This window comes from Sporosarcina siberiensis (assembly GCF_042681925.1).
Classification (GTDB): Bacteria; Bacillota; Bacilli; order Bacillales_A; family Planococcaceae; genus Sporosarcina; species Sporosarcina siberiensis.
In genome coordinates this window covers 57,672-115,342 of the sequence record NZ_JBHUGI010000032.1, presented here as the reverse complement: position 1 = coordinate 115,342, position 57,671 = coordinate 57,672, and the positions used below count along the sequence as shown (strand labels likewise).

The window sequence follows — 57,671 nt, the reverse complement described above, 5'->3', positions numbered from 1 at the left end:
AATCCGCGAAAGGTAAATATCGTCCGGATATTGGGAAAATGGCAGCCATTGGTGAGCAAGGTGTTTTTGTACTAATGTCAGATTCTTCGGAAGCTGAACGTCCTGGATATACAACTTCTGAATCTGTTATTGAAGCACATTTATCAAAAACGTTTCACGGAGCAGAAGGCCGTATTCTAGTTGCTTTATATGCTTCGAACTTTATTCGAATCCAACAAGTATTCGACACTGCAGTAGAGACAGGTAAGAAAGTCGCTGTTGTCGGAAAGAGTCTTGAAAGCTACTTTGAAGTAGGTAAGAATTTAGGTTACTTGGAAATTGAAGACGATATTGTAGTACCTGTTGAAGATATTGAAAAGTATGATGATGATAAAGTTGTAATCATCGTAACAGGGAACAAAGGGGAGCCACTTGATGCTCTATCCAAAATTGTTCGTAAAGATCATCAACTACTGCAAATAAAAGAAACAGATACTGTTTTAATTACGTTCACACCTTCACCTGGTATGGAAGTTTCTATGTTCCAGACAATGAATGATCTTGCAAAAGCTGGTGCATCTGTACTTACTTCAAGTAAGAATGTTCACGTTTCTGGTCATGGAAGTCAGGAAGATTTGAAATTGATGTTAAACCTTATGAAGCCAAAGTATTTTATACCGGTTCAAGGTGAATACAGAATGCTTATTGCACATTCGAAATTAGCTCAACAGACGGGAATTCCAAAGACAAGTGTCTTTATTGCCGATAAAGGCGATGTCGTTGAGTACAATAAAGATAAAATGCGCATGAGTGGACGTGTTCCAGCAGGGAATATTTTAATTGATGGAATAGGTGTTGGCGATGTTGGGAATATCGTTCTACGTGACCGTAAACTATTATCGCAAGATGGCATATTTACAGTAGTCATCACACTAAGCCGTAAGCAAAAACGCATTGCAGCTGGACCAGAAATTGTTTCGCGTGGATTTATTTATGTTCGTGAATCTGAAGAGCTGTTAGAAGAAGCTCGTAAACTTGTTCGAAAAATTGTTGAGACACATGTGAATAAAAAGTCTTTCGATTGGACAAACATAAAGCAAGAGATAAGAGACACACTTAGTTCATATTTATACCAACAAACGAAAAGACGCCCAATGATTATTCCAATTATAATGGAATACTAATTAGGTAGACTTTTTCTTAAATAGGATCTACGTTTCTAATAGAATCGCTTCGAAGGATTTCCTTTGCCGTCTGTGCGGTAGGAAATCCTTTTTTGGAACTTAGAAAGGAGGAGACAAATGCCAAAAAAGAGGGGCAGTCGAAAGACAGCAAGTAAAGGCAGAAAGAAAAAACCACAGGGAATGCATCCATTATTTTACGAAGTCATTGGACTTGTAATGCTTGGGTTAGCGGTTATTATTATTTTTGAATTTGGAACGGTCGGACAAGGTTTGACTTCGTTTTCAATGATGATATTTGGGAACTGGCATAAAGCAATTCCTCTTATACTTATTATACAAGCTCTTATTTTAATGATTAATAGAAAAGCCGGAGGATGGAAAAATAGAATTGTTGTCGGTTGTTTGTTTATTCTAGCAAGTTTCATTTTATTCAGTCATGTGTATCTCTTTAAAGAACTTTCTACAAGCCAAGTTCTTATGTCGGATTCGGTTTTAAAAGAAACATGGAACATACTTGTGACGAATGATGGCATTACTTCTAGAAGCGGAGCACTAGGTGGAGGTATGGCTGGGGCATTTTTATTTGCAATGTTCTTTTCTCTTTTCGATTCTGCTGGAGCTACTCTTGCAGGTGTTCTCTTACTGTCAATTGGACTTGTTTTATTAACCGGGAAAGCTCTAGTTCCGTACTTTGCAGAAAAGTTTCCTGACTTTATAAATTCAATTAAACAATCTTTGAAGAATAGAGAAACGCCTGCGAAAAAGAAACCGTCGAAACAAACTCGTTCCAATCGACCGAGCAAACCCGTAAACAAAGAAGAAAAGCCACAGGAAGAACCTGAGGATGAAATGATTCAGATTATGGAGATACCGTCTCAGCCAATTATTTCTGCATTCACTGAACGAATCGAAAAAACGGAACGTGAAGAACCTGCTTTGGAAATAGATGCAGAAAATGCTGTTGATGTTTCCATAACTGGGGTTACGGGTGAAGAAGAAAATGAGTCTTATATTTTACCACCCCCTAGTTTATTAAAGGAGACTCCGATGAATGACCAATCAGAGGAGTTTAACTCAATTCAGGCAAATGCTCAAAAATTGGAACGAACATTTTTAAGTTTCGGTGTGAAGGCGCGTGTTACACAAGTCCATTTAGGTCCTGCTGTAACAAAATATGAAGTATTGCCGGATACGGGTGTCAAAGTCAGTCGAATTGTGAGCTTGTCCGATGATATCGCACTAGCTCTAGCTGCAAGTGGAATTCGAATAGAAGCGCCGATTCCAGGTAAGTCTGCGATTGGAATTGAAGTACCCAATAAAGATATAGCTGTTGTTAGCCTTCGTGAAGTCATTGAAGCGAAAGAAAACAGTCGTCCGGAATCCAAGCTAATGATTTCACTCGGCCGGGACGTTACTGGACAGGCAATTTTAACAGAGCTTAATAAAATGCCGCATGTTCTCATCGCTGGGTCTACCGGGAGCGGGAAAAGTGTGTGCATCAACGGAATTATTATCAGTATTCTAATGCGAGCGAAACCTCACGAGGTCAAAATGATGATGATTGATCCTAAAATGGTTGAGCTGAATGTGTATAATGGTGTGCCACATCTTTTAGCACCCGTTGTGACGGACCCGCGAAAAGCGTCCCAAGCACTACAGAAAGTTGTTTCAGAAATGGAACGACGTTATGAATTATATTCTCATACAGGAACACGAAATATAGAAGGATACAATGAACATATTGATGTTTGGAATGAAGAAAATGAAGAAAAACATCCGCGGATGCCTTATATCGTTGTAATTGTGGATGAGCTGGCTGACTTAATGATGGTAGCATCCAATGATGTAGAAGATTCCATTACGCGTCTAGCTCAAATGGCACGGGCGGCAGGAATCCACTTAATCATTGCTACACAACGTCCAAGTGTTGATGTTATAACAGGAATTATTAAGGCGAATATACCGTCCCGAATTGCATTTGCTGTTTCATCGGCTATCGATTCAAGAACGATTCTAGATAGTGGAGGGGCTGAAAAGCTTTTGGGAAGGGGCGACATGTTATTTCTTCCCGCTGGTGTATCGAAACCAGTCCGAATTCAAGGTGCATTTGTGTCAGATAGCGAAGTTGAGGCTGTAGTGGATTTCGTAATTGAACAACAAAAAGCACAGTACCAAGAAGAGATGATTCCGACTGAAGTTGTGGAAGTGAGACCACATGAAGAAACCGACGAATTGTATGATGAAGCAGTAAGTCTTGTAACGGAACTACAAACAGCATCTGTTTCCATGTTGCAACGTCGTTTTAGAGTGGGTTATTCACGTGCAGCACGTATTGTTGACCAAATGGAAATGCGGGGTGTCGTGGGTCCACCAGAGGGCAGCAAACCTAGAAAAGTACTGTTGAGTAAAAACGAAGTGGATGCCCACTTATAAATACTATGTCAAATCAGTGTCATTAAAGCCGTGGAAGAAAAATTAGTGAATTGCTTGTTTATTTTCTGAGTAAAAAGTGATATAGTATGGTTGATTAGTAGTGAAGTTTAACATCAGAGGTCTGACCTCAATTGGAGGTGATTGTGCAATGATGATAAAAACAGATCAGAGACTTTTATATTTACAAGTGATCGAACGATTAAAGAATGATATTGAAAAAGGCATCTTTAAAGAAAATGAACGTTTCCCATCTGAATTCGAGTTAGCCCGAAAGCTTGGTGTGAGCCGTGCTACACTACGCGAAGCGCTTCGACTTCTTGAAGAAGAAAAAGTAATCATACGGAAACATGGTGTTGGAACATTTGTAAATCCAAAGCCTCTATTTACTTCAGGTATTGAACATTTGACAAGTGTTTCTGCAATGATACGAAATGTTGGAATGGAACCAGGAACAATATTTATGGATGTTTCTGAGTCAACTCCTAGCGAGAAAGAACAGACAAGATTTACTTGTAATGAAGAAGATCATCTTGTAACAATCAAACGTGTGCGAACCGCAGACGGAGAACCAGTTGTGTATTGCATAGACCGTGTACTATCTAAAAATATACCAACAGGAACAGAAGAGTTGTTAAATGTTTCGATTTTCGATGCGATTGAAAAATCCGGAAAAATCCGAATTGATCAAGCCGTTACTCATATAGAGCCAGTAGGGTATGACGATGAAGCATCGTCCATATTAAGATGTGGTGTCGACGTGCCGCTCTTAGTATTACTTCAACATCATTACAGTGAAGATGGCGAAATGGTTTTGTACTCGAAAAACTATTTTCGAGCGGATAAATTTAGCTTTCACGTCGTACGAAAACGGGTATAAGACGCTTTAGCGTCATACTAATATAATTAGAAAAACAGGGAGGGTCTATCGATGAAGAAACGTAAATTAGGTCTTGCTTTTACATTTCTACTTGCAGCCGGGACAATTCTAGGCGCATGTGGAACAGATAAAGCAAAAGATACAGAAAAAGATACAGAAAAAGAAGACACGACTACAGCACCTGAAGTAAATGAAGGCGCAATTTCAATCGCAATGGTAACAGATACTGGAGGGGTTGACGATAAATCGTTCAACCAATCTGCTTGGAAAGGTATCCAAGATTATGGTAAAGAAAATGGACTTGAAAAAGGCGATGGCGGATATGATTATTTAACATCAACCGATATGGCTGATTATGAAGCAAATATCAACAGACTTGCTCATCGTGATTTCGACCTCATTTATGGTATTGGTTTTCTTTTGAAAGATGCAATTGAAACCGTTGCACAGCAAAATCCAGAAACAAACTTCGGTTTAGTGGATGAAGAATCAGAAGTTGCAAACGTTGCAAGTATTATGTTTAAAGAACAAGAAGGAGCATTCCTTGCTGGAGTTGCTGCTGCACGCATGACGAAATCGAATAAAATTGGTTTTGTTGGTGGAATGGAAATTCCGGTAATTGAACGCTTCCATGCAGGATTTGTTGATGGAGTCGCAGCAGTTAATCCGGATATTAAAGTGGACGTACAGTACACAGGAAACTTTGACAAAGCTGAAGATGGAAAAGCAGCAGCAAACCGTATGTATTCATCGGGTGTTGATATTATTTTCCACGCTGCTGGTGGTACTGGTAACGGAGTATTCTCAGAAGCTAAAGAACGTAAAGCGGCAGATAAAGATGCATACGTATGGGTAATTGGTGTGGACTCTGACCAATACGAAGAAGGTAAAGTTGGCGACGAAAACATTACACTTACTTCAATGCTTAAACGTGTAGATATTGCTGTTAAGTTAACTGCAGAACTTGCTGCGAAGGGTGAATTCCCAGGCGGCACGATCACAACATATGGTTTAGCAGATGATGGAATCGAACTTGCTGATTCACGCGGTGCAATTCCTGATGATATTCTTGCAGAAATTGAAACGTTTAAAGAGAAAATTGTTAGTGAAGAAATTGTTGTAAATAAAGATCCTAAAGCAAAAAAGTAAGTATACTTTAATTAACAAAAAACGAAATCATGAGGGCTTCTTTTTGTTTGGCCTTCATGGTTTCATTTTTGTAAGGTATACTATTAAAAAATAAATAGAAGAAAAGATTCCTTTCTGGAACCTTTTCTTGTATTTATTTTAAACTATACTATTGAAAATACACTGTTGTGAGGATGTGAACCCGTTGGAATATGTCATAGAAATGCTGAATATTCGAAAAGAATTCGGTAATTTTGTAGCGAATGATAATATCACTCTACAATTAGAAAAAGGTGAAATTCATGCACTTTTAGGTGAAAATGGTGCAGGGAAATCAACATTAATGAACGTTCTGTTTGGTTTATATCAACCAGAGGGTGGGGAAATTCGTGTTCGTGGAAAAAAAGTAGACATTTCAGACCCGAATGTAGCGAATTCACTTGGAATAGGAATGGTTCATCAACACTTTATGCTCGTTGAAAACCTTACCGTAACAGAGAATATTATTTTAGGCAATGAACCTAAGAAAATGGGAATGATCAACATTAAGGATTCGGCAAAAAAAGTTGCTGAAATCTCTAAGCTGTATGGGTTGGATGTGGATCCTTATGCAAAAATAGAAGATATATCCGTAGGTATGCAACAACGAGTTGAAATATTGAAAACGCTTTATCGCGGAGCGGATATTCTTATATTTGACGAACCAACGGCTTCACTTATACCACAAGAAATAGATGAATTAATTGCGATAATGAAAAAGCTAATCATAGAAGGAAAATCAATTATTATCATTACACATAAACTTCAGGAAATTATGGATGTATCGGATCGTGTGACGATTATTCGTAAAGGTGTGGGAATTGGAACGGTGACGACTGCCGAAACGAATCCCGAAGAACTTGCTACGTTAATGGTAGGACGACAAGTAACGTTCAAAACGGAAAAGGGTCCTTCATTTCCAACTGAAGAAGTGTTGAAGATTCAAGACCTTTTTGTAGAAGATTACCGCGGAGTTGTCAAAGTGAAAGGGCTTAATTTGTCCGTTCGCAGAGGTGAAATTATGGGGATTGCCGGTATCGATGGAAATGGACAGTCTGAACTGATTGAGGCAATTACAGGACTACAAAAAGTAAAGAGTGGAAAAATAACAATCAATTCAAACGATGTTACTGGAAAAAAACCTAGGAAAATTACTGAAACCGGGATTGGTCATATTCCCCAAGATCGACATAAACATGGTCTAGTTCTTGATTTTACAGTTGGGTACAATGCTGTGTTGCAAACGTACTATAATAAACCGATATCCAGAAAAGGGATTATGGATTATAAAAAAGTATCTGAAAAAGCTAAAAAAATTATTGAAATGTATGACGTAAGATGTCAAGGTGAAAATGCTCTAGCTCGCTCATTATCCGGTGGGAATCAACAAAAACTTATTATAGGTCGTGAAATTGACCGGAATCCAGATTTGTTAATTGCTGCTACGCCAACAAGAGGTCTCGATGTCGGTGCAATTGAATTTATTCATCAAAAACTAATTGAACAAAGAGACCATGGAAAAGCAGTTTTGTTAATCTCTTTTGAACTCGATGAAGTAATGAACGTTTCGGATCGAATCGCAGTTATTTCAGATGGAAAAATAATTGATATTGTGAATCCTGAGGAAACAACAGAATCTGAACTAGGTTTACTGATGGCTGGACATTCAAAAGACCAAATGATTGTTGTTGGAGACGAAGTTGTATTGAAAGAAGGTGAAGACAGAAATGTCTAATCGAGTTATTAATTTACTCGTACCAATCATTTCAATAATCCTAGGCTTATTAGTTGGGGCGATTGTCATGGTAGCGAGCGGCTATGACCCAGTAAAAGGATACATTGCATTATTCGATGGAATTTTTGGTAACGTCTATTCAATGGGAGAAACAGTTCGTCAAATAAGTCCCTATCTTCTAGCAGGACTTGCAGTTGCTTTTGCGTTTCGGTCAGGATTGTTCAATATTGGTGTTGAAGGACAGCTGATTGTCGGATGGTTCGCAGCAGCATATGTCGGAGTGGCATTTGATCTTCCGAAAATGATTCATTTACCACTAGCGCTCATAGCCGCTGCCGTTGCAGGAGCTTTGTGGGGATTAGTACCAGGTATCTTGAAGGCAACGCTTCGTGTTCACGAAGTAATTGTTACGATTATGATGAATTATATTGCTCTTCACGTAGTTAACGCTCTTATTAAAGCGGTATCTGGAAGTTACAAAACGGATAAAATTCATCCGACTGCATCGCTTCGTTCGGAATTCCTTTCGAATCTCACGAACTTTTCAACGTTACATTATGGAATCTTCGTTGCGCTTGCGATGGTTGGAGTTACTTGGTTCATACTCGAAAAAACAAAAACTGGTTTTGAACTTAAATCTGTAGGGTTTAATGATCATGCTTCAAAATATGCAGGAATGAATGTGAATAAAAACATTGTATTGTCAATGGTGATTTCTGGTGCTTTAGCAGGACTTGCAGGTGCAATGGAAGCACTTGGTACGTTTGGTTATATGGCGAGTCTAAGTGGATTCACAGGAATTGGATTTGACGGTATCGCAGTAGCGTTACTTGGTGCAAACACACCATTAGGCGTTGTTTTTGGTGCAACTCTATTTGGTTCATTGAAGTACGGTTCTGGAAACATGCCAAATGCTGCGGGAATACCGCTTGAAATTGTTTCGATCGTTATTGCACTCATAATTTTCTTTGTTGCGTCCGGATACATTATACGTGTGGCACTTGGCCGTTTGAATAAGAAAAAGGAGGCGAAGTGACATGAGTTTTCTTGAATTACTGTACTTTATAGTTCCGATTACGATTTCCTATGCCGCTCCTCTTATTTTCACATCAATTGGAGGCGTCTTCTCAGAACGTTCAGGTGTAGTAAACATAGGTCTTGAAGGTCTTATGGTAATGGGAGCATTCATTGGTATTCTATTCAATTTAATGTATGTGGATACTTTTGGTGCATGGACACCGTGGTTGGCACTTATTGCTGCAATGCTTGTAGCCGCGATTTTCTCGATTTTGCATGCGGTGGCGTCGATCACATTCCGTGCAGACCAAGTTGTATCGGGTGTGGCAATCAACATGCTTGGAATTGCGGTTGCCTTATTTTCGGTAAAAATGATTTTTGGAAAAGGTCAAACTGATTTTATTCAAAAAAGCATTCCAAGATTCAATGTTCCAATTTTACATGAAATACCGGTTATCGGACCCTTATTTTTTAAAGGAATATACGGTTCATCTATTTTGGCTATAATGGTTGCACTCATTGCCTGGTTTATAATTTACAAGACACCATTTGGCCTGCGTCTTAGAGCGGTCGGAGAACATCCGATGGCTGCCGATACGATGGGGATTAACGTTACTCGTCTTCGTTATATTGCCGTTATCATTTCTGGTGGATTAGCGGGTATCGGTGGTGCGATATATTCGCAAACAATGACGAATGATTTTGGACATGCGACGATTAATGGACAAGGATTTATGGCACTTGCTGCTATGATTTTTGGTAAATGGCATCCTATTGGCGCAATGGGAGCTGCATTGTTTTTCGGATTTGCGCAAGCTCTTGCGATCAGTGCACCGGGTATTCCGTTTCTTGCCAATGTGCCAACGGTCTATCTCCACATTTTGCCTTACGTTTTGACGATTCTTGCACTTGCAGGATTTATCGGTAGAGCAAATGCACCGAAAGCTAGTGGGCAACCATATATAAAGGGAAAAAGACTATAAACAAATTCGTGAAAAGCAGGACATGAAACAAGGGAAGTTGCATATGGGTTTCTCAACACCAATTACCTTCCATCATCCGGATTATACAGCTATGCAAGTGACAAACGGAATTTTAGGTGGATTTTCACATAGTAAGTTATTTATAAATGTTCGTGAAAAAGAAAGCATGGCCTACTACGCTTCAAGCTCATATTCTTCCCACTACGGGCTTGTTTATGTAATGGCAGGCATTGATGCGGAACTCGAAGAGAAGGCTGTTAAACTCATTACTGAACAGCTCACCGTGTTGCAAAATGGAGACATTACCGATTTAGAGCTCGAACAAACAAAAGCCCTTCTGAATAATGGAATTCGCAGTACGTTTGATTCGGCTCGTGGACAAATTGAAGTATTCGATCAGTTTAAAGAGTTAGACGAAAACTTTACTGCAGAAGGTCTCATTTCAAAATGGGATGCGGTTACAAAAGAAGACGTTAAGAAAATGGCTTCCACACTTAAATTAGAAATTGTTTATTTGCTATCAGGTAAGGAGGCTACAAATAATGAAGAAAATTGAATTCGAAAACCTACAGGAAACTTTGTATAATGAGAAACTTGAGAACGGTCTAGACGTCTATATATTACCGAAGCGTGGTTTCTCTAAAACTTTTGCGACATTTACGACAAAATATGGTTCAATTGATTCGGCATTTATTCCTAACGGAAAAGATGAAGAAGTTTTAGTTCCTGATGGGATTGCGCATTTTTTAGAACATAAGATGTTTGAAAAAGAAGATGGGGATGTGTTTCAAGAATTTAGTGTGCAAGGTGCATCTGCGAATGCATTTACTTCTTTCACTCGCACTGCCTACCTCTTTTCAGCAACCGATAAGCTTTACGAAAATACAACGACATTGCTAAACTTTGTCCAAGAACCTTATTTCACGGAAGAAACCGTAAATAAAGAAAAAGGAATCATTGCACAAGAAATAACGATGTATGATGATTTGCCTGATTGGCGCCTATACTTTGGAACGATTGAAAACATGTTCCATAATCACCCAGTTAAAATTGATATTGCTGGGACAGTTGAGTCCATCGAGGACATAACAGCTGAACATCTTTATATGTGTTACGAAACGTTCTATCATCCGACTAATATGGTGTTATTTATAGTAGGGGCAGTTGAGCCTGAAGAAATGATGAATCATATTAAAAAAAATCAAGATAGCAAAACCTTTTCTGAAGCTGCCGATATTGTGCGGAAATTCCCAGAAGAACCTAATAATGTGGCAATCAAAAAAAGAACTCTTACAATGGATGTTACAAAGCCAAAACTAAGTTACGGGATGAAATGCTCTAAAATGAATCTTTCGGCGGAAGAGATGATTATTCAAGAACTATCATCTGGCCTTGTGCTGGATGCATTGTTTGATCGTTCATCTGCCTTTTTTACAAAAGCATATGCAGAAGGTTTAATTGATGAATCTTTTTCGTATGATTTTACAATTGAAAGAGGATTTGGTTTCGCGATGGTTGTATCGGATACAGAAAATCCTGAACTTCTTGAAGAGGCAATCCGTACAACACTTCAAAATGCTGCAAAGGATTGGCCAATTAAAGAATCTGATCTTAATCGAATGAGGAAGAAAAAAATAGGTCAATTTATGCGTTCATTAAATTCAATTGAATTTATTGCAAATCAGTTTACTCATTATAAATTTAATGACATGAACCTATTCGACGTAGTTCCGGTACTTGAAAAAATGACGATAGAGGATTTAAAAGCCTCTTTTGATACATTCAGTAATGAAGATGGTCACACAGTTTTCACTGTTGTTCCGGCAGAAAAAACAGAATGACTAATCAAGGCTACTGCGTTGTTCTAGGTGCGACAGGTGGAATTGGGCAAGAAATATGCCGAACTCTTGCTGCAAGTGGATGGTCGCTTTATATTCACTACAATCGTAATGAAGAACAAGCACTACATTTACAAACAGAGCTTAATAAAAACTATCCCGAATTGGATTTTATCTTAAGTCAAAGCGATTTCTCGAAAACAGGCGGAGCGGAACAGTTAAGCCAACAGATGAAGAAGGTGCGTGCAGTTGTTGTGGCGAATGGGCAGTCGATGAATAAGTTGTTGACTGAAACAACGCCTGAAGATATGGATGCATTGTGGAAAGTTCATATGCAAAATCCTGCTCAATTTATTGCTCTTATCTCACCACAACTACGTGAGTTTACATCGTCTTATATTATCTTTATTGGTTCCATTTGGGGAGATACAGGTGCAGCAAGTGAAGTAATGTATTCGGCCGTTAAAGGTGCACAGCATACATTTGTAAAAGCCTACGCAAAAGAAGCTGCTTATTCCGGAGTACGTGTAAACGGGATTGCACCAGGCTGGATTGAAACAACGATGAACGCTGAAATCTCTTCTGAGGACCGACAAATGGTTATTAGTGAAATTCCATTATTGAAAACAGGTTTACCGAAAGATGTAGCGGAAATGGTTCGTTTTCTATTAAGTGGGAATATGGATTATATGACTGGAGAAATATTGAAGATTAACGGCGGTTGGTATATATAATAAAAAGGGCAAAATTACCCTTTTTATTTTTTCCTTTTCTTAATCTACTCTATCCGCTATTATTAGGTGTACGAATTAATAAATCCGAATTCTATAAAGTTTATATGCATTTACTTTTGGAAGGGGTGTGGGACGTATGGGGAAATGGTATTGTGAATATGTAATTCAAGTGAATCGTCCAGGACTTCTTGGTGATATTGCTTCATTACTTGGGATGTTACGTGTTAACATTGTAACGATAAATGGTGTTGATGGTGGGCATCGTGGAATGTTGCTTACGACTGAAGATGATGCTCAAATAGAGCGTTTTGAACTGATTGCATCTACAATGGAAACAATTCAAGTGAAAAAAATAAGGGAACCTAAATTGCGCGATATTTTAGCGGTTCGTCATGGTCGTTATATACAGCGTGATGTAGATGATCGAAAAACGTTTCGTTTTCTTCGGAGTGAACTGGGGATTTTAGTCGACTTTATGGCGGAGTTATTTAAGCAAGATGGTCATAAATTGATTGGAATTAGAGGTATGCCGAGGGTCGGAAAAACAGAGTCGGTTGTTGCAGCAAGTGTTTGTGCTAACAAAAAATGGATTTTTCTTTCCTCAACAATGATCAAGCAAACTGTTCGAAATACTCTTGCTGGTGATGAATTCTCTAAAGATAATATATTTATTTTAGACGGAATTGTGTCGCGTAAAGCACCTGACGAACGACATTTGCAACTTGTTCGAGAAATGATGAACTTACCATCAATAAAAGTGGTCGAGCATCCTGATATATTTGTACAACATTCAGAGTATAATATTGAAGACTTTGATTATATTATTGAGCTTCGGACGACTCCAGACGAAGAGATTACATATGAAGTCTTGGAAAAGAACAACATGGCAGCAGATTTAGGTGCAGGCGGATTTAATATATTCAACTTTTGATTGGTAGGTGTTTTTGGTGACCGGATTAGGTGATCGTCTTAAAGAGGCGAGAACAACTAAAGGCTTTACGTTAGATGATTTACAGTCAATAACAAAAATTCAAAAACGATATCTTTCAGGTATCGAAAATGAAGATTACAGCATGATGCCCGGTTCTTTTTACGTTCGTGCGTTTATTAAGCAATATGCTGAAGCGGTCGATCTTGATCCTGATGAGATGCTTTCTTTATACAGGGAAAATGCTTCAACTGAAAAACTTGATGAAGAAAAACAACAACATACTACTCCGGCATTAAACAGAAGAAGTATTTCGAGAAGTAATAGCAGGTTTAGTGAACTGATGCCGAAGATTACAGCAGCACTTTTTATTATTGTAATAATTGCCGTTGCTTATTTTTTAATTTTGAATACTGCGTCTAAAAAACCGATTATAGAAGATGTTGGCGACCCGGACAGAATCACAATGGAAGATAGTGACAAGTCTGAGGTGAAGCCACCTGACGTGGAAACTGAAAGTGATGAAGAAGAGGAACCAGAAATTGTAGAGCCCGAGAAAGCTTTACAAACACTCACACACGTATCGATAAGTGGGGAAGATTCAAATTATACATTAGCAAATGCAGAGCAATTTTTATTGGAGATTCGGACAACCGGAGATTCTTGGATTGGCGTTTTAGATGAAACGAGAAAAGAATGGATGACACCAGCAAGGACGATGACATCTGGTGGTCAGGTAGAGTTCGACGTTACAGCGACTGAATTTGTTAGAATACGTGTTGGGCGCTCCGAGAGTACTGAAATCTATGTGAATGGTGAGCTATTGGAATACGCTAGCGACCGCATTACACAAAACATTATTATTAAATACGAGAATGAGCAATAGTCATCTTTAATAGATGACTATTTTCATTGAATGGAAAGGGTGTTATCGTTGAATTTACCAAATAAAATAACGGTTTTACGAGTGTGTTTAATTCCAATTTTTATGTTATTTATGCTTATTGATTTCGGTTTTGGCACTTTAGTTATTATGGGAACTGAAATTGAAATGGGTCATTTAATTGGCGGATTGATATTTATCATTGCATCCATAACGGACTGGCTAGACGGTTATATCGCACGTAAATATAATTTAGTGACAAATATGGGGAAATTTCTAGATCCGTTGGCGGACAAGTTATTGGTTTCGGCAGCATTGATTATTCTAGTTGAATTTGGTGCTGCGCCTTCTTGGGTTGTTATTATCATCATCAGCCGTGAATTTGCAGTAACTGGCCTTAGGTTAATACTTGCAGGTGGCGGAGAAGTTGTAGCAGCCAACCAACTTGGAAAAATTAAGACGGCTACTCAAATTATTGCGATTTCATCTTTACTATTAAATAACATATTTTTTGAATCAATAGGAATTCCTTTTGGGTTGATTATGTTATATATTGCACTATTCTTTACAATTTGGTCAGGTGTAGATTATTTTTATAAAAACCGACGAGTATTAATTGAGTCGATGTAAGGAGATAAAAGTAAATGAGAGCAGAAATTATAGCAGTAGGTTCAGAGTTATTACTTGGTCAGATATTAAACAGCAATGCAAAGTTTATTTCGTTAAGACTTGCGGAAATTGGGATAGATGTGAATTACCATACAGTTGTTGGTGATAATCCTAAACGTTTAGAGGAAGTAATTACGATTGCAAAAGGCCGAGCGGATGTCTTGATTTTTACAGGAGGGCTTGGTCCGACAAAAGACGATTTAACAAAAGAAACAATAGCTAAACAAATTGGAACGGTTCTTGTGAGTGATGATACCGCACTTCGTTATATTCATGAACATTTTGAGCGAAGTGGCCGAACGATGACTGAAAACAATAAAAAACAAGCGCTCGTTTTTCAAGGGGCTCAGGTTTTGGCAAATCATACAGGAATGGCACCAGGAATGGCTGTTGAAAATGAAGGTACCCATTACCTACTTCTACCAGGTCCACCACATGAAATGGAACCAATGTTCACCAAAGAAGCGACTCCATATCTATTTAGTGTTCTAGGAAAAAAAGAGCTTATCAAATCTAGAGTACTTAAGTTTTACGGAATTGGTGAAGCAGAACTTGAATTTAGAATTCAAGATCTATTGGAAAAACAAACCAATCCAACAATTGCTCCATTAGCAAGTAAAAGTGCGGTCACTTTAAGAATTACCGCAAAAGCTTTATCTGAAATCGAGGCAAATCTTTTAATTGATGCTGTGGAGAAAGAAATACGCTCCATTGTTGGTGAATTCATCTATGGAATAGATGAAGACACATTGTCATCGAAAGCTGCTGAATTACTGGGTGAAAGCAATCTTACATTGGCAGCAGCAGAAAGTTTGACGGCCGGAATGTTTATGGCAGAGCTAGCGGATGAACCAGGAATTAGTTCGTCTTTATCTGGTGGAGTTGTCGTGTACAATAACGATATGAAAGTGAAACAGCTAGGAATAGAAGAGAGCTTGTTGACTAAGTATGGTGTTGTAAGTTCAGAATGTGCAGCGGCGCTTGCAGTAAGTGTCATGAAGAAGTTCGGAACGGATGTAGGTATTGGAATAACAGGTGCTGCAGGTCCTGATCCCCATGATGGAAAAGCAGTTGGTACCGTCTGGATAGGTATTGTTGCGCTAGGAGAAGCGCCAAAAACATATAAACTTTCATTATCAGGACTCAGAAATACGAATCGGTTGCGTGCGTCCCAATTTACACTTTATTATCTCATTCAATTTTTGAAAGATAAAAAGGCTCAAAATTAAATTTTGATTCATATTCTCAATTAAAAACCCGTTTTCAGCGATACTCTCAATTAAAATTGGATTTTAAAAAGTATATCGAATAAGTGTTCGCTTTTAGCTTGAATATTTCTCATTAAAGAAGTATAGTAGAGACAGTAAGAAAAACAGAAATTCACCTTGAGGGAGGAACTATTTTGAAAGATCGTAAAGCAGCACTCGATATGGCATTAAAACAAATTGAAAAGCAATTTGGTAAAGGTTCTATCATGAAATTGGGAGAAAAGACAGACCGTGGTATTATAACGGTATCAAGCGGATCACTTGCACTTGATATTGCACTCGGAGTGGGTGGTTATCCACGCGGTCGTGTCGTTGAAATATATGGACCTGAAAGTTCTGGTAAAACGACTGTTGCACTTCATGCAATTGCAGCGGCACAAGCAGCTGGAGGACAAGCAGCATTTATTGATGCTGAGCATGCACTCGATCCAGAATACGCAAAACGACTTGGTGTTAATATTGATGAACTTTTATTATCACAACCGGATACGGGTGAACAGGCTCTTGAAATCTGTGAAGCACTCGTTCGCAGTGGGGCAGTTGACATCGTAGTTATTGACTCCGTAGCTGCTCTAGTACCAAAAGCAGAAATTGAAGGCGAAATGGGAGATTCACACGTTGGTCTCCAAGCTCGATTGATGTCTCAAGCACTTCGTAAGTTATCAGGTGCAATAAATAAATCGCATACAAACGCTATTTTCATCAACCAAATCCGTGAAAAAGTAGGCGTAATGTTTGGAAGCCCTGAAGTTACTCCTGGTGGACGTGCACTAAAATTCTATGCATCGGTTCGAATTGATGTTCGTCGAGGAGAAGCGATTAAACAAGGTAATGAAATTGTTGGTAACAAGACTCGAATTCGTGTCGTGAAAAATAAAGTTGCACCTCCTTTCCGTCTAGCTGAAGTCGATATTATGTATGGTTTCGGAATTTCTAAAGAAGGAGAAATTGTTGATCTTGGAACAGAAGCAGAAGTAGTTCAAAGAAGTGGCTCTTGGTATTCGTATGAGGGTGAACGTCTTGGACAAGGTCGTGAAAATGCAAAACAGTTCCTAGCTGAGAATGTAGATATCCGTGCTGAAATTGACAAGAAAATTAGAAACTTCTATAATCTTGATGGTCCAGCAGCAATTATTGAAGGACATGACGTCGATGATAAAGAAGAGGAACTACTGCTTCTTGTTGAAGAAGAAAAAAAGTAATTTATACAATTGAGTAACATCGGTTCCCTCCTATACGGGAAGAACCGATGTTTTTTGTTTTCGTTAAACGTATTCCGCAATACCAATTCGGACTTCATGCTAGGCTCATTGAACAAAAAACATAGAATCTTATTAAATTTTGATATAAACAGGATAAGGATGGTTTTTCGAATCCTTGACATGTGATTTTTACATAGATACAATTAGGATGTATATTTGTAAATCCATAAACGAATTGAATTGGCAGTATATTGATACTTAATATATGAGTCGACTGAAAATGAAAAGAATAGCAAGAGGAGGTGACCTGTATGTCATTAGAACTAGTGATGATCATCTCCGCTTTGGTTGGTTTCATCGTCGGTGCCGTTGTTATCTATTTTGTTAATAAGAAAGTGAACGATTCAAAAGTGATGGGTGCTAAAAACACGGCTGAAACAATCGTCGATGAGGCGATGCGAGAAGCGGAGGCCATGAAAAGAGAAGCACTACTTGAAGCGAAGGATGAAACTCACAAACTGAGAATTGAAGCGGAAACAGAGATTCGTGAGCGACGGGCAGAACTGCAAAAACAGGAAAACCGTCACATGTCACGAGAAGAGAATCTTGACCGCAAAGAAAATGCTCTCAACAAAAGAGAAGCGGGTCTTGAGCGTAAAGAAGAAGCGCTTACCGAAAGACAACAGCAAAATGAACAGATGGAACGCAAGGCGGAAGAAATGGTCGCCATTCAGCAAACAGAACTTGAAAGAATATCTTCACTCACACGGGAAGAGGCAAAGCAACTCATCCTAAGCGAAGTGGAAAAAGAACTAGCTACAGATATCGCTGTTATGACAAAAGAAGCGGAGTTAAACGCAAAAGAAGAGTCAGACAAAAAAGCGCGTGAAATTCTCTCAATTGCTTTACAACGTTTTGCAGCAGATCATGTTGCAGAAACAACTGTGTCGGTTGTGAATTTACCGAATGACGAAATGAAGGGACGAATTATTGGTCGTGAAGGCCGTAATATTCGTACACTTGAAACGTTAACGGGAATCGATTTAATAATTGACGATACACCAGAGGCAGTTATTCTATCTGGATTCGATCCAATACGACGTGAAACAGCCCGTCTCGCACTTGAAAAACTTGTACAAGACGGAAGAATTCACCCAGCAAGAATTGAAGAAATGGTAGACAAATCAAGACGTGAAGTGGACGAGCTTATTCGTGAAACTGGTGAACAGACAACATTTGATATTGGCATTCATAATCTTCATCCGGATTTAATTAAGATTATTGGTAGATTACGTTTCCGTACAAGCTATGGTCAAAACGTATTGAAACATTCAACAGAAGTGGCATACCTCACTGGGCTTTTAGCGGCTGAGTTAGGAGAAGATGTAGTACTTGCAAGGCGTGCTGGGTTACTTCACGACATCGGAAAAGCGATTGACCATGAAGTTGAAGGAAGTCATGTTGAAATAGGTGTTGAACTGGCATCGAAATATAAAGAACATCCTGTTGTTATTAACAGTATCGCTTCCCATCACGGGGACACAGAGCCAACTTCAGTTATTGCGGTCCTTGTAGCTGCTGCGGATGCATTATCTGCTGCTCGACCGGGTGCACGAAGTGAAACACTTGAAAACTACATTCGTAGATTACAAAAACTTGAAGAGATTTCAGAGTCCTATGAGGGTGTTGAGAAATCCTTTGCAATACAAGCTGGGCGTGAGGTACGAATTATCGTACATCCTGAGAAAATCGATGACATTACAGCTCATCGACTTGCTCGTGATATTCGAAAAAGAATTGAAGAGGAACTTAATTATCCAGGACATATTAAAGTTACGGTCATACGTGAAACAAGAGCGGTTGAATACGCAAAATAAGAATTGGGGCACCCGCGCACTTCGGCCCGGGTGCCTTTTTTTCTTTTAAAAGAGAGAGGTTTATTAATGAAAATTTTATTTATTGGCGATATCGTAGGTTCCCCTGGACGTGAAATGATCTATAGGTATTTACCCCGTTTAAAAAAGAAATATGCTCCAGATGTTGTAATTGTAAATGGTGAAAATGCTGCTTCTGGTAGAGGAATCACAAAGTCGATTTTTGATGATTTATTGCGTGCGGGAGTAGATATAGTAACGATGGGAAACCATACATGGGATCAAAAAGAAATTTTTGATTTTATTGATGAAACGGATTATCTCATTCGACCTGCAAACTTTTCTGATGAAGCTCCTGGAAAAGGAATGACGACAATATCTAAGAACGGCATCACGTTATCAATCATTAACTTGCACGGCAGAACTTTTTTACCACCACATGGTGATCCATTTGAAAAAGCAACGGAACTTGTAAAGGAAGCACAACAAGTATCTCCACTAATCTTTGTGGATTTCCATGCGGAAGCTACAAGCGAAAAAATTGCGATGGGTTGGCATCTTGATGGACTTGCCTCGGTGGTCGTAGGAACGCATACGCACGTCCAGACGGCCGATGACCGCATATTGCCTGGAGGAACTGCTTATTTATCAGATGCTGGAATGACAGGCCCTTATGATGAAATTCTAGGCATGCGAAAAGAAGATGTTTTGTATAGATTCAAAACAAATATGCCGGTTCGCTTTGAAGTTCCCAAAGAGGGACGAACGCAGTTGAATGGTTTATTTACCGAGATAGATGATACAACTGGTAAAGCCATTCATGTTGAAAGAGTTTCCATTAACGATGATCGACCATTTCAAAACTAACTTGCGTCTAAACGAACGTCTCCTTTCATAGGATGGGTTATGGAGATTTCCGCTCCATAGACATCGAAAAATAAGGGGGAAAAATGGTGAATCCATTAAAAGTATCGTCACGCTCGAATCCGAATTCTGTTGCTGGTGCACTCGTCGCAGTAATACGAGAACAGGGGTATGCTGAAATGCAAGCAGTTGGAGCGGGTGCGTTAAACCAAGCAGTAAAAGCAATTGCAATTGCAAGAGGCTTTGTAGCACCAAGTGGAGCTGATTTAATATGTGCTCCTGCATTCACCGATATAACCATTAACGGCGAGGGACGGACGGCACTTAAGCTCCTTGTGGAAAAACGAACACGCTAATAGGGCATTTTAAGATGAATAGAAATATAAAAACCATGTGGAAATTAATTTCCCATGGTTTTTTGATGCAAGCGTATGCACTTTCACATGAATTGAACTGTGACAAAGTACCGACAATCAGGCCTCTTCTTGTACAGTGGACCCAGAGTTACGTATAATGATATTTATGAATATAAACTTCCCAAAAGGAAATGGGAAAGGGGAATTGTTATGAATGAAGAACAACGCTTGAAATCAGGACTGATAAAGCCAGATCTTTCACCAGGCTTAGGTGATAAAGAAAAAGACTACAGTCAATATTTTGAAACGGTATATACGGAACCATCCTTGAAAGACGCGAAGAAACGTGGTCAAGAAGAAATTGCCTATCACGACGACTTTAAGATTGAAGAACGATTTTTAGGTATGGGAAAAGGTCGTAAATTTTACATTCGAACGTACGGCTGTCAAATGAACGAACATGACACGGAAGTAATGGCGGGTATTTTTATGGGACTTGGTTATGAGCCTACAAATACTGTTGAAGATGCAAACATTATATTATTAAATACATGTGCTATCCGTGAAAATGCTGAGAATAAAGTATTCGGCGAACTAGGACATCTAAAACCATTGAAACAAAGAAATCCGGATATATTAATTGGCGTGTGTGGATGTATGTCACAAGAAGAATCTGTTGTGAATAAAATCCTGCAAACGTATGATCAAGTGGACATGATTTTTGGAACGCATAATATCCATAGATTGCCCAATATTTTACATGAAGCCTATATGTCGAAAGAAATGGTTATTGAAGTGTGGTCAAAAGAAGGCGACATTATTGAAAACCTTCCAAAAGTTCGTCATGGTAATATCAAAGCATGGGTAAACATTATGTATGGCTGTGATAAGTTCTGTACATATTGTATTGTTCCGTATACGCGTGGTAAAGAACGCAGCAGGAGACCAGCAGATATCATTCATGAAATTAGACAACTTGCAGCCGATGGATATAAGGAAATTACATTGCTTGGACAAAACGTCAATGCATACGGCAAAGATTTTGATGATGTAGAATATCTATTCGGAGATCTTATGAATGATCTACGGAAAATTGATATCCCAAGAGTGCGCTTCACTACAAGCCATCCGCGTGATTTTGATGACGAACTCATCGCTGTCCTAGCAAAAGGCGGAAATCTTGTCGAGCACATCCATTTACCTGTTCAATCAGGTTCAACATCCATGTTGAAAATTATGGGGAGAATTTATTCTCGAGAAGAATATTTGACACTTGTCAAAAAAATTAAAGAAGCGATTCCAAATGTTGCGTTGACGACAGATATTATAGTTGGCTTTCCAAATGAAACAGATGAACAGTTTGAAGAAACAATGTCTTTGTATAGAGAAGTTGGTTTTGAAATGGCTTTCACATACATTTATTCACCGCGTGATGGTACACCAGCAGCTAAAATGAAAGACAATATTCCAATGGAAGTTAAAAAAGAGCGTCTTCAAACGCTGAATAGTCTCGTCAATGCGTATTCGAAAGAAGCAATGATGAAGTATGAAGGTCAAATCGTTGAAGTTCTTGTTGAAGGAGAAAGTAAGCGAAATGATCAAGTGTTAGCAGGGTATACACGTAAAAGTAAACTCGTTAACTTTGTCGCTCCAAACTCAACAATAGGAAAACTGGTGAATGTAAAAATAACAGCTGCTAAATCATGGTCACTTGATGGTGAATTTATTAGCGTAGTAGAAAAAGAAGAGGTGCTATTATAATGGAAAAAAAGTATTCAAGAGATGAAATTATTGCAAAGGCACGCGAAATTGCTTTAATGATTGCAAACACTGAGCAAGTTGAGTTTTACAAACGTGCAGAAGAACAAATCAATGAAAATCAAAAAGTAAGAGAAAATATTGCAAGCTTGAAATCTCTACAAAAACAAGCTGTGAATTTTCAGCAATATGGTAAAGAAAAAGCATTAAGCATTATTGAAGGTAAAATAGAAAAAATTCAAACTGAAATCGATGCAGTTCCAATCGTTCAGGAATTCAAAGATTCGCAAGGTGAAGTAAATGATCTTTTACAACTCGTTTCGAATACAATATCAAATGGTGTCACAGACGAAATCATTAAATCTACAGACGGTAATGTTTTACGTGGTGAAACTGGGTCATATGTGAAAAACACTACATATGAAAAACTCTAATACAATATGACGAATCGGTAGGAAATTATTTCTACCGATTTTTTCACGCTCTGGGCTTCTTTCGCATAAGATGAATTGAACTAAACGAAGGAGGAATAGAGCTGAAAAATTTACGTCAAATTGTAACTAAGGCAGTTATTGCTAAAGGAAAAAAACGAACTGAGTCAAAAGAGACATTAAGACCGCCAAACAATCCAACGAGTATACTTGGTTGCTGGGTGATCAACCATACTCATCAAGCGAAAAAAAGCGGTAGATATATCGAGGTTACAGGAAAATTCGATATTAATGTTTGGTATTCACACCATGACCATTCAAAGACATCTGTTTTTACCGAAACAATTCCGTACAAGGATAAAATTCGATTGTCTTACCGAGATGAGCCGACGTCGGGTCAAGAGGATATTCTTGTAAATGTTTTGCAACATCCCAACTGTACGGAAGCAATCATTTCAGATTGCGGTGAAAAGTTCATTATCTCTGTTGAACGAGAACTGCTTGCTGAAGTAGTTGGGGAAACGAAAGTTGCTATCTCGGTTCATCCGACTAACTTCGAAGAAGAGTGGCCGTATAATGATGAATCATCGAATCATCTAGTACATGAACCTGAAAAGAAATCGATGCAAGAACCAGTAAACACTGAAGGGTCCGATCCGAGAAGAGGAAGAGATTCGAAACCATTCTAAAAGCCGGGAAATTTTATCCGGCTTTTTTTTATTTTACGAATGAAGCGATATTAATTTATGATAGATGAGCAAGCAAACAAGAGGTGCTTGCACTATTATTCATTTAGTTTGGTATAATAAAGGGAAATCGTAAAAACGAAAATAATTTATGTAGCGAGGTTAAAAAATGACAACACACACACCAATGATTCAACAATACTTGAAAGTTAAAGCGGACCATGAAGATGCTTTTCTATTCTTCAGATTAGGCGATTTCTATGAACTTTTTTTTACAGATGCAGAAGAAGCTTCTCAAATTCTTGAAATTACTTTAACAAGTCGTGATGCCAGCAGTGGCAATCGAATTCCGATGTGTGGGGTCCCGTATCATGCGGCTGCAGGTTATATCGAAACACTTGTGCAAAAAGGACATAAAGTAGCAATATGTGAACAAATGGAAGACCCTAGAACTGCAAAAGGAATTGTTAAAAGAGGTGTTGTGCGTATCGTAACACCGGGCACGATGACGGAAGGAAAAAGTATTGATACGAATACGAATCATTTTATCGGTTCAGCAGATTGTATCGAGGATAATAAATATGCACTTGCCTATCTCGATTTATCAACAGGTGAAGGGAAAGTACAATATGTAATTGGAGACGAGCGTACCTTAATCTCTGAAATTGAAGCGCTTGGAATGAAAGAAGTTGTTGTTGGAGAAGGATTGCATATAGCACTAAGCGGCAGCATGAGTAAACGTAATATTGTTCTATCTATTGAATACGGTGAAGAAATTCCAGAAACGGATGCATTTGTTCCGGAGGATGTACTGGAAGCATGCAGTAAACTTTTTACATATGTGAAAAGGACGCAAAAAAATGCACTGGAACATATACGTCCATTTGAATTCATCCAAAAGCAGGCTCTATTATCCATAGATGCGAATTCAATGCGGAATTTGGAACTTGTTCAATCCATTCGCAACAGTACGAAAGAAGGGTCCCTTTATTGGTTGTTAGACGAAACAGTTACAGCGATGGGTGCTCGAAAACTGAAAATGTGGATACATCAACCTCTGGCGGACATTAAGGAAATAGAAAAAAGAAACGAAGCCGTAACTGAATTAATTGAAGAATACTTCTTGAAAGATGAGTTGAAAACAAGTTTAAAAGAAGTGTATGACCTTGAACGTTTAGCGGGTCGAATTTCGATGGGAAGTGCGAACGGTAGAGATCTTGCACAACTTCGAAATTCACTTCGAAAAGTTCCCGATATTAAAACAGCACTTGCAAATTCCGGCAGATCATTACTGGGTGAGTTTTCCAACCGGATTCATTTATGCGATGAAATTCGTTGTAAATTGGAAGATGGAATTGCAGAAAATCCTCCTTTATCAATAAAAGATGGCGGCGTAATAAAAGATGGTTATCATCAAAAGCTAGATACATATCGCGATGCAGCGAAAAACGGTAAAGTTTGGCTCGCTGAATTAGAACAAGAAGAACGTGTTCGAACAGGTATTAGAACTTTAAAGATAGGGTATAACCGAGTATTCGGCTATTATATTGAAATTACAAAATCCAATATTCATTTAGCTGATTTAGAGCGATATGAACGCAAACAAACGCTGGCGAATGCAGAACGTTACATAACACCTGAACTGAAAGAAAAGGAAGATTTGATCTTAAATGCGGAGTCTGAAGGTCTTGAACTTGAATACGATTTATTTAGCACACTTCGCGATGAGATGAAAGTTCATATAAGAGAAATACAAAAGTTAGCATCTGTTTTAAGTGAGTTGGATGTACTTTTAGCATTTTCAACTGTGTCCGAAAATCAAAACTACGTAAAACCGGTATTCCACGAAGGTAAAGCGTTGGAAATAAAAAATGGTCGACATCCTGTTGTGGAAAAAATGATGGATCATTCTTTATATGTTCCAAATAACTGCATCTTAACAGATGATGCGAATATGTTACTCATTACAGGTCCAAATATGTCCGGTAAAAGTACGTACATGCGTCAGATAGCTCTCACCGTTGTAATGGCCCAAATTGGTTGTTATGTCCCTTGCGACACAGCACTTCTCCCTGTAACCGATCAAATTTTCACTCGAATCGGAGCTGCGGATGATCTTGCATCGGGTCAAAGTACATTTATGATGGAAATGATGGAGTCTCAACATGCGATTGCCAATGCAACTGAAAAAAGCTTGTTATTATTTGATGAAATCGGTCGTGGTACATCAACGTACGATGGAATGTCGCTTGCACAAGCCATGATGGAGCATATTCACGATGAAATTGGTGCCAACACACTATTTTCAACACATTACCATGAACTAACAAATCTTGATAACGAGTTAGCGAGACTTGAAAATGTGCATGTTGCTGCTATGGAACAAGATGGAAAAGTAGTCTTTTTGCATAAAGTAATGAAAGGCGCTGCTGATAGAAGTTACGGAATTTACGTTGCAGATCTTGCAGGACTTCCAGAACCTTTACTGAAGCGTGCAAAGGAATTATTGGAAAGATTCGAAAGCGAGAAAACAGCACCACAACATTTTAATGAACCAGAGCAATTAGCCTTTTTTGATATTCAAAATGAGTCTGGCGACTCGATTACAACTGAAGAAAAAGAAGTACTAAACAACTTACAAGAAAAAGATGTACTCAATATGACGCCGTTACTCGCTTTACAATACGTTTTTGAATTGAAAGAGAAGCTAAGCATTAAGAAAGGATGATTAGCGTGAATATCATCAAAGTGATGGACGATCTATTATCGAATAAAATTGCGGCTGGCGAAGTTGTAGAGCGTCCCGCTTCTATAGTCAAAGAACTTGTTGAAAACTCGATTGATGCTGACAGCACTATTATTGAGATTGCACTAGAAGAAGCAGGTCTCATGAAGATTCGTGTAACGGATAACGGAAAAGGAATGAGTTCGGTTGATGCTGTCCAGTCATTTGAACGTCATGCAACGAGTAAGATAATGAATGAGCATGATTTGTTTCGGATTCGAACATTAGGCTTTCGCGGTGAGGCTCTTGCTAGTATTGCGTCTGTCACGAAAATTAATTTATGGACATCGGACGGCGAAACAACGGGTACAGAAGTTCATATCGAAGGAGGACATTTAATCTCACATAAGAGTGCTGCCCTTCGAAAAGGAACGGATATTACGGTCTCGCAACTTTTTTACAATACGCCTGCACGACTTAAATACATGAAAACAATTCAGACGGAACTCGGGCATACTATTGGACTTGTGAATAGACTTGCCCTAAGTCATCCGGAAATCGCATTTAAATTAACGCATTACAGTCAAACGATTTTACAAACATCTGGAAGTGGCGATCAATTACGTGTTTTCTCAGATATTTACGGTATCGGTTTGGCGAAAAAAATGATTTCATTTGAAGGAAGTAATGCAGACTACAAAGTGAGTGGCTATGTATCGCTCCCTGAGCAAACGAGAGCTTCTAGAAATTATATAACACTAATGGTCAATGGCAGATGGGTGAAAAGCTACGCTATCGATCGGGCAATCCTTGATGCATTTCATACGTATTTACCAATCGGGCGCTTGCCCATTGCAATCGTAAATATTGTGGGAGATCCCATTCTAACGGACGTCAATGTACACCCTTCCAAGCAACAAATCCGGATGAGTAAAGAAGGGGAATTGTTATCACTTATACAAGAAGCAATTGGACAAGCAATTCGTCAAAATGTAATTGTTCCAAGTGCGGTGAAGAAAGAAAAAGTAGTCTCGAAGCCTTCCGAACAGGGGAATCTGTGGAAAAACATAAATCATGCTCGTCCGACAATTCCGGCCAATACTACAATTCAACCAACAACGTATAGCGAAGTCGAGAATGTTACGGTGGAAGACAGTTGGATAGTAAATGAAAGTCCGGAATTAGAAGATGAGTTACCAGTCGAACCGGAAAAAAGATTTCCTACGCTTTTTCCTGTTGGTCAAGTTCATGGAACGTATATTATCGCCCAAAATGAAGACGGCTTTTTCATGATTGATCAGCATGCGGCACAAGAACGAATTAAATATGAATTCTTTAGAGACAAATTAAAAGACTCGGATAATAAAGAACGCCAACTTCTTCTTATTCCCCTAATGTTTCACTATTCAGCAGACGACAAGACAAAGATTGAGGAAAGCATGTTTTTGTTTGAAGAAGTAGGAATCTTTTTAGAAGAGTTTGGACCTACTTCATATGTAGTGAAGGAGTTTCCATCATGGTTTCCAGAAGGTGAGGAATCTGAAATCATTGAAAATATCATTGAGCAAGTTTTGACTTCCCGGAAGATTGATATTGGTAAACTTCGAGAAGATGCTGCAATTATGATGAGCTGTAAAAAATCAATTAAAGCAAATCACTATTTAACACTTGGGGATATGGAGCGATTGTTAAAAGATCTTTCGGATTCTGAAAATCCATTTACGTGTCCACATGGGCGACCGGTTCTCGTCCATTTTACAACTTATGAAATTGAGAAGATGTTCAAAAGAGTGATGTAAAAGGGGGGTCTACGATGGGAGATTATATTTTATCAATCGATCAGGGAACAACCAGTACAAGGGCCATTCTCTTTAACCGTGAAGGCGATATGGTGCATTCTGCGCAGCGTGAATTTAGGCAATACTTCCCAAAGCCGGGTTGGGTTGAACACAATGCAAATGAAATATGGGGCTCTGTCCTAGCCGTTATAGCAACCGTGTTGACGGAAAGTGGAAAGCAAGCAGAAGACATTGATGGCATTGGCATTACGAACCAACGTGAAACAACCGTCGTTTGGAATAAAAAAACTGGGGCACCGATTTATCATGCGATTGTTTGGCAATCCAGACAAACGCAAGAAATTGTAGATGGTCTTCGAGAAGCGGGTCATGAAAAACAGATTCACGAAAAAACTGGATTGAGACTGGATCCGTATTTTTCAGCAACAAAAGTTCGGTGGATCCTGGATCATGTAAAAGGTGCTCAACAACTTGCAGAAGCAGGAGATTTATTATTTGGAACGATAGATTCATTTCTAATTTGGAAATTATCTGGAGGGAAAGTTCATGTAACGGATTATTCCAACGCATCCCGGACAATGCTTTACAACATTGGTGAATTGAAGTGGGACTTGGAGCTTTGTGAATTGTTGCAAATTCCACCAATTATGTTGCCAGAAGTTCGACCCTCTTCCGAAATTTATGCGAATACCGATCCAACCATATTTTTTGGTGTAGAAGTTCCTATAGCAGGTGCGGCCGGGGATCAGCAATGTGCTTTATTTGGTCAGGCGTGTTTCACAAAAGGCATGGCTAAAAACACATATGGAACAGGCTGTTTCATGCTCCTCAATACGGGCGATAAAATGGTTCGTTCAGATAATGGTTTACTTACGACAATTGCATGGGGGCTGAACGGTGAAGTTACTTATGCGCTTGAAGGAAGTGTCTTTGTTGCGGGGTCAGCCGTGCAGTGGCTACGAGATGGGCTTCGAATGATACAAAATTCCTCGGATGCAGAGGCCTATGCAACTCGTATCGCTTCTTCAGAGGGTGTTTATGTTGTTCCTGCCTTTGTAGGACTTGGAACCCCTTACTGGGACTCTGACGCTCGTGGTGCGGTCTTTGGGATAACTCGTGGTACTGAGAAGGAACATTTCATTCGTGCAACAATTGAATCTTTAGCTTATCAATCAAAAGACGTGCTTCTTACGATGGAAATGGATGCAGGGATGGAAATTGGTATCTTACGTGCGGATGGTGGAGCGGTTGCAAATGAATTTCTAATGCAATTTCAAAGTGATCTATTACAGGCAGATGTAGAATTATCGAGATATAAAGAAACGACTGCACTTGGCGCTGCATATTTGGCAGGTCTTGCAACAGGCTTTTGGAAATCAATCGAAGAGGTTGAATCGCTTTGGTCAAAAGAAAAGACGTATTCACCACAAATGGCGGAAGACGAACGGGACGAATTATACAAAGGTTGGAAAAAAGCAGTTGAGGCGGCACGGGTTTTTAAACTTTGATGAATTCCAACAACTAGTTGGATAAATATTGAAGTCATTGAACATAATGCAATGAGATATAGTGCCATAAAGGGGGACTGAGATAATGAAGGAAATGTCATTGGAAATGTCGGATGGTTTTTCAATTTATGCATACGTTATGGAACCTGAAGGAATACCTATAGGTCATCTTCATATACTTCACGGTATGGCGGAGCATAGTCGAAGGTATATTGAATTTGCAACTGAATTCGTGAAAAAGGGATATGTTGTTTCGAGCCACGATCATAGAGGACATGGGAGAACATCGCAAATCAATGGTATCCAAGGATATATTGCTGAAGATAGTGGTTTTGAGCGCATGATTGATGATGCATTTGAAATCGTTACATATTTTCAGAATGTCTACTCCACTCCGAAGTTCACTCTTTTTGGTCACAGTATGGGATCCTTCATTGGTCGGCGGTATATTCAAAAATTTGGTGATGGAATTGATTGTGCGGTATTTTCGGGTACGGGAGGGGATCCTGGTTTGGCACGCTACGGAGGAAAAGCACTCGTTCAGGTTCTAGGAAGAACACACGGTTTTGATCAGCCAAATGAACTGCTAGACAAAGTAGTTTTTGGCGGGTTCAATCGAAAAATCGACCACCCTATGACTAAATTTGATTGGTTATCAAAAAATCCCGAAGTTATAGAATCATATATGCAAGACAAGTATTGTGGATTCGTACCAACGACACAGTTTTTCTCAGATCTATTTGACGGTCTTGGAATTATTCATAAGAAAAAAGAGATTGCAAAAATACGAAAGACATTGCCCATATTGTTGTTTTCGGGTTTGAAAGATCCTGTCGGGAATTATGGGAAAGCTATATGGGATGTTGCGAAAGGCTACGACCATGCTGGAATTAAGGATGTTACCGTTATGTTATATGATGAAAGTCGACATGAAGTAGTGAATGATACAAATTCAGATGAGGTCTTTCAAATGATTTGGGAGTGGATGGAAAGTCGATGATAAATTGTCCAGAAGTCATCGCTATAGTTGGTCCCACTGCGTCCGGTAAAACTGCTGTTAGTATTGAACTAGCTAAAGCTATAGGCGGAGAAGTGATTAACGGTGATGCAATGCAAGTATACAAAGGATTAGATATTGGGACCGCAAAAATTACTAACGAAGAAATGGAAGGCATTCCACATCATATGTTTGATATTAAAGAGCCAAATGAAACGTTTTCAGTTGCTCAGTATCAGACTGAGGTTCGTAATTGGATAAAAGACATACAAGATCGTGGAAAGATTCCTATAATTGTAGGTGGCACAGGGCTCTACATTCAGTCTGTATTGTTTGATTTTCGGTTCACTGAAGAAGCTTCAGACCCTTTGGTTAGAAAACGTCTAGAAGAGGAACTCTTAGAATACGGAAGTGGGATTTTACACAAGCGATTGGCTACCTTAGATCCATTAAGTGCAGAAAAGGTCCATCCTAATAACCATCAACGACTTGTCCGCGCACTAGAAATAATTGAAGTGACGGGCAGAACTAAGGAAGACCATGAAAACGATGCAGGTAAACAACCTCTGTATGATCATCTTATTATTGGTTTAGATGTAGATCGTGAAATTCTATACGAGCGAATCAACGAACGAGTGGATGTAATGATTCAAAAGGGACTCTTGAAAGAAGCGGAAAACTTATGGAATTTGGGGATTCGGAATATGCAGTCCGTTCAAGCGATTGGCTATAAAGAGATTCATCAATACATCGAAGGGCATAGTACATTTGAGGAATCGATTGAATTAATTAAAAAAAATACTAGGAACTATGCAAAAAGACAATTGACCTATTTTAGGAATAAGCTAGAAATTTCATGGTATGATGCAAAATTAGGAACAAAAGTAATAATTATTGGAATATTGAAGGATATTAACGATAAAAAGCGAAAGATATAAAAGAGTGAATGAATATAGTTTTACAACAGGAGGAGCTCGCGTATGAAACAGGGGAATCTACAGGAAATCGTATTGAATGGATTGAGGAAAAACAGCACTTTTGTCACAATATTTTTAATAAACGGCTTTCAATTAAAAGGACTTATCAAATCTTACGATAATTTTACAGTACTTATTGAAGCGGATGGCAAACAGCACCTCATCTATAAACATGCAATATCAACATTTCTTCCATCAAAAAATGTGATACTGAATCCAGAAGAATAACAAATGTAAAACGGAGTAGGGGATGTAATCCTTACTCCGTTTTTTAATCAGGCATTGTTCGAAATGGTAATCTCCATTTATAAATAATTGAGAGGATTCGTAAAGTCGTTGTAAGCGCGAGAATAATGTAAAGTGCAACGTCCCCTTCAAATAGACCAAGCCCAATGACTAAACCCGCTAGTGCTGCCCAGCCTCCGTAAATTTCAATTCTAAAAACGAGAGGTTTTCTTCCAGCAAGAAGATCTCTAATAATACCTCCACCTGAACCTGTTAGAACTGCAGCAACAATTACAGCACTTAGAGGAAGATTGAGTTCTACTGCGAACATCGCTCCTTGAACAGCGAAGGCTGCTAATCCAATCGCATCAAAATAGATTCCCCATTTTTCCCAGTGGGACAGCAAATTATGAGAAGATAAGAAGATAATTGTGATTGAAATGAGTGCCGCTTTAAATAAAAATCCTTGCTCCCATAATGTGTCCGTATGAACACCAATAAGTAAATTACGCAGTGCGCCACCTCCAAATGCGGTAACTACACCTAATATATATACACCGAATAAGTCGTATTTTACTTCCATCGCAACAATTGCACCTGAAACCGCAAATGCAACTGTGCCAATTAAACTCAAGACATCCCAGGCCAATCGACTTCCTCCGTTTCAAACCATTTTATTTATAGTAACAGAATCTTTAAAACAAGCAACTTGACGTGCATAAAAGATTGACGACAACGAGCAAAGTGATAAGATAATGAATGGAATATGTAAAAAGAAAGAGGAATAAATAATGTTTGCTGACGAAAATAATGCATTGCTCACAAAGTCTGAGGAAATCGAACGAAAACTGATACCTTATTTTAGTGTCATCGAAAAAACCGCTTTTATGAATCAAAGTAAAGTGCTTGCTGCTTTTAGAAATAATAGGGTGAGTGATTTCCATCTAAACGGCTCTACAGGGTATGGCTATGATGATGAAGGTCGAGATGTATTGGAAAAAGTGTATGCTGAAGTATTTGGAGCAGAGGCATGTCTCGTGCGAAACCAAATCATTTCGGGAACGCATGCAATTTCCATTAGCTTATTCGGCGTATTAAGGCCTGGTGATGAATTACTGTATATTACAGGTAAACCATATGACACACTGGAATCGATTGTATCTGGAAAAGGCAAAGATACTGGTTCTTTGTATGATTACGGAATCACTTACAAACACATTGATCTAAACTTAGATGGTTCAGTTAATTTTGAAGAAGTCATAAATAATATTCATAGCAAAACAAAAATGGTTGCGATTCAACGTTCTAGAGGTTACTCTGATCGTCCTTCTTTTACGATAGAAGAAATTGAAGTGATGATTCGAAACATTAAAGAGATCAATTCGGAACTTATTGTTTTCGTTGATAATTGCTACGGTGAGTTTGTAGAAGAGAAGGAACCGACGGATGTGGGCGCTGATCTAATGGCGGGTTCGCTTATTAAAAATCCTGGTGGGGGACTCGTTCGAACGGGTGGTTATATTGCGGGTCGAGCAGATATTATAGAACAATGTGGCTACCGTATGACATCACCTGGACTCGGTGCTGAAGCTGGTGCTTCACTAGACACGCTTCGTGAAATGTTCCAAGGATTCTTTCTTGCACCACATGTTGTGAGTCAAGCGGTAAAGGGTGCGCATTTTACGGCAGCATTACTAGAGGACTTTGGTTTGGAAACGACACCACATTATTCAGTGAAACGAACCGATTTGATCCAAGCAGTTTCATTTGAAAATGCTAAGCAGATGATTGCTTTTTGCAGATCGATTCAAGAAAACTCGCCTATTAATGCACACTTCGCACCTGAACCGTCTTATATGCCTGGTTACACCGACGACGTTATAATGGCTGCAGGAACGTTTATACAAGGTTCAAGCATTGAGTTAACAGCAGACGGCCCAATTCGGCCACCATTTACTGCCTATGTACAGGGTGGACTTACATATGAACATGTAAAAGTAGCGGTCTTGTCTTCAATTGCTAAGCTTGTAAAAGAAAATCTGATCAAAACAAATTAAAAAAGGAATCGTTCTCACATTTTGTGAGAACGATTCCTTTTTTTCTTATGAATTAATGAATTGTCCGATATACCCCAACAACTTTACCTAAAATCGATACATTATCTAAAATAATAGGTTCCATAGAAGAGTTTTCCGGTTGCAATCTAAAATAGTTTTTCTCTTTAAAGAATCGTTTCACAGTTGCCTCATCATCATCTGTCATCGCAACAACAATTTCACCATTTTGTGCAGTCTGTTGTTGTTTAACGACAACATGATCCCCATTTAAAATACCGGCTTCAATCATGCTGTTACCAACAATCTCCAGCATGAATAAATTATCCTCGGATGTACCAAATGATTCAGGGAGCGGGAAATACTCTTCAATATTTTCAATCGCTGTAATCGGCAAACCTGCTGTAACTTTACCCACCAGTGGAACATTAATAACACCTGGTTTATAGGCATTCAATCCTTCAGGATCGAGTACTTCAATAGCTCTTGGTTTAGTTGGGTCTCTTCTTATAAATCCTTTACTTTCTAGTCTGGCAAGATGTCCGTGAACTGTAGAACTGGAAGCAAGTCCAACTGCCTCGCCAATTTCTCTAACAGATGGTGGATATCCTTTTTGCAGAACTTCGGATTTAATAAAACTCATAATATCCTCTTGTCGTTTAGATATTTTTTTCATAAGAATCACCTCTCAATTAATAGTTTACTAGAACCATCCTACAGTGATAATGCCTGTTGGGACGGAATCTTTTGATTAGTTTTAGTATAACAGTCGATTTTCAAAAAAGCAAACACAGGTTCTAAATAGATGTTGACTTTTGAAAAAAAGTGAATTATGATGAGAACATGTATTCCGAACAAACATTCGCTAGGGGGAGAAATGATGACTTTCATTAAAAATAATAGTTATTTACTTCTTGTAATTGCTTTATGTATAACATTTACATTTATAGGGACAAATAAAATAGGTAGTGAGCCTGCATTTGAAGAAATAATTATTTCAGAAGGTGATACACTATGGGGACTATCCGTTTATTACTCCGAAAACACACCGAAAAAGCAGTGGATTCAAAAAGTAATGGACTTGAACAACCTTTCGACAACTAATTTACGAATTGGAGATGATTTAAAAATGCCCATTATAAAAAAGGTGAAAGATGAAAATATGGACATTGCAAAACTAGCATCAGGTGATAAATAATGAACCAAGTAAAAAAAAGCGTTAGTTATTGTAGGGTTAGTACAGATAAAGAACAACAAGATAAGTCTTTATCTAGGCAAGAGGAAGAGCTTGAACAAATGGCAGAAGAACTAGGTTTTATTAATCAGAAAACATTTACAGATCGGCATAGTGGTTTTGACATTGATCGCGAAGGATTATTAGATTTACTTGAATATGTTCGGGATGAGGAAATTGATGCAGTACTCATCCAAGATGAAACGAGACTTGGACGTGGAAATGCACGTATGGCCGTCCTGCATCTCCTTGAAAAAACAAACACAGAAGTTTATTCACATAGCGATAAAGGTCCAATTGCTTTAAATGAAATGGACACAATGCTTTTAGAAATCCTATCAATAGTCGAGGAATACCAACGAAAACTACATAATGCCAAAATACGTCGTGGTATGAAAAGAGCCGTTAAGAAGGGCTATAGACCAGAGAGGAACTTGAAAAACAAAGGAAATATGGAAGGCAGAGAACGAATTGAAATACCGATTAGTGAAATTGTTTCCCTTAGGGTTAAAGGTCTTACATACGAAGAAATCACAAGTGTACTTAATGGGCTTGGACATGACGTAAGTAAAGCGACCGTTCATCGTAGATATATTGAATATCAAAAAAAGCAGGAAGGCTGATTTGTTGCACTTTCTGCTTTTTTTGTATACGTTTTAATCATTCTATATTAAAGATGGAGGAATAAAATTGCAATTTAAAGAGAAAATCGATCGCATTAATGTCCTGGCAAATAAGGCTAAAACAACTGGATTATCAATCGAGGAAGCAAAAGAACAAACGCGTTTACGCAAAGAGTATCTAGAGTCATTCCGTGCTTCAATGCGTGATACTATTGAACATGTGAAGGTACTTGATCCGGAAGGAAACGATGTTACGCCAGATAAGGTAAAGCGTTTACGTGATGGAAAATATCTCAACTAAGTGTCAGAAGTGCATTCAGTATTGTATTTAGCTCATAGGTTGTCTAAACTTGTATGTGTAGAATAGTTTCAACATATTTCAAGACATTTTTTTGGTTAGTTACTAATTCAGTAGGGGTCGAACTTCAGCTGAAAAAGTAACCCTTTGACAAAAGTGAACAGGTTGCTAAAAAAATGAAATTGATATTTAGAAGGGATGTACTCAAATGACTGAAATAATTGATCAACTTGCAGTAAACTCAATCCGAACACTATCCATCGATGCAATCGAAAAGGCTAATTCTGGGCATCCGGGATTACCAATGGGTGCTGCTCCTATGGCTTATACGCTTTGGACAAAACATATGCATCATAATCCAGCAAATCCAAAGTGGTTCAATCGGGACCGCTTCGTACTTTCTGCTGGTCATGGATCTATGCTTCTTTACAGCTTACTCCACCTAGGAGGATATGGTCTTCCTATGGAAGAAATTAAGAAGTTTAGACAATGGGGTTCTTCTACACCAGGTCATCCTGAATACGGCGATACAGTAGGAGTCGAGGCGACTACGGGGCCACTCGGTCAAGGTATCGGTATGGCGGTTGGAATGGCAATGGCAGAAAAGCATCTAGCTGCTACTTACAATAAACCCGGATTAGACATTGTAGATCATCATACGTATGCACTTTGTGGAGACGGAGATTTAATGGAAGGCGTTGCGGCGGAAGCAATCTCGCTTGCAGGTCATCTGCAATTGGATAAATTAATCGTACTTTACGATAGTAATGATATTTCACTTGATGGCGATTTGGATATGTCATTTACAGAAAACATTCGTAAACGTTTTGAATCATACGGTTGGAATTACATCCGCGTAGAAGATGGAAACGAGATTGGCGATATTTCAAATGCGATTGAAACGGCCAAATCCAATACAGGCGGGCCAACAATTATTGAAGTTAAAACAGTAATTGGCTACGGTTCACCAAACAGATCTGGTAAATCAGATGCACACGGTATGCCTCTAGGTGAAGAGGAAATGAAATTAACAAAAGAATATTACAAATGGACTTTTGAAGAGGATTTCCATGTACCTGATGAAGTCTATGAAACATTCAGTCAAGCTGCCGAAAAACAAGGTGCACAAAAAGAAAAACAATGGAATGATCTTTACTCGAAATATGAGGAAGAGTACAGTGACTTAGCAAAGCAACTTAAAGATGCAATTGAGCGTAAGTTACCGGAAGGATTTGAACAATCGTTACCGACTTATGAAGCAGGTACTTCTCATGCAACTCGGTCTGCATCAGGTGATGCAATCAATGCGATTGCAAAAGCCGTTCCGTCATTATTCGGAGGTAGCGCAGATTTAGCCGGTTCTAATAAAACAACAATAAAAGGCGCTGGAGATTTCTTGTCGTCCGACTATTCTGGCCGGAATATTTGGTTTGGAGTCCGTGAATTTGCTATGGGTACAGCATTAAATGGAATGGCACTTCACGGTGGACTGCATGTCTTCGGAGGAACTTTCTTTGTGTTCAGCGATTACGTTCGTCCAGCGATACGTTTATCAGCCATAATGGGCGTACCTGTAACATACGTCTTCACGCATGATAGTGTAGCCGTCGGTGAAGACGGTCCGACGCATGAACCTGTAGAACACTTAGCAGCGCTTCGCGCAATGCCAGGACTATCTATTATACGTCCTGCAGATGCGAATGAAACTGCAGCAGCATGGAATATTGCGGTTTCATCTACCAATACACCTACATGCTTAATCTTGTCTCGTCAAAACTTACCGGTTTTAGCGAAAACAGAAGAGCTTGCAATGGAAGGCGTTAAAAAAGGTGCGTATATTGTATCTCCAGCAAGTAAAGAAATTGCAGATGCAATTCTGATTGCAACAGGTTCTGAAGTAAGTCTTGCAGTTGCATCACAAGAAAAACTAAAAGCTTTAGGCATCGACGTATCTGTTGTATCTATGCCTTCTTGGGATTTATTTGAAAAACAAGAGATTGCATATAAACAAAGTGTGCTTCCGAAAAATGTTAAAAAGCGTCTTGGAATAGAAATGGGTGCTTCAATTGGATGGCATAAATACATTGGTGACGAAGGCGATTTAATTACTATTGATACATTTGGTGCAAGCGCACCTGGTGATACAGTTATTGATAAGTATGGATTTAATGAAGAAAATGTAATCTCTAAAGTAAAGGCATTACTTGCCGAATAACGAAAAAGTGCTGTTCCTGAATCCGTGTTACGGAATTAGGAACAGTTTTTCTTTACTCGGTTTAGACAGAATACTTAGAATTCATCTTGTTGTGACAATAATAGTTAGTTTTCACTCCGTAATATGACAGTCTTTTCAGTTCTAAAGGTGTACGATTTAAATAGGGGGTGGCGATAAGTGCGAACATACGAAATATATAAGGTGAAAGAAATGTACCAGCCATTTGTAATTGGACGCGAAAGGCTATTATATGATTTACTTACAGAGAACCCGGAAAATAGCAAAAACTTACCTGAAGTGCACTATCTATGTGAAGTTTTAGAAAGACAAGCTATTAATGAGGCAATCTTAAATAATCTCGGAAAGTTATTTCCAATCGTAGAATTTAATAATAATGAGTACAAATTAACTCATCCTGTTAAAGGATCTATATCCATTTCACTTTCTTCGTACGCTTTGAATGTATATTGTGATGGTTCTAGAATGCTTGATCTTGATTTATTTGTTGCACTCTCGGAATCTGGCAATAGGTTTTTCGCAGTAATGGACGGATATGGGGAATGGGGCTGGTTAAAACCAGTCAAATATATGAAGATGCGTGGACAAGAAGAAGCATTATTTCGCTAAATAAGTAGTATAACGACTCAATCTGTTGTATAATCCTTCTTGGTGACGTTTACTTGAACTACTTAGGTGAAGGAGGTATGGCGGATGAGTTTGACGCTAGGAATTATATTAATTGTTGTTGCGTTATTAGCAGGTGTAGCTTTAGGATTTTTCATTGCACGTCAATATATGATGAAATATTTGAAAGATAACCCGCCGATTAATGAAGAAATGTTGCGAATGATGATGATGCAGATGGGACAAAAACCTTCTCAAAAGAAGATTAACCAGATGATGAATCAGATGAATAAAGCGAGTGAGAAACAACCTAAAGTAAAAGGTAAAGAGAAAGCTAAAAAATAATATTAAACACTCGTCTTAGCTTAAGCTATTGGCGGGGTGATTCTTTATTAAGCTACTTCTTTAGCTACTCACTAACAGTTCATAGAAAGAGATTACCTGTCAACACTTCTCTCAGGTTAAACTTTCTTCTGTAAAGCAATAAACCACTTTTACTGGTGAAAGATAACCCGGAAAAGTGGTTTTTGCTTGGTTGGAAACTAGCGATTCAATTGGTGACTTTAAAATGCATCAGCTAATTTTAAATCGACTGATTAAACATACAGATTTGACGATGAAATGTTTTACTGCGTTTTTAATATTTCACTGATATGCAAGATTTGTAGTATGTTCATAAGTTTAACTGCAGTAAAATAAGGTATATAATATTTGTTGATTAGATTCTCTTGAAAGACAAGAAAAGTAGGTGAACTAAGTGGGGAAATATCAATTGGATAACAAAGGTCGGGCATCGGTTACAAAGTATCATGAAAAAAATATACCGGCCCAATTTGATAAAAAGCAGCAACTTGAAAAAATACGGACAGAGTATTTGGAAAAGAAGAAAAAACAAACAGACAAATAAAAGGTTGATATATCTTAAAAATAACTAAACAAAACATCCGTTGGCAACGTATTCCAACGGATGTTTTGTTTAGTTTATTCCATTAAATTAAAACGCTTTAAATATTCTTTTACGACTTCTTCATATTTTTTTGGATTGTCATTAAAGGACTTTGCATGTGCACCGTTTTTAAATAACTTCAGCATTTTATCTCCGCGCTTAGCCCCAAATAATTCTTTTGTCATATAAGGAAGAATGAAATCATCTTCTAAACTGTGAATGAATAAGACTGGCTTTGTAATATTGGCGACTACTTCTTTCGGAGAGACTAATTTTAAAGAATAGCCATCACGTATCTTCATAAATAAGTTTCCAATACGAAGCATTGTTGCATTCCGTAGGGGAGTATCTTTCCTCATAAGATGAAGTATTTGTTCCGTGAAATCTGAGAATGGGCAATCAACGATATGGAAATCAGCAAGATCTTCAAAAGTTCCTGCATAAAGAATTGTTGTTGCCGCCCCCATGGATTCGCCATGAATGCCCAGCAATGAATCGTTCCCGATTTCATTTCGAATGGTTTCAACTATTGCTTTTAAATCGTATTTCTCATAATAGCCAAAACTCGTAGTTTTTCCGCCGGAATCCCCGTGCCTTCGATGATCATAGATAACGGAATTAAACCCAAGTCTTTCAAATAACCGAGCATACTTCACTGAGTTAATTTTGTTTTCAGTGACACCGTGACAAATGATGATGGTTTGCCGAGTTGGTAGTGGTTTAAGATAAATCGCTCTAAGTCGATAGCCATTTGGAGAGTCAATCCACATTTCAACTTTCTTTACATGGTCATACCATTTCTCATCGAACCTTTTTGCAAGAATTTCTCGTTTCATAATGAATTCTGGATCTTTGACTTTTAAATACATCAGCTGATTTGTTAGGAAAACCCCGAAAATAGTGGTAAGTGCTGCAATAATGCTTGAAAAAACACCTGTAATATACAGAACGCGTCTTTTCAAAAGAGTCACCTCCTCTTTATAGTTGTGCGTTTAGAAACAAGCGATACATCCCAGTGTCAATTGGATGCGAGACATGGGGGGCGATTACAGCAACAGCTTCACAAACTTTTTTTACGCTGATACCTGTATGTATATTCAACGAGTCCATCATATGAGCGACATCTTCTGTAGCGACGTTTCCGGTTGCTCCAGGCGAAAAAGGACATCCTCCTAGTCCGCCTGCAGAACTATCAAATCGGTCAATTCCTGCTTGCATAGCAGCGAAAATATTGGCTAATGCCATCTTTCTCGTATCATGAAAATGAGCAGTCAGTAAAACATTTGGAAGTTCGTCGATTAGTTTTTTAAATAACTCAAAACTTTCGCGAGGATTTGCTCTTCCAACGGTATCTGCAACACTTAGTTCATCTATTCCCATTTCAATAAATCGTAGACAGAGTTCGACAACCGAATCGGGATTTATTTTACCTTCAAATGGACAATAAAATGCTGTGGAGATACAAGCACGAACATAGATGCCTTGCTCTTTTAATTTCAATATAACTGGCTTTAATGCTTCTATGCTTTCATCCGTCGTTCTATTGATATTATTTTTATTAAAAGAATTACTAACACCAACAAAAACTGCTATACTACGTGCGCCTGCTTCTAAGGCAAGATTTGCTCCTTTTTCATTCGGAGCCAAAACAATTTGCTTGCCTACTTTTTTTGTTTTTTTAACGATATGAGCAGCATCCGCCATTTGAGGTACCCATTTTGGAGACACAAATGACGTGAGCTCCATTTCGGTAATACCTGCCTCTTGTAGTGCATGGATAAATGCGATTTTATCTTTCTCTTGAACATGTTTACTTTCGTTTTGTAGACCGTCGCGTGGACCAACCTCGATTAACGTCACTTCTTCTGGTAAAATGAACATATCATCCCTCCTTATTTATATTGTAATGAAGGGATGTCTATTCAAGCAACTTTTATAAGGGGGATTTAGAATGTCGAAAGAAGTCGTAATTGTTAGCGCGGTCAGATCAGCAATTGGATCTTTCCTTGGATCACTAAAAGATATACCAGCAACGGATCTCGGTGCAGTTGTTATTAAAGAGGCTTTAAAGCGTGCTGGTGTTTCACCTGACCTCGTAGATGAAGTAATTATGGGTAATGTACTACAAGCAGGACTTGGACAAAACCCGGCACGTCAAGCGGCAATTAAAGCGGGACTTCCTGTAACTGTACCTGCACTGACTATTAATAAAGTATGTGGTTCTGGTCTTAAAACAATACAACTTGCACGACAAGCCATTCTTGCGGGCGACGCAGATATTATCGTTGCAGGCGGAATGGAAAATATGAGTCAAGCACCATTTTTATTACCAGGAAGTCGTGAGGGTTATAAAATGGGTGACCAAAAAGTTGTGGATAGTATGATAAAAGATGGCTTATGGTGTGCATTCAATGATTACCATATGGGGATTACAGCAGAAAACTTATGCGATCGTTATGCAATCACAAGAGAAGAGCAAGATAGTTTCTCCGCGAAATCACAGAATAAAGCATCTGCTGCAATAGAATCTGGAACATTTAAAGAAGAAATTGTCGCTATAGAAATACCACAACGTCGTGGAGAACCGATCCTTTTCGATACAGATGAATACGTAAAATTAGGGTCGACTGTAGAAAAGTTGAGCAAGCTTCGTCCTGCATTTAAGAAAGACGGTAGTGTTACAGCGGGTAATGCTTCCGGTATTAACGATGGTGCAGCGGCACTTGTTATTATGTCTAAGGAAAAAGCAGATGAGCTTGGTCTGATACCGCTCGCGACTATCGTAACGAACTCAGGAGCTGGAGTAGACCCATCGGTTATGGGATTAGGACCAGTTCAAGCGGTTCAAAAAGCACTCGAACGCGCCGATATGAAACTTGCTGATATCGATCTTATCGAAGCAAACGAAGCTTTTGCAGCACAATCCATTGCTGTTGATAAAGAACTTGGATTTGATCACGATAAGTTAAATGTCAATGGTGGCGCAATTGCATTGGGTCATCCTATTGGTGCGAGTGGTGCAAGAATACTTGTAACTTTGCTACATGAAATGAAACGTCGCGATGCAAAAACAGGACTTGCGACATTATGTATCGGTGGCGGACAAGGTGTAGCGACAATCGTAAAACGTCCTTAACTTTTGGAAGGTGATGATGAAATGGCTAAAAAACGTAAACAACCCGTTCGTCCAGTAAAAAAAGAGGATGCTACTCTAACTTTATCGGATTCACTCGGTGACGATATATTAGAGAAATTAAAAGCGGCAAAAAAAGAGTTGAGTGATCTGGAAAAATCGGAAGCTGAAGCCGTTGAGAAAGAGCGTGTAAAGCAGATTCGTAAAGAAAGTGAAGAACGTGAAAAAAACAAAAGTTTTGAAGAGCTTCTTAACGAATACGAAGGCACTGGAGATAAGTATTAATGGAGAGTAGCGGCAGAACGGTTGCCGCTGCTTTTGCTATTATCTTACTCAAATGCGAAAAATTTCTATTATGTTTTTTTCAAAACAGCATATAAATTTGATGGAATTGTTTTGGTTAGTTTCAAAATGTAGCTATTGTATGTGTTCAGTGAATAAATAACTTAATCGAAAGTAATATTTAAACTTATCCTATTTTCAATTGGGTAAGTTTTTTTGCGTTTCTATAATTACTTTATTCGAATAATATTGTCAATTCGGATAACTAAATAGTACAATAGATTAAATTAATCAATAACTACAAACTAGATCGATAATCATATAGTTAAGAATTACAGTTTTGTAAACTGATAATTAAATCAATAAAATTTAATGTAATCTTCTAAACATATTGAAAGTTTCTGACTTTTAGTATACAATCAATCATACTGTACTACATTATTGTGTAACAATTAAACCAATGTAAACGGTTTCAGTAACTAAGAACAAAATTGTTATTAAGGATTATTAGTAACATCATTCGTATTACACTTTATTGTGGGAGGTCTTGAAATGAAGAATCATTTATACGAAAAACTAGATATTCTTTATGATGAAATGATACATATACGTCGCTATTTACATCAACATCCGGAATTATCCTATAAGGAAGTTAAAACACCTGCTTACATTGCAGATTATCATCGTTCGCTTGGACACGAGGTTCGCACTGAGGTTGGAGGACGTGGTGTTGTTGCGACACTTAGGGGTGAGAAACCTGGAAAAACAATTGCTTTACGTGCCGATTTTGATGCGTTGCCGATTCATGAAGAAACCGATGCCCCATATAAATCAACTGTGGATGGCGTAATGCATGCATGTGGTCATGATGGTCACACAGCAACGCTGCTTGTCTTGGCAAAAGTGTTAAATAGTATGAAAGGCGAACTTCAAGGGGATGTCGTGTTCATTCATCAGCATGCTGAGGAAGTATATCCTGGCGGGGCAATTGAAATGATTGCGGACGGTTGTCTAAAGGGGGTTGATGTGATTTTCGGGACACATCTTTGGTCATCGTTTCCATATGGGACGATTGAATATCGAAGTGGAACAATTATGGCGGCATCCGCTTCTTTTGAAATTGAAATCCTGGGGAAAGGAGGACATGGGGCTCAGCCACACCTGACAAGAGATGCACTTGTTATAGGTGCGCAATTAGTGACAACTCTACAGCAAATCGTAAGTCGAAGGGTAAATCCAATCGATTCTGTAGTAGTAACGGTAGGGAATTTTGTTGCAAAAAATGCACCCAATGTTATTGCGGACAAGGCTATTTTGAATGGAACAGTGCGAACATTAGATGTGAAAATACATGATTCTATTGAGCAAGAAATGAAAAGAATTGTTCAAGGAACATGTATCGCAGCAGGTGTAGATTATCGTTTTGAATATAATAGAGGGTATCCACCAGTAGTTAATCATCACGAGGAAACTATGTTTTTGGCGCAAGTTGCAGAAACTGTTCCAGGTGTAGACGCTGTTAATGAAATGGAAATTAGTATGGGAGGTGAAGATTTCGGATATTATTTGCAGCATGTAAAAGGGACGTTTTTCTTTACTGGGGCTGAAAACCCTGAATGGAGCGTCACCTACCCGCATCACCATCCAAAGTTTGACATTGACGAACGTGCAATGTTGATTGCTGCAAAAACTCTTGGCGGGGCATTGCTCGAATATCACAAAAAGATAGAAGGAGACTTGTAAATTGAAACTAAAAAGTTTTATGTACATAATGCTTTTATTAGCTTTAAGTATGGTTATTGTAGCTTGCTCGAATGATAAAGAAGAAGCTGATAAGTCAAAAGAAGAGGATAAAACAGAAACAACAGACACAGAAAAAGAAGATAACGCTGAAGTAGAAGAAGGCGGAGAATTACAAGTGGCAGTTCCTGCTCAACCACCAACTTTAGATGTTGTTACGACAACAGCGACGGCAGCAAGAGATATTTCACAACATATCTATGAAGCACTCGTTACGTACAACTCAAAATTAGAAGTAGAGCCTATGCTGGCAGAGTCTTATGATATTAGTGAAGATGGAAAAACGGTTACATTTCATCTTCGTGAAGGAATTAAATTTCATAACGGTGATGATTTGACAGCAGATGATGTAGTAGCTTCTATGGAAAGATGGCAAGGACTTTCATCTTCAGCAAAAACATTTATAGATGGAACAACTTATGAGGCAACGGATGCAAAAACTGTTGTTGCACATATTGTTAAACCAAGTGTTCTAGATATGTTCATATTTGCTGATATGACTCAGTTTGCTGCTATAATGCCTAAATCGATTATCGATGCTGCAAGTGCGGATGGTGTCGATGAGTATATTGGGACTGGCCCATACAAGTTTGAAGAGTGGAAGCAGGATCAGTATATTCATTTAACGAAATATAGTGATTTTATATCGCGTACTGAAGCTCCAGATGGTTTGTCTGGCGAAAAGAAAGCAATTTCAAGCGATATATTCTTTAATTTCTTAACGGATCCATCTACTCGTGTGGCAGGACTGATGTCTGCTGAATATGACGTTGCTACTGCAATCCCGCAGGATAACGTAAAACTATTAGATTCGAATGATGACTTGAAAACTAAGATTGTTCCAAGTTCACTACTCGTTGCAATGTTTAACAATAAAGTAGGTGCATTCACAGATAAGAAAATGAGACAAGCTGTAAACGCAGCAATAAATGTTGAAGACGTACTCATTTCAGCGTATTCAAATGAAGAATTCTTTGTTAAAGATCATGCTCTAGTGAAAGACAAAGAAAGTGGATGGTACACAGATGAAGGTAGTGAAGAATACAATTCATTTGATCCAGAAAAAGCAAAAGAATTGTTAAAAGAAGCAGGATACAACGGTGAAGAAATCGTGCTACTTACGATTAGGGAGTATGAAAGTTTTTATAATAGTGCTGTAGTTATTCAACAACAACTCGAAGCTGTAGGCATTAATCTGAAGCTAGATGTTCGTGATGCTGCATCTGCACTAGAGTTAACGAAGGATGAAAATGCCTGGGATATCTGGATTGATGAGTTTGCATTCAGACCACTTCCGGTGCAACAGCTATTTTTGAACCCAGAATATATGGGATGGCCGAATAGCCCTGCACTTGCTGATATTAACGATAAAATTTTATATGCACCTACATTAGAAGCAGCACAGGAGTTTTCTCCAGACTTCCACAAAATATTTTGGGATGAAGTGACAACTGTAAAATTAGGTAACAATTCAAACGTTACTGGAATGCAAGAAGGCATGGAAGGGTACCAATTTATTTCTGGACCAATTCTTTGGAACGTTTCTTCTAGCAAGTAAGTAACCGAATGTATCAAATGAATAATATGGTGGGATGAGAACACTCTTATCCCGCCAATTTTAAAAAAACCAAAACTTATAGTAGAGAGGGGTTAGTTCATGGGTAGTTATATATTGAAGCGAATTCTCTCACTCATACCTGTCTTGTTTGTTGTTTCGATAGTCATATTTATGATTGTCCATTTAACACCAGGCGATCCTGCGGCAGTTATGTTGGGTGAAGAAGCAACAGCAGAACAAATTAGTGAATTGCGAGAGCAACTTGGACTGAATCTTCCAATCTATGAGCAATATGTCCAATGGGTTTTTGGAGTAATGAAAGGTGATTTAGGTACTTCATTTTTTATGAAAGAACCAGTTACAGAAGCTATTTTTGAACATTTAAAACCTACTGTATCACTTGCTATACTGGCTCAAATTGTAGCTCTAGTCATTGCAATTCCAGTTGGTATCATCGCTGCAACTCGTAGAGGTACATTAGCAGACTCGTCAATAATGGGTTTTTCTTTACTCGGAATGTCTGTACCAAGTTTTTTACTTGGACTTCTTTTAATCTTATTGTTCGGTGTACAGCTCGGATGGTTACCAGTGGCAGGATATAAGCCATTAAGTGCGGGTGTTTGGGATCATTTTAAGTATTTAATAATGCCGGCAATTTCGTTAGGATCCATTCAAGCGGCGCTTATAGCTAGAATGACACGTACGTCCATGTTGGATGTTTTAAATACAAATTATATTAAAACTGCAACAGCAAAAGGTGTAAAGAAACGCAATATTGTGTATCGTCATGCATTACGTAATGCATTTCTCCCGGTTTTGACAGTAATTGGTCAATCTTTTGGTACGTTGATTGCCGGTGCAGTTGTTACTGAAACGATTTTCAACATTCCTGGGATTGGACAACTGATTATTAATTCAGTGGCACGTCGAGACTATGCAGTTATTCAAGGGGTCGTTTTATTCGTCACTTTATCTTATGTTTTAATTAACTTAGTGATTGACTTATTGTATAGCGTTATTGATCCTCGTGTGCGATTAGAACGGAAATAGAAGGGAGGAAGAGGGGATGAAAGCAACAGAAAGTAATGAGGTACTTAATACGTTAAAACATGATATGAAAAAGCAACAAAGACAATTGTTCTTTAAACGCTTAACTTCAAATAAATTGATGGTAACCGGTGGAATAACAATTATTTTCTTAACATTAGTTGCATTTATTGGACCTTTTCTTGTGCCTTATAACCCATATGAAATGGTTGTTCAGGATCGTCTGCAAGGGCCAAGTGCAAAACATTTGCTTGGTACAGATGAATTTGGACGGGATTTACTTACTAGAATTATCTACGGCTCAAAAGTAACACTTGGTGTTGGCTTTTCAGTAGCCGCAATTTCATCCTTCATGGGTATGGTTATTGGCTTGTATGCAAGTTATTATAGAGTTCTAGATCATATCCTAATGCGCATTAGCGATGGTTTAATGTCGATTCCAGGAATTTTGCTTGCTATTGCACTAATGGCTTCATTGGGACCGAAAACAAGCAACGTAATCATCGCATTAAGCATTGTATTCACACCTTATATTGCACGCGTTATACGTTCTGCGGCTATTGTAGTTCGTGAGCAAACGTATATTGAAGCAATAAAAGTACAAGGTGCAAGTACTATGCGTATTATCTGGTTACATATTATGCCGAATACAATCTCTCCACTCGTCGTCTCTGCAACATTTATTTTTGCGGATGCAATCATTACAGAAGCCGCGTTAAGCTTTTTAGGAGCAGGTATTCCAGCGCCGGATCCGAGTTGGGGAAATATTTTATACGATGGAAAACTAGTAATATTCAATGCTTGGTGGATGACTGTATTCCCAGGAATAATGGTAATAGCATCCGTACTCGGCTTGAATTTACTTGGTGATGGCCTGCGGGATTTAATAGATCCACATACAAATCATGCGAAAAAGTAAAGATTCTTATTTGAAAATATAAAGTTTTAAAGATTGGGGAGGTTTACAATGCGGGAACAACCACTTTTAGAGTTAAAAGAACTTAAAACACATTTTCATACAGAACGCGGACGCATTACAGCAGTTGATGGAATTTCGTTTACTGTTGAAGAAGGTGAGATACTTGGAGTTGTTGGAGAATCTGGATGTGGAAAAAGTGTAACATCCCAATCGATTTTAAGATTGCTCGATGAAAAACGATCAGCTGATTATGAAGGTGAGATTCTATTTAAAGGAACGGATTTGCTAAAGTTATCGGATGGTAAAATGCGTAGAATTCGTGGTAATGATATCGCTATGATTTTCCAGGATCCACTCAGTTCCCTCAATCCTGTTTATACGATTGGATATCAAATTGCAGAATCAATATTACTACATCAAAATGTCTCGAAAAAAGTAGCGTATGAGCAAGCGGTTGAAATGCTTAAACTCACGGGTATTCCGTCACCTGAAAAACGAGTGAAAGAATATCCACACCAATTGTCGGGAGGTATGCAACAAAGGGTTATGATTGCAATTGCCCTTTCTTGTCAACCTCAGTTGTTAATTGCTGACGAACCGACAACTGCACTCGATGTAACGATTCAAGCACAAATTTTAGAACTCATAATAGATTTGAATCACAAACAACGAATGGGTGTAATATTCATCACTCACGATCTGGGTGTTGTTGCTGAACTATGTACGCGAGTCGTTGTAATGTATTTAGGTCAAATTGTAGAAGAAGCATCAGTGGATATTCTTTTCGAACGGCCACTACATCCCTATACAAAGGGCTTAATGAAATCAATTCCACAACTAGATGGAGATCGTACGCAGAAAATGCACGTAATAAAAGGAATGGTTCCATCACTTAATAATGTTCCTTCAGGGTGTCGTTTTGCTCCAAGGTGTGCGTTTGCGGATGATTTATGTAGAGAGAAAATGCCGGATTTAGAACTCCATCCGAATGGTCAAAAAGTTCGTTGCTGGCATGCCGCTAAAATCGCGTTAGAAGAGGAGGGACAATATGTCTGAGACAATCTCTCTTGAAACAGCAGTTCCTATTGAAGATGCTAAGCTGAAAAAACCAATTCTCGAAGTCCAAGGATTGGTGAAATATTATCCCGTAAAAAAAGAACTGTTACAAATAGGGAAAGAAACTCAATATGTAAAAGCTGTAAATGATGTCTCTTTTAATCTTTATGAAGGAGAAACGTATGGTCTTGTTGGTGAATCCGGTTGTGGAAAAAGTACAATTGGTCGTACATTGGTACGATTAATTGAACCTACAGATGGGAAAGCGCTTTATAATGGTAAGGATTTGTTTGAGTTAAAAGGCGAAGGAATGCGCGATATGCGACAGGAAATTCAAATGATATTCCAGGATCCATATTCTTCGTTAAACCCAAGAAAACGAATTGGTCAAATTATTGAAGAACCTTTGATTATTCATTCCATAGGTAATAAGAAAGAACGAACTGAAATTGCTATGGATATATTAAATAAAGTTGGACTTCAATTGGATCATTATTATCGTTTTCCACATGAACTGTCGGGTGGGCAAAGACAAAGAATTGGCTTAGCGAGAGCGCTTGTTGTGAATCCGAAGATAATAATTGCTGATGAGCCAGTTTCTGCTTTGGATGTGTCTATTCAATCTCAAGTTATTAATTTATTGCAAGAAATACAAGAAGATTTAAAGTTAACTTACCTCTTTATTGCTCATGATATTAGTGTTGTACGTCATATATCTGATCGAATTGGGGTTATGTATTTAGGTCATATTGTTGAAGAAGCGCCAACGGATAGTTTATTGGCAACACCATTACATCCGTATACTCAGGCCCTTCTATCTGCAGTTCCACTTCCCAATCCAAAGGCGAAGAAAGAACGAATTATTTTACAAGGTGAAATACCATCACCATTAAATCCACCTTCTGGATGTGTTTTTCATACGAGATGTCCACTTGTCATGGATGTTTGTAAAGTTGATAAACCAGTTATGAAAGAAGAAAAACCGAATCATTTTGTTGCATGTCACTTATTTAACTAGTATTTCTAACATTCAATTGCAAAAAACAGCATTGCTTTGAGCAGCAATGCTGTTTTTTGATGTCCTCATTAAGTTTAGTTTAAAAGAATTCAATAATTCATGTGGTAAAGTTATAGGCAGTTGAAAATAAGGGAAATTAAATGGGGGCATTGAATTGGAAGCTATTTATGATCATGTTGGAATTGCTGTTAGAAGTATCGATGAAGCTCTTCCTTTCTATCTTGAAGTACTCGGTGGTGTAGTAGAGGACCGCTATACAAGTGAAGCACCTGGTGTTGAGGTGCATGTAGCTGTCGTTCGGACTGCTGATAACTTAATTGAGTTACTCGAACCAACGAATAAGAATTCACCGATTGATCGGTTTATCAAGCAAAAAGGAAAAGGTGTACATCATATGGCCTATCGCGTTGATGATTTGGATAAAGCGATACTTGATGCTGAAAATAAAGGGGTTCGATTCCTTGAGGACACACTTCGCACAAATGCACGTGGAAGAAGACTTATTTATATTAATCCTATATCTACAGATGGCACTTTAATTGAACTGTGCACCTATCCGGATAACTTAAAGAAGAATTTCACATAAAAACACCGTTGTTTAACGTATCATTCGTTGAACAACGGATTCTCATAGTTTTTATTTATCAATCTTAAATTCAAATTTGTTTTGTTTTTTAAACAATCCTTTATCATACGTTCGTTCGATAAAAGTAACTTTATCATCGTTGTCAATAGTTAAAACAGTAGAAGAGCGTGTGCCGTAATTTTCTGTTTTGATAAACAGTGGAGATAATTGTCTTTCTAAATCAATTCCAACTCCTGTACTCGGTAAATCTTGATCTTCGGCTAAATCCTCCTTAGATAAAATCTCAAACAATTGATCTTCCTCGACTGTTTCATTCTGCAATACATATTCTCTCAACATTCTCTTACCGTTTAATACCTTTGGCCAAGGCGTGTCTAGGAAATGATTGCTAAGTCCATGTGTGCCTTCTTCAATTTCCACTATGTTTGATTCCAAGTTATTGTAATAGAAAAGTTCATCTGGATTACCCACAATGACATTAAAGCCGGTGTAGAGGTCCTTCTCCTCATTCAAAGCTGTTAAATAATCTTTTGGGGAGAGGTTACCAGCTAAATAGTTTCGAATGATTTCGCCGCGAGATATTTTTCCGTTTGTTGGTAGTGATGGGTCGCGGTAATTTGTAAGTGCTGCAATCCGACCTGTCTTAGTGATTCCAAGCCACGTACCAGATTGCAACAAGTCACGTCCTGCTAATATAGTGGGTTCATCACTCCAAAACTGTGCGGGGGCAGTAGGGCGAGAATAGGATTCGTCTCGATTAGCCGCTAAAATGATTTTATATGTTGGGTGTTCATTAATGTGAAAATTAATTAGGCACATTAAGTATTACCTCCTTTGTGTACTACTTACCATTATTACTGAAAGAAACACAGAATAACAGTACTTTTCTAAAGCTCAGTCATCTAATGCTGTGAATGAGCGATAAAAAATAAAGGATTTCAAATTTTTTATGTAAAATTAGAAAATGATGAACTAAGTATGGTCATTGAACCAACAATTCCAGAATAACTGTATAGGAAACGTTCATTTGCCCATAATACAGATGACACATAGTATTTTAAGATTACTTTGTGAAATTTAAAGGAGTGTATACATGGGAATTTTAAGTGGCGACGCTAAAGACCAACCGATGCATTACGGAGAAATAATTGGTTGTTGGGCATTTATGGGTGCGAATAATGGATTGGTGAGTGCATATGAAGCTTTTATTAATCAGACCGGTGATAAAGATCTGGTCGATTTTCTAAAGGAATCCGTTAAGATGATGCGGTCTGAAGCGACTGAAGTGGGTAAGCTGTTAATTGCAAATGGAATTGCTGTGCCACCAACCTTACCTGAACGACCGTCAGCAAGTTTAGATGATATCCCTGTCGGTGTTCGTTTTATGGATCCCGAGATTAGTGGGGCGGTTTCTATGAACGTAGGTCAAGGTCTGGTGTCATGTAGCCAAGTGATGGGGCAGTGTTTGCGGGAAGACATTGCAATGATGTTTGGCAAATTTCATATGGAACGAGCAAAACTTGGGGGTAAGTTATTAGCCCTGAATAAAGAAAAAGGCTGGATTATTCCACCACCATTACACACGAATATATCCAAAAAGGAATAAAAATATAGTAAGAACCAGATGATGTTTTTCTGGTTCTTTTTAGATTTAGATAAAAATTTTAATGAATATTGGTTAATGTTGTATATCCTTTGACAATAAGTTGAATCTATTATAAATTGAGTATAGATAAAGTTTCCAGAGGGAAACTTTTGAACGCAAGTAGTAAGCCATTTGCTTTTCTTCTTTTAAAAATGAAGAGAAGCAAAAAACCGGGTCTGGTAACCCGGTTTTTTTGTTTGTGTATAAATCAATTAGTAATTGATTAATAAAGTGAGAATTATTGGAATGATAGGATATTATTTATGCTGTTGAAAATCAAGAACATCATGCTATAATTACACCAACTACATAATATACACTCATATAATCGCGGGAATATGGCCCGCAAGTTTCTACCGATTTACCGTAAATAAATCGACTATGGGAAGCAAAAAATGAAAGAATTCATGCTAAGTACTATGCATGTTCTCTTTCATTTTCATTCGATTCAATAGCCCGAATGATTTTGCATCCACTACTTGAGTTCAATTGGATGTATAATCACTCGGGTTTTTTTATTTCCTAAAAAAGAGATGGGGGACGGTTGAAATGAAATTGCTAAAAGATAAAATTCAGAATGAAGGTCGTGTATTGTCTGAGAATGTTCTAAAAGTGGACACATTTTTAAATCATCAAATAGATCCACCTTTAATGCAGGCAGTAGGAGAGGAATTTGCGAGACGTTTCAAAGACGCAGGCATCACTAAAGTAATCACAATTGAATCGTCTGGAATTGCTCCAGCAATGATGGCAGGATTGGTATTAGGTGTTCCAGCTATTTTCGCACGAAAACAGAAATCTTTAACTTTAATAGATCATTTATATACAGCGAGTGTTTTTTCTTTTACCAAAAATGAATCAAACGATATTTCGGTATCAAAAGATTTCGTAACAAGTGAAGATACTGTTTTGCTGATTGATGACTTTTTAGCTAATGGACAAGCTGCTTTAGGGTTAATCGATATTGTTGAGCAGGCGGGTGCAAAATTAGCAGGTGTTGGAATCGTTATTGAAAAAGGCTTTCAAAAGGGTGGAGCAATCATTCGAGACAAGGGCATTCGAGTAGAGTCGCTCGCTATTATATCTTCTTTAGCAAATGGGAAAGTTGAATTCTTGGGGGAGGATCTTTCCAAGTGAAAAATTCACTGAAATCATCAGCTTTGGGACTTCAACATGTATTAGCAATGTATGCCGGAGCAGTGCTTGTCCCATTAATTGTTGGTGGTGCACTTGGACTTACACCGACTCAATTAACATATCTAATTTCCATTGATATTTTAATGTGTGGAGTCGCAACTCTACTTCAAATTATGAATACCCGCTATTTTGGAATAGGGCTTCCTGTTGTTTTAGGGTGTACGTTTACAGCTGTCGGTCCAATGATTGCGATTGGTTCGGACTATGGAATTTCCGCGATTTACGGAGCGATAATCGTTTCGGGTATTTTCGTTATTTTTATCAGTAGATTTTTCGGAAGTCTTGTTCGTTTTTTTCCTCCTGTTGTGACAGGTTCAGTCGTAACGATTATCGGAATTACATTAATACCCGTTGCGATTAACAATGTGGGTGGTGGGCCAGGAGCGGCAGATTTTGGTTCATTTACAAATATCGGTCTAGGATTCGGTACTCTTCTCTTAATTATTCTTATATATAAGTTTTTTACGGGTTTTATCCGTGCAATTTCCATTTTACTTGGATTAGTTGCTGGTACAGTTGTTGCAATGTTTATGAATCGAGTCGATTTTTCCCCAGTTGGAGATGCATCTTACTTACATATGATTCAACCGTTCTATTTTGGTCCACCAACGTTTCAAATTACAGCGATATTAACGATGATTCTTGTTGCAATGGTCTCTCTAGTAGAGTCAACGGGTGTGTACTTTGCACTTGGGGATATTTGTGAGAAAGATATTAAGCAAAAGGATTTGGAAAAAGGGTACCGAGCAGAAGGTATTGCTACTGTACTTGGAGGTATATTCAACTCGTTACCGTATACGACATTCTCTCAAAACGTTGGACTCATTCAAATGTCCGGTGTGAAGTCGCGTAAAGTTATAGCGATAGCGGGTGTGATGTTAATCACTTTAGGATTTGTCCCTAAAATTGCAGCGATGACACAAGTGATTCCTGTTGCTGTTTTGGGTGGGGCAATGATTGCAATGTTTGGAATGGTGATTTCGCAAGGGATTAAAATGTTAAGTAAAGTAATTAATACGTCCGAAGAAAATTCGTTGATCGTTGCATGTTCAGTTGGAATTGGTTTAGGTGTTACAGTTGCACCTGACTTATTCGCATTATTGCCAAAGAGTTTGCAAATTTTAACGAGCAACGGGATTGTAGCAGGGAGTATTACGGCGATTACTCTCAATATTGTCTTTAATATGCTTCCATCTAGAAAAGAAAAACCAGTAACAGCTAAAGAAAAGCTATAAAAGAAAAACTATAAAAGAAAAACCAGGTACGCTCACGATTTGTAGATTACAAGTCGTGGCGGCACCTGGTCTTTTTTATTGAGGGTTTGTTGAGAATAAGACGGATGATTTAAGGAGAACTCGTGGATGCAACTTTAATTGTGCAACCATTAAATCTGCAAGATCCTCAGGCTGTAAGACGAAGTCTGGATTGCCATCAGTCAGATTTTCTGCATAGGCAAGGTCTGTTGCAACCGTGCTTGGTAGAAATGCCGTTACGCGGATGTTGTGTTTTCGAACTTCGAGCATTAACGATTCTGTTAAGCCAAGAACACCGAATTTAGATGCGCTGTAAGCACTTGTAACAGGTCCACCTTTTTCTCCTGCAGTTGAAGCGACGTTAATGATATCTCCTGCTTCTTTTTCAATCATTGCCGGCAATACAGCCCGGGTAACGTAGTATGTACCCATTAAGTTAACGTCAATAATATTTTTGAATTCTTCAGGTGAAAGTTCTAAAAACTTTCCGAACTTTCCAATTCCGGCGTTGTTAATCAATATATCGATATGTCCGAGTTCGGATGTGATGTGTTCAACTGCAGCTTTGACTGCATCATTATCAGTAACGTCAGCAACAGCCATCGTTACATTCACATCAAATTGCTCAAGTTCTTTCACTACGTTTTCCAAGTTTTCAAAAGTTCTACCTACAAGACCAACATGAATGCCTTCTTTAGCAAACGCGATTGCTGTAGCACGTCCAATTCCTCTTCCGGCGCCTGTAATTAAAGCAGTTTTCCCTTTGATTATTTGCATATTAAAAATCTCCTAGTATTTATTGATGTTTAACGATTGTTTTTCTTGTGTTTTAATAATGTTCTATCCAACATCATATTTAATAATGACATTAAGAGTGCAATAAGCAGTGCAGTTCCAAAGCCTTCAATAACAAATCCGCTGCCCATTAATTTATTTGTAAGTAAAAGCATTAGAGCATTTATGACGAATAAAAAAAGACCGAACGTTACGATCGTTGCGGGCAATGTAAAGAATATAAGAAGTGGCCGAACGAGCATATTAACAATAGCTAAAATGATACTAGCAAGTATCGCTGTACCAATAGTCTCAACTACAAAACTTGGAATGAGAAAAGAAAGCAAAAGAAACAATAGTGCATTTACGAGTATTCCGCCAAACCATTTCATAAAAAACAAATCCTTTCAAATGAAGTATAGACCATAGAAACAATTCTTTCCAGGAACCAAGCGAATCTTGAATTGATTCCTGGAGAGAAATAGATTCTTTAATTTAAAACTGTAATATAAGTCCGTTTACAGCACGCCTATTAGCTTCAGAAGTAAAACAATTACAAGAATTGAAATAACTATACCTAGAATTGATCTCAAGGATATCCCTCCTTTAAAAAAACACAATTAAACAACCTTACTTGTAGATGTATACCTTTAGTTATTATTTCTCAAACATGACTTATTGGTCGAAGCTATATTCAACGATATTAAAAATGCTCCAAAGTTAGGGTGCATCTCTAACTTTGGAGCAAATAAGTGCAAGACTTTAGAATACGTCCCAGGCAGGAATCGAACCTGCGACCCACAGCTTAGGAGGCTGTTGCTCTATCCCCTGAGCTACTGAGACCAAATGTTAATCAGAATTCTATTGTATCTGTTTTTATTAATTGTAGCAATATAAAATAATAAACAGCATATTTGAGATTCGAGTTACTGTATCAAAATAATGTATATATAAAAACTGAGCATAGAAAAAGCATGGCCCACTTAGGCCATGCTTATATAAATAGTTGAAAGTTTGATCAATACATTTTCATATAATGATCTACTTCCCAAGGATGTACTGTTATTCTGTACTGATCCCATTCAGATTTCTTTTCTGCCATAAAATTAGAGTAAATATGTTTGCCAAGAGCCTCTTGGATAACAGTATCTTTACCAAGTGCAATAAGTGCATGATCTAAGTCCGTCGGCAATGTGCCGATACCAAGTTCTATGAGCTCTGAAGGATTCAACTCGTAAATGTTACGGTCAACTGGGTTAGGTGGCTCAAGTTCACGTTTGATGCCGTCTAGGCCAGCTTTCAGTATCGCGGCCAACGCGAGATAAGGGTTTGCAGCAGAATCGACCGAACGAACTTCAATACGAGTACTAATGCCTCTTGATGCGGGAATTCTTATGAGTGGGCTACGATTTTGAGCAGACCAGGCAATGTAACAAGGGGCCTCATATCCCGGAACTAGTCGTTTATACGAGTTGACTGTTGGATTCGTCACTGCTGTAAAACCTTCTACATGATCAAGAACGCCAGCCATAAACTGATATGCAATTGTACTTAACTTTCGTACACCCGTTTCATCATAGAAAACATTTTCACCATTTTTGAAGAGCGAAACGTTGCAATGCATACCTGACCCATTCACACCGTATAATGGTTTTGGCATGAATGTCGCGTGCAAACCATGTTTACGTGCAATCGTCTTAACGACAAGTTTGAACGTTTGGATATTGTCACAAGCTTTAACAACATTCGCATATTTAAAATCAATTTCATGTTGTCCAGGTGCTACTTCATGATGGGAAGCTTCAATTTCAAAGCCCATTTCTTCCAGTTCTAAAACAATGTCACGTCTGCAGTTTTCGCCAAGATCCATTGGTGCAAGGTCAAAATAGCCACCAGTATCATTTAGTTCCATTGTTGGTTGCATATTTTCATCTAGTTTAAACAAAAAGAATTCTGGTTCTGGCCCAAGATTGAATTCAGTGAATCCGAGCTCTTCCATTTCTTTCAATACACGTTTTAGATTGCCCCTGGGATCACCTGTAAACGGTTCTCCGTCGGCAAGCGAAACGTCACAAATGAGACGAGCAACCTTACCTTTACCAGAAGGCCAAGGGAATACCATCCATGTATTAAGGTCAGGAAGCAGATACATATCTGATTCTTCAATACGCACAAAACCTTCGATGGATGACCCGTCAAACATCATTTTGTTGTCGAGTGCCTTTTCAAGCTGACTAATGGGGATTTCAACGTTTTTGTTCATACCTAAAATGTCCGTAAATTGAAGACGAATAAAATTCACGTTCTCTTCT

Annotated in this window: 55 protein-coding genes, 1 tRNA gene and 1 riboswitch (2 of these 57 cut by a window edge); of the genes, 47 read left to right on the top strand and 9 right to left on the bottom strand. The window is 38.3% G+C overall.

What is annotated here, in order from left to right:
• From ACFSFY_RS11465 to hfq, 27 genes are all read left to right on the top strand, one after another.
• Positions 1 to 1,163 carry the 3' portion of a ribonuclease J gene (locus ACFSFY_RS11465; protein ID WP_381538148.1) on the top strand. 505 nt of this gene lie to the left of the window's left edge, so 1,163 of the gene's 1,668 nt are visible here — the last part of the coding sequence; its start codon lies off the left edge, out of view; its stop codon occupies positions 1,161 to 1,163.
• Between the two features lie 117 nt (positions 1,164 to 1,280).
• Positions 1,281 to 3,596 carry a DNA translocase FtsK gene (locus tag ACFSFY_RS11460; RefSeq protein ID WP_381538146.1) on the top strand — a complete coding sequence of 772 codons (2,316 nt, stop codon included), beginning with the start codon at positions 1,281 to 1,283 and terminating at the stop codon, positions 3,594 to 3,596.
• 148 nt (positions 3,597 to 3,744) lie between these two features.
• Positions 3,745 to 4,473 (top strand): GntR family transcriptional regulator, encoded by a 729-nt coding sequence (locus tag ACFSFY_RS11455; RefSeq protein WP_381538144.1) that lies wholly within the window; start codon positions 3,745 to 3,747, stop codon positions 4,471 to 4,473.
• A 51-nt stretch (positions 4,474 to 4,524) separates the two neighbouring features.
• Entirely contained in the window at positions 4,525 to 5,622 is a 1,098-nt protein-coding gene (locus ACFSFY_RS11450) for a BMP family lipoprotein (RefSeq protein WP_381538142.1), read from the top strand.
• Between the two features lie 184 nt (positions 5,623 to 5,806).
• On the top strand, positions 5,807 to 7,375 hold the full coding sequence (locus ACFSFY_RS11445; protein ID WP_381538141.1) for an ABC transporter ATP-binding protein: 1,569 nt from the start codon (positions 5,807 to 5,809) through the stop codon (positions 7,373 to 7,375).
• Positions 7,368 to 8,411: an ABC transporter permease gene (locus tag ACFSFY_RS11440; protein WP_381538139.1), complete on the top strand. Its 1,044-nt coding sequence runs from the start codon at positions 7,368 to 7,370 to the stop codon at positions 8,409 to 8,411. Before ACFSFY_RS11445 ends, ACFSFY_RS11440 begins: the two co-directional genes overlap by 8 nt.
• Position 8,412: 1 nt before the next feature.
• Entirely contained in the window at positions 8,413 to 9,375 is a 963-nt protein-coding gene (locus tag ACFSFY_RS11435) for an ABC transporter permease (protein ID WP_381538138.1), read from the top strand.
• A gap of 4 nt (positions 9,376 to 9,379) precedes the next feature.
• Positions 9,380 to 9,931, top strand: coding sequence for an insulinase family protein (locus tag ACFSFY_RS11430; protein ID WP_381539057.1), 552 nt, complete (start codon positions 9,380 to 9,382; stop codon positions 9,929 to 9,931).
• Positions 9,918 to 11,216, top strand: coding sequence for an EF-P 5-aminopentanol modification-associated protein YfmH (yfmH, locus tag ACFSFY_RS11425; RefSeq protein ID WP_381538136.1), 1,299 nt, complete (start codon positions 9,918 to 9,920; stop codon positions 11,214 to 11,216). Before ACFSFY_RS11430 ends, yfmH begins: the two co-directional genes overlap by 14 nt.
• Entirely contained in the window at positions 11,213 to 11,947 is a 735-nt protein-coding gene (ymfI, locus tag ACFSFY_RS11420; RefSeq protein ID WP_381538135.1) for an elongation factor P 5-aminopentanone reductase, read from the top strand. Before yfmH ends, ymfI begins: the two co-directional genes overlap by 4 nt.
• 136 nt (positions 11,948 to 12,083) lie before the next feature.
• Positions 12,084 to 12,878 (top strand): DUF3388 domain-containing protein, encoded by a 795-nt coding sequence (locus tag ACFSFY_RS11415; RefSeq protein ID WP_381538133.1) that lies wholly within the window; start codon positions 12,084 to 12,086, stop codon positions 12,876 to 12,878.
• A gap of 16 nt (positions 12,879 to 12,894) precedes the next feature.
• Positions 12,895 to 13,761, top strand: a complete 867-nt coding sequence (locus tag ACFSFY_RS11410) for a helix-turn-helix domain-containing protein (RefSeq protein WP_381538131.1) — start codon at positions 12,895 to 12,897, stop codon at positions 13,759 to 13,761.
• Between the two features lie 48 nt (positions 13,762 to 13,809).
• A complete protein-coding gene (gene pgsA, locus ACFSFY_RS11405; RefSeq protein ID WP_381538129.1) occupies positions 13,810 to 14,388 on the top strand; it encodes a CDP-diacylglycerol--glycerol-3-phosphate 3-phosphatidyltransferase in 579 nt (192 codons plus the stop codon).
• 14 nt (positions 14,389 to 14,402) lie between these two features.
• Positions 14,403 to 15,656, top strand: coding sequence for a competence/damage-inducible protein A (locus ACFSFY_RS11400; protein WP_381538128.1), 1,254 nt, complete (start codon positions 14,403 to 14,405; stop codon positions 15,654 to 15,656).
• A gap of 173 nt (positions 15,657 to 15,829) precedes the next feature.
• Entirely contained in the window at positions 15,830 to 16,897 is a 1,068-nt protein-coding gene (recA, locus tag ACFSFY_RS11395) for a recombinase RecA (RefSeq protein WP_381538126.1), read from the top strand.
• A 311-nt stretch (positions 16,898 to 17,208) separates the two neighbouring features.
• Positions 17,209 to 18,774: a ribonuclease Y gene (gene rny / locus ACFSFY_RS11390; protein WP_381538124.1), complete on the top strand. Its 1,566-nt coding sequence runs from the start codon at positions 17,209 to 17,211 to the stop codon at positions 18,772 to 18,774.
• Positions 18,775 to 18,840: 66 nt separating this feature from the next.
• Entirely contained in the window at positions 18,841 to 19,638 is a 798-nt protein-coding gene (locus tag ACFSFY_RS11385) for a TIGR00282 family metallophosphoesterase (RefSeq protein ID WP_381538123.1), read from the top strand.
• A gap of 86 nt (positions 19,639 to 19,724) precedes the next feature.
• Positions 19,725 to 19,991: a stage V sporulation protein S gene (locus ACFSFY_RS11380; RefSeq protein WP_381538122.1), complete on the top strand. Its 267-nt coding sequence runs from the start codon at positions 19,725 to 19,727 to the stop codon at positions 19,989 to 19,991.
• 210 nt (positions 19,992 to 20,201) lie between these two features.
• Entirely contained in the window at positions 20,202 to 21,752 is a 1,551-nt protein-coding gene (gene miaB / locus ACFSFY_RS11375) for a tRNA (N6-isopentenyl adenosine(37)-C2)-methylthiotransferase MiaB (protein WP_381538121.1), read from the top strand.
• A complete protein-coding gene (locus tag ACFSFY_RS11370) occupies positions 21,752 to 22,183 on the top strand; it encodes a YlbF/YmcA family competence regulator (RefSeq protein WP_381538119.1) in 432 nt (143 codons plus the stop codon). The genes miaB and ACFSFY_RS11370 overlap by 1 nt, the downstream gene beginning before the upstream one ends.
• Before the next feature lie 101 nt (positions 22,184 to 22,284).
• Positions 22,285 to 22,869, top strand: coding sequence for an outer spore coat protein CotE (cotE, locus tag ACFSFY_RS11365; protein WP_381539055.1), 585 nt, complete (start codon positions 22,285 to 22,287; stop codon positions 22,867 to 22,869).
• 166 nt (positions 22,870 to 23,035) lie between these two features.
• Positions 23,036 to 25,594, top strand: coding sequence for a DNA mismatch repair protein MutS (mutS, locus tag ACFSFY_RS11360; RefSeq protein ID WP_381538117.1), 2,559 nt, complete (start codon positions 23,036 to 23,038; stop codon positions 25,592 to 25,594).
• Positions 25,595 to 25,599: 5 nt separating this feature from the next.
• The gene (gene mutL / locus ACFSFY_RS11355; RefSeq protein ID WP_381538115.1) at positions 25,600 to 27,390 is read left to right on the top strand and encodes a DNA mismatch repair endonuclease MutL; all 1,791 of its coding nucleotides are present in this window, start codon (positions 25,600 to 25,602) and stop codon (positions 27,388 to 27,390) included.
• 14 nt (positions 27,391 to 27,404) lie between these two features.
• Positions 27,405 to 28,898, top strand: a complete 1,494-nt coding sequence (glpK, locus tag ACFSFY_RS11350; protein WP_381538113.1) for a glycerol kinase GlpK — start codon at positions 27,405 to 27,407, stop codon at positions 28,896 to 28,898.
• Between the two features lie 85 nt (positions 28,899 to 28,983).
• Positions 28,984 to 29,898: an alpha/beta fold hydrolase gene (locus tag ACFSFY_RS11345; protein WP_381538111.1), complete on the top strand. Its 915-nt coding sequence runs from the start codon at positions 28,984 to 28,986 to the stop codon at positions 29,896 to 29,898.
• Positions 29,895 to 30,833, top strand: a complete 939-nt coding sequence (gene miaA, locus ACFSFY_RS11340; RefSeq protein WP_381538109.1) for a tRNA (adenosine(37)-N6)-dimethylallyltransferase MiaA — start codon at positions 29,895 to 29,897, stop codon at positions 30,831 to 30,833. The genes ACFSFY_RS11345 and miaA overlap by 4 nt, the downstream gene beginning before the upstream one ends.
• A gap of 42 nt (positions 30,834 to 30,875) precedes the next feature.
• Positions 30,876 to 31,100: an RNA chaperone Hfq gene (gene hfq, locus ACFSFY_RS11335; protein WP_381538107.1), complete on the top strand. Its 225-nt coding sequence runs from the start codon at positions 30,876 to 30,878 to the stop codon at positions 31,098 to 31,100.
• Between the two features lie 43 nt (positions 31,101 to 31,143).
• Here the strand turns inward: hfq and ACFSFY_RS11330 are convergent, their stop codons facing one another.
• The gene (locus tag ACFSFY_RS11330; RefSeq protein WP_381538105.1) at positions 31,144 to 31,746 is read right to left on the bottom strand and encodes a trimeric intracellular cation channel family protein; all 603 of its coding nucleotides are present in this window, start codon (positions 31,744 to 31,746) and stop codon (positions 31,144 to 31,146) included.
• Positions 31,747 to 31,888: 142 nt separating this feature from the next.
• Here ACFSFY_RS11330 and ACFSFY_RS11325 point away from each other — a divergent pair, with 142 nt between their 5' ends.
• Positions 31,889 to 33,154, top strand: a complete 1,266-nt coding sequence (locus ACFSFY_RS11325; RefSeq protein WP_381538104.1) for a methionine gamma-lyase family protein — start codon at positions 31,889 to 31,891, stop codon at positions 33,152 to 33,154.
• 52 nt (positions 33,155 to 33,206) lie between these two features.
• On the opposite strand, the gene lexA is transcribed toward ACFSFY_RS11325, so the two are convergent.
• Positions 33,207 to 33,827: a transcriptional repressor LexA gene (gene lexA / locus ACFSFY_RS11320; RefSeq protein WP_381538102.1), complete on the bottom strand. Its 621-nt coding sequence runs from the start codon at positions 33,825 to 33,827 to the stop codon at positions 33,207 to 33,209.
• Between the two features lie 204 nt (positions 33,828 to 34,031).
• On the opposite strand from lexA, the gene yneA reads away from it, so the two are divergent.
• From yneA to ACFSFY_RS11285, 7 genes are all read left to right on the top strand, one after another.
• On the top strand, positions 34,032 to 34,349 hold the full coding sequence (gene yneA, locus ACFSFY_RS11315; RefSeq protein WP_381538100.1) for a cell division suppressor protein YneA: 318 nt from the start codon (positions 34,032 to 34,034) through the stop codon (positions 34,347 to 34,349).
• Positions 34,349 to 35,008 carry a YneB family resolvase-like protein gene (locus ACFSFY_RS11310; protein WP_381538098.1) on the top strand — a complete coding sequence of 220 codons (660 nt, stop codon included), beginning with the start codon at positions 34,349 to 34,351 and terminating at the stop codon, positions 35,006 to 35,008. Before yneA ends, ACFSFY_RS11310 begins: the two co-directional genes overlap by 1 nt.
• A 67-nt stretch (positions 35,009 to 35,075) precedes the next feature.
• Positions 35,076 to 35,309, top strand: coding sequence for a DUF896 domain-containing protein (locus ACFSFY_RS11305; protein ID WP_381538097.1), 234 nt, complete (start codon positions 35,076 to 35,078; stop codon positions 35,307 to 35,309).
• A gap of 205 nt (positions 35,310 to 35,514) precedes the next feature.
• Positions 35,515 to 37,521 (top strand): transketolase, encoded by a 2,007-nt coding sequence (tkt, locus tag ACFSFY_RS11300; protein ID WP_381538095.1) that lies wholly within the window; start codon positions 35,515 to 35,517, stop codon positions 37,519 to 37,521.
• 177 nt (positions 37,522 to 37,698) lie between these two features.
• Positions 37,699 to 38,148 (top strand): sporulation inhibitor of replication protein SirA, encoded by a 450-nt coding sequence (gene sirA, locus ACFSFY_RS11295; protein ID WP_381538093.1) that lies wholly within the window; start codon positions 37,699 to 37,701, stop codon positions 38,146 to 38,148.
• An 84-nt stretch (positions 38,149 to 38,232) separates the two neighbouring features.
• Entirely contained in the window at positions 38,233 to 38,490 is a 258-nt protein-coding gene (locus ACFSFY_RS11290) for a YneF family protein (protein WP_381538091.1), read from the top strand.
• Between the two features lie 412 nt (positions 38,491 to 38,902).
• Positions 38,903 to 39,052: a hypothetical protein gene (locus ACFSFY_RS11285; RefSeq protein ID WP_381538089.1), complete on the top strand. Its 150-nt coding sequence runs from the start codon at positions 38,903 to 38,905 to the stop codon at positions 39,050 to 39,052.
• A gap of 74 nt (positions 39,053 to 39,126) precedes the next feature.
• On the opposite strand, the gene ACFSFY_RS11280 is transcribed toward ACFSFY_RS11285, so the two are convergent.
• Positions 39,127 to 40,053: an alpha/beta hydrolase gene (locus ACFSFY_RS11280; protein ID WP_381538087.1), complete on the bottom strand. Its 927-nt coding sequence runs from the start codon at positions 40,051 to 40,053 to the stop codon at positions 39,127 to 39,129.
• Between the two features lie 16 nt (positions 40,054 to 40,069).
• Positions 40,070 to 40,972, bottom strand: coding sequence for a hydroxymethylglutaryl-CoA lyase (locus ACFSFY_RS11275; RefSeq protein ID WP_381538085.1), 903 nt, complete (start codon positions 40,970 to 40,972; stop codon positions 40,070 to 40,072).
• Positions 40,973 to 41,042: 70 nt separating this feature from the next.
• On the opposite strand from ACFSFY_RS11275, the gene ACFSFY_RS11270 reads away from it, so the two are divergent.
• From ACFSFY_RS11270 to mce, 9 genes are all read left to right on the top strand, one after another.
• Positions 41,043 to 42,227: an acetyl-CoA C-acetyltransferase gene (locus ACFSFY_RS11270; protein WP_381538084.1), complete on the top strand. Its 1,185-nt coding sequence runs from the start codon at positions 41,043 to 41,045 to the stop codon at positions 42,225 to 42,227.
• 21 nt (positions 42,228 to 42,248) lie between these two features.
• On the top strand, positions 42,249 to 42,509 hold the full coding sequence (locus ACFSFY_RS11265) for a YqkE family protein (protein ID WP_381538082.1): 261 nt from the start codon (positions 42,249 to 42,251) through the stop codon (positions 42,507 to 42,509).
• A 549-nt stretch (positions 42,510 to 43,058) separates the two neighbouring features.
• A complete protein-coding gene (locus ACFSFY_RS11260) occupies positions 43,059 to 44,249 on the top strand; it encodes a M20 metallopeptidase family protein (RefSeq protein ID WP_381538080.1) in 1,191 nt (396 codons plus the stop codon).
• 1 nt (position 44,250) lies between these two features.
• The gene (locus tag ACFSFY_RS11255) at positions 44,251 to 45,864 is read left to right on the top strand and encodes an ABC transporter substrate-binding protein (RefSeq protein WP_381538078.1); all 1,614 of its coding nucleotides are present in this window, start codon (positions 44,251 to 44,253) and stop codon (positions 45,862 to 45,864) included.
• A 99-nt stretch (positions 45,865 to 45,963) separates the two neighbouring features.
• On the top strand, positions 45,964 to 46,914 hold the full coding sequence (locus ACFSFY_RS11250) for an ABC transporter permease (RefSeq protein ID WP_381538077.1): 951 nt from the start codon (positions 45,964 to 45,966) through the stop codon (positions 46,912 to 46,914).
• 16 nt (positions 46,915 to 46,930) lie between these two features.
• A complete protein-coding gene (locus ACFSFY_RS11245; protein ID WP_381538075.1) occupies positions 46,931 to 47,830 on the top strand; it encodes an ABC transporter permease in 900 nt (299 codons plus the stop codon).
• Between the two features lie 48 nt (positions 47,831 to 47,878).
• Positions 47,879 to 48,886 (top strand): ABC transporter ATP-binding protein, encoded by a 1,008-nt coding sequence (locus ACFSFY_RS11240; RefSeq protein WP_381538073.1) that lies wholly within the window; start codon positions 47,879 to 47,881, stop codon positions 48,884 to 48,886.
• Complete coding sequence (locus ACFSFY_RS11235) at positions 48,879 to 49,904, top strand: ABC transporter ATP-binding protein (protein ID WP_381538071.1); 1,026 nt, start codon at positions 48,879 to 48,881, stop codon at positions 49,902 to 49,904. The genes ACFSFY_RS11240 and ACFSFY_RS11235 overlap by 8 nt, the downstream gene beginning before the upstream one ends.
• A gap of 154 nt (positions 49,905 to 50,058) precedes the next feature.
• Entirely contained in the window at positions 50,059 to 50,490 is a 432-nt protein-coding gene (gene mce / locus ACFSFY_RS11230) for a methylmalonyl-CoA epimerase (RefSeq protein WP_381538069.1), read from the top strand.
• Positions 50,491 to 50,541: 51 nt separating this feature from the next.
• On the opposite strand, the gene ACFSFY_RS11225 is transcribed toward mce, so the two are convergent.
• Positions 50,542 to 51,309 (bottom strand): NRDE family protein, encoded by a 768-nt coding sequence (locus ACFSFY_RS11225; protein ID WP_381538068.1) that lies wholly within the window; start codon positions 51,307 to 51,309, stop codon positions 50,542 to 50,544.
• A gap of 274 nt (positions 51,310 to 51,583) precedes the next feature.
• Between ACFSFY_RS11225 and ACFSFY_RS11220 the strand changes: the two genes are divergently transcribed.
• From ACFSFY_RS11220 to ACFSFY_RS11210, 3 genes are all read left to right on the top strand, one after another.
• Complete coding sequence (locus tag ACFSFY_RS11220; protein ID WP_381538066.1) at positions 51,584 to 52,096, top strand: DUF3231 family protein; 513 nt, start codon at positions 51,584 to 51,586, stop codon at positions 52,094 to 52,096.
• Positions 52,097 to 52,435: 339 nt separating this feature from the next.
• A riboswitch (purine riboswitch) is annotated at positions 52,436 to 52,537 on the top strand.
• A 147-nt stretch (positions 52,538 to 52,684) separates the two neighbouring features.
• Positions 52,685 to 53,272 carry a xanthine phosphoribosyltransferase gene (locus ACFSFY_RS11215; RefSeq protein ID WP_381538065.1) on the top strand — a complete coding sequence of 196 codons (588 nt, stop codon included), beginning with the start codon at positions 52,685 to 52,687 and terminating at the stop codon, positions 53,270 to 53,272.
• Positions 53,273 to 53,280: 8 nt separating this feature from the next.
• A complete protein-coding gene (locus tag ACFSFY_RS11210) occupies positions 53,281 to 54,567 on the top strand; it encodes a nucleobase:cation symporter-2 family protein (RefSeq protein WP_381539053.1) in 1,287 nt (428 codons plus the stop codon).
• 75 nt (positions 54,568 to 54,642) lie between these two features.
• Here the strand turns inward: ACFSFY_RS11210 and ACFSFY_RS11205 are convergent, their stop codons facing one another.
• The 4 genes from ACFSFY_RS11205 to glnA all read right to left on the bottom strand — a co-directional run.
• Entirely contained in the window at positions 54,643 to 55,362 is a 720-nt protein-coding gene (locus tag ACFSFY_RS11205) for a 3-ketoacyl-ACP reductase (RefSeq protein WP_381538063.1), read from the bottom strand.
• Positions 55,363 to 55,391: 29 nt separating this feature from the next.
• On the bottom strand, positions 55,392 to 55,751 hold the full coding sequence (locus ACFSFY_RS11200) for a phage holin family protein (protein ID WP_381538061.1): 360 nt from the start codon (positions 55,749 to 55,751) through the stop codon (positions 55,392 to 55,394).
• Between the two features lie 378 nt (positions 55,752 to 56,129).
• Positions 56,130 to 56,202: transfer RNA gene (locus ACFSFY_RS11195), tRNA-Arg, on the bottom strand.
• 175 nt (positions 56,203 to 56,377) lie between these two features.
• Positions 56,378 to 57,671 carry the 3' portion of a type I glutamate--ammonia ligase gene (glnA, locus tag ACFSFY_RS11190; RefSeq protein ID WP_381538060.1) on the bottom strand. Its footprint extends 41 nt past the window's final position, so only the last 1,294 of its 1,335 coding nucleotides appear in the window; its start codon lies off the right edge, out of view — the gene reads right to left on this strand; its stop codon occupies positions 56,378 to 56,380.

Excerpts from the sequence above, each read along its gene's own strand:
- ACFSFY_RS11460 (WP_381538146.1), top strand. The coding sequence starts at position 1,281 with ATGCCAAAAAAGAGGGGCAGTCGAAAGACAGCAAGTAAAGGCAGAAAG.
- ACFSFY_RS11455 (WP_381538144.1), top strand. The coding sequence starts at position 3,745 with ATGATGATAAAAACAGATCAGAGACTTTTATATTTACAAGTGATCGAA.
- ACFSFY_RS11450 (WP_381538142.1), top strand. The coding sequence starts at position 4,525 with ATGAAGAAACGTAAATTAGGTCTTGCTTTTACATTTCTACTTGCAGCC.
- ACFSFY_RS11440 (WP_381538139.1), top strand. The coding sequence starts at position 7,368 with ATGTCTAATCGAGTTATTAATTTACTCGTACCAATCATTTCAATAATC.
- ACFSFY_RS11435 (WP_381538138.1), top strand. The coding sequence starts at position 8,413 with ATGAGTTTTCTTGAATTACTGTACTTTATAGTTCCGATTACGATTTCC.
- yfmH (WP_381538136.1), top strand. The coding sequence starts at position 9,918 with ATGAAGAAAATTGAATTCGAAAACCTACAGGAAACTTTGTATAATGAG.
- ymfI (WP_381538135.1), top strand. The coding sequence starts at position 11,213 with ATGACTAATCAAGGCTACTGCGTTGTTCTAGGTGCGACAGGTGGAATT.
- ACFSFY_RS11415 (WP_381538133.1), top strand. The coding sequence starts at position 12,084 with ATGGGGAAATGGTATTGTGAATATGTAATTCAAGTGAATCGTCCAGGA.
- ACFSFY_RS11400 (WP_381538128.1), top strand. The coding sequence starts at position 14,403 with ATGAGAGCAGAAATTATAGCAGTAGGTTCAGAGTTATTACTTGGTCAG.
- rny (WP_381538124.1), top strand. The coding sequence starts at position 17,209 with ATGTCATTAGAACTAGTGATGATCATCTCCGCTTTGGTTGGTTTCATC.
- ACFSFY_RS11385 (WP_381538123.1), top strand. The coding sequence starts at position 18,841 with ATGAAAATTTTATTTATTGGCGATATCGTAGGTTCCCCTGGACGTGAA.
- miaB (WP_381538121.1), top strand. The coding sequence starts at position 20,202 with ATGAATGAAGAACAACGCTTGAAATCAGGACTGATAAAGCCAGATCTT.
- ACFSFY_RS11370 (WP_381538119.1), top strand. The coding sequence starts at position 21,752 with ATGGAAAAAAAGTATTCAAGAGATGAAATTATTGCAAAGGCACGCGAA.
- mutS (WP_381538117.1), top strand. The coding sequence starts at position 23,036 with ATGACAACACACACACCAATGATTCAACAATACTTGAAAGTTAAAGCG.
- glpK (WP_381538113.1), top strand. The coding sequence starts at position 27,405 with ATGGGAGATTATATTTTATCAATCGATCAGGGAACAACCAGTACAAGG.
- ACFSFY_RS11345 (WP_381538111.1), top strand. The coding sequence starts at position 28,984 with ATGAAGGAAATGTCATTGGAAATGTCGGATGGTTTTTCAATTTATGCA.
- miaA (WP_381538109.1), top strand. The coding sequence starts at position 29,895 with ATGATAAATTGTCCAGAAGTCATCGCTATAGTTGGTCCCACTGCGTCC.
- hfq (WP_381538107.1), top strand. The coding sequence starts at position 30,876 with ATGAAACAGGGGAATCTACAGGAAATCGTATTGAATGGATTGAGGAAA.
- ACFSFY_RS11325 (WP_381538104.1), top strand. The coding sequence starts at position 31,889 with ATGTTTGCTGACGAAAATAATGCATTGCTCACAAAGTCTGAGGAAATC.
- lexA (WP_381538102.1), bottom strand. The coding sequence starts at position 33,827 with ATGAAAAAAATATCTAAACGACAAGAGGATATTATGAGTTTTATTAAA.
- yneA (WP_381538100.1), top strand. The coding sequence starts at position 34,032 with ATGACTTTCATTAAAAATAATAGTTATTTACTTCTTGTAATTGCTTTA.
- ACFSFY_RS11310 (WP_381538098.1), top strand. The coding sequence starts at position 34,349 with ATGAACCAAGTAAAAAAAAGCGTTAGTTATTGTAGGGTTAGTACAGAT.
- tkt (WP_381538095.1), top strand. The coding sequence starts at position 35,515 with ATGACTGAAATAATTGATCAACTTGCAGTAAACTCAATCCGAACACTA.
- ACFSFY_RS11290 (WP_381538091.1), top strand. The coding sequence starts at position 38,233 with ATGAGTTTGACGCTAGGAATTATATTAATTGTTGTTGCGTTATTAGCA.
- ACFSFY_RS11275 (WP_381538085.1), bottom strand. The coding sequence starts at position 40,972 with ATGTTCATTTTACCAGAAGAAGTGACGTTAATCGAGGTTGGTCCACGC.
- ACFSFY_RS11270 (WP_381538084.1), top strand. The coding sequence starts at position 41,043 with ATGTCGAAAGAAGTCGTAATTGTTAGCGCGGTCAGATCAGCAATTGGA.
- ACFSFY_RS11265 (WP_381538082.1), top strand. The coding sequence starts at position 42,249 with ATGGCTAAAAAACGTAAACAACCCGTTCGTCCAGTAAAAAAAGAGGAT.
- ACFSFY_RS11260 (WP_381538080.1), top strand. The coding sequence starts at position 43,059 with ATGAAGAATCATTTATACGAAAAACTAGATATTCTTTATGATGAAATG.
- ACFSFY_RS11250 (WP_381538077.1), top strand. The coding sequence starts at position 45,964 with ATGGGTAGTTATATATTGAAGCGAATTCTCTCACTCATACCTGTCTTG.
- ACFSFY_RS11245 (WP_381538075.1), top strand. The coding sequence starts at position 46,931 with ATGAAAGCAACAGAAAGTAATGAGGTACTTAATACGTTAAAACATGAT.
- ACFSFY_RS11240 (WP_381538073.1), top strand. The coding sequence starts at position 47,879 with ATGCGGGAACAACCACTTTTAGAGTTAAAAGAACTTAAAACACATTTT.
- ACFSFY_RS11235 (WP_381538071.1), top strand. The coding sequence starts at position 48,879 with ATGTCTGAGACAATCTCTCTTGAAACAGCAGTTCCTATTGAAGATGCT.
- ACFSFY_RS11225 (WP_381538068.1), bottom strand. The coding sequence starts at position 51,309 with ATGTGCCTAATTAATTTTCACATTAATGAACACCCAACATATAAAATC.
- ACFSFY_RS11220 (WP_381538066.1), top strand. The coding sequence starts at position 51,584 with ATGGGAATTTTAAGTGGCGACGCTAAAGACCAACCGATGCATTACGGA.
- ACFSFY_RS11215 (WP_381538065.1), top strand. The coding sequence starts at position 52,685 with ATGAAATTGCTAAAAGATAAAATTCAGAATGAAGGTCGTGTATTGTCT.
- ACFSFY_RS11205 (WP_381538063.1), bottom strand. The coding sequence starts at position 55,362 with ATGCAAATAATCAAAGGGAAAACTGCTTTAATTACAGGCGCCGGAAGA.
- ACFSFY_RS11200 (WP_381538061.1), bottom strand. The coding sequence starts at position 55,751 with ATGAAATGGTTTGGCGGAATACTCGTAAATGCACTATTGTTTCTTTTG.